Below are 53,975 nucleotides of genomic sequence, written 5' to 3'. Positions count from 1 at the left end.
GGGTACGCGCCGGCGGCGACAGCCTCCCGGTGCTGATTCTCACCGCACGGGATGCCCTCGATGATCGCATCACCGGCCTCGATGCCGGCGCCGACGATTACCTGGTCAAGCCGTTCGACCTCAACGAGCTGAAGGCACGCTTGCGCGCGTTGCTCAGGCGCAGCGCCGGCCGCGCCAAGGTCATGATCGAGCATGCCGGCGTCAGCCTCGACCCAGCTACCCAGCAAGTTCATTACAACGGCGTTGAAGTGGTGCTGACCCCCAAGGAATACATGCTGTTGCACGAGTTGCTGGCGCAGCCGGGCAAGGTTTTCACCCGCGAACGCCTGACCCAGCTGCTGTATGGCTGGGATGAGGAACCCGAGAGCAATACGCTGGAGGTGAACATCTACCAGTTGCGCAAAAAGCTGTTCAACGGGCTGATCCGTACGGTGCGCGGCATTGGCTATCTGGTCGAGGCCAAGGCATGAGCTCGCTGCGCCAACGCACCCTGTGGCGGGTGATGCTGTTGCTGCTGCTGGGGACCGGCCTGCTGGCGCTCTATAACTATCACGACAGCCGCCACGAAATTAACGAGGTGTATGACGCGCACCTGGCTCAAAACGCTCGCTTGCTGCAGGGCGTCATGAGCCTGCCGGTGCAAAGTGGCTCGCGTGAAGCAATGTACCAGGCATTCAACGAGGCATTGGCCCAGGCGGGCCACCATCGGGTAGGCCACCCCTACGAGAGCAAGCTGGCATTCCAGGTCTGGCAGGACGGCGCTGGCCTGCTGGTGCACACACCCAGTGCGCCGACCATCGAACCTCCACCGACGGTACCCGGTTTCTACGACTTTTCCAGTGGTGGCGAGCAATGGCGCGGTTTCGTGCTGCCGGTGCCGGAACGACACTGGGTGATCTGGGTGGGCGAGCGTGACGATGTGCGCTACGACTTGATCGATCGCATCGTTCGCCACACCCTGCTCCCGTTCCTGCTCGGCAGCCTGGTGTTGGCACTGCTGGTTTGGGCTGCTATCGGCTGGGGACTTCGGCCGTTGCAGAACATGGCCAACATCATCCGTGGGCGTCACGCCGATTCGCTAGAGCCGTTGCAGTTGATGCCTCTGCCCTCGGAGCTGGAGCCCATGCAGGCCGCCATCAACCGCCTGTTGGCGCAGATCGAGGACCTGTTGCGGCGTGAGCATCGGTTCATTGCCGATGCCGCCCACGAAATGCGCACACCCTTGGCCGTCCTCCGCCTGCACGCGCAGAACGCGCTGGAGGCCAGCAACGAGGCCGAGCGACACAAAGCGTTGGGCTTTCTGATGGGTGGGGTGGACCGGCTTACCAGGGTTGTCAATCAGTTGCTGACGCTGGCCCGTGTCGAGCCAAGGCTGGGGCAGCGAGCCGGTACTGAGATCGACCTGGCCGAAGTGATCACCGAGACCTTGGCCGACCTGACCCCGTGGATCCTGGACCGCGGCCTGGAGCCCTCGCTGGATATCGGTGAAGGCGACCATCACCTGACAATCGATGCCGGCGCCCTGGGCATCGCCCTGCAGAACCTGGTGTCGAACGCGGTGGAGCATTCACCGCCCGCTGGCCGCATCACGGTGTCACTCAGGCGCCTGGAGAATCACGTCGAGCTGGTCGTCGAGGACGAGGGGCCGGGTATCGATGAGGCCAGCCTGTCGCGCGTATTCGAGCGTTTCTACAGCCGTAACAGTCCCAATGGTGCAGGCCTGGGGCTTTCCATCGTGGCGACCATCGTTGACCGGATGGGCGGGCAGGTGCGTTTGCATAATCGAGCAAGCGGCGGGCTAGCCGCCACCTTGCTGTTTCCGGTGGGTTGAATTCCCCAGCATACTCGCCGCTAGCTCCTTCGCCACCATGTGCTCGGCAGGAAACCCAAGCCACATCCCGCCACGGCCGCACGCAGGATCGGCACGCTGCTGTTGGTGTTGGTGTTGGTGTTGGTGTTGGAAGATTGGTGCCAACCCTTTGCCGGTTACCATCTCTACTATCCTAATCGCCATGAACATTCATCAGCGTTCGGCGTTGTAGTTGACGCGTTACTCTACAAGCACTGAGTCATCGACGTTCAAGCCGTCTGAATTTGACCCGCCCGACCAACCCGCGAATGAGCAAGACGTCTCTCGCCACAGTGCGAAAGGCCCAACGAAAACTGTATTTATATACAACCAATCTGGCATCGGCTGCCCTGTAAATCCTGAGTGATGAAAAATCTGACGGGCGAGAGGTGGGAAAATGTGCGGACGATATTCGATCTATGAGTCGATGGATCATTACCTGCGCCAGCTGTCGCTGGACCTGGTGGTGATCAATGGCTACGACCACGCGCCAATCAACCGCTTCAACGTGGCACCGTCGACACGCGTCGAAATCATCCGCCCGGTCGACGATGGACTCAGCGTAGATCGGGTCAAGTGGGGGTGGTCGCCGTTTTGGGCGAAGGGGAAGCGGCCGGACCCGATCAATGCCCGGGCTGAAACGGTGCTAACAGGGAAATTCTTTAAAGACCTGTGGCCAGGTGGTAGAGCCCTGGCGCCGGCGAACGGCTGGTTCGAGTGGATACCAGACCCAGCGGATCCGAAGCGCAAGCAGCCGTACTACATCACAAGCGCCAACGGCGCCCCGCTCTATTTCGCTGCGCTTGCAGAAGTGCACCAGAGCACCGAGCCAGACGAGCGCGACGGATTTGTGATCATCACCGCAGCAGCGGATCAGGGACTTATCGACATCCACGACAGGAAGCCCTTGGTGTTGCCCCCTGAGCTCGCGCGGGAATGGATCGACCCAACCACATCGCCGCAGCGGGCTGCGACGATCGTGGAGCAAGGTTGCATGCCAGCTGCGCAATTCCGGTGGTATCCGGTCGGTAAGGCGGTAGGAAATGTGAGGAATGAGGGTGAGTCGTTGATTACACCGATGAACAACGAAAATCATCAGGGTCAGCTAGAGTTTTGATGAGTACAAGCACCGCGAGATAACGATCATGCTAAAACAAGAAGCAGACGACGTGATTGAGCGTATCAGGGACGATCTGAAAAGGCACGGTGTGCTGATCGGCTTTGATCCAGAGTTTACCACTGCCGAGTTCGGGTGCGACCTGGACCACTACGTTGCTCAGGTCAGAGAGGATCCGAACAACCGTGTACTAGGTATCGCGATACATGACGAAGGCTTATGGGCCCAGCTTCAGCAGGGAACGGTGTATCGCTGTGTTGTCAGTGATTGTCGAGGGAAGCTCTTCGGTATTCCTATTACGATAGAACCGAGAACCGATGCGTCCTACACCATTCAATACAAGCTCTAAATGCTACCTGCAGATTGATAGCCATTCAGCCCTGCCCAGTGGAGGGCTGATGCGGACACGATCAGGTTTTTCAGCGCACAAAGAAAAACCCCGCAGATTTTCATCTGCGGGGCTTTCGAATGTTGGAGGTCGAGGTCGGAATCGAACCGGCCCCGCCCGGCGTACTTGGTTGGGTCATGCCCCTCGCAATGTTGATCTTGGCCACCTCAGGCGGCCGGCTTGCAGCGTCGATCAGCTGCTGTACGTCGTGGCTTGGCCCACACCAACGAACTCTTCGACGTCATGGCCGCTCAGGTAGAGCTTGGGCAAATCGTCTTGGGTGAACTTGGGCGCGCCGTACTCATCGGTTGCCTGGGTGATGTGGTAGAGCTCGTGCTCGACGAGGGCGCAGAACTCAGCGTCGGAGCACTGGGCGCAGTAGTCGGCGGCCAGGGTGATGAGGTAGGTCGGCTCGTCTCCAAACCATTCCCGCATCTGCTGCTCTTGCCGAGCCTTTTGCCACCCGCCTGCGCGGAACATCAGCTGCTCGGCCTGGCCGAGAACTACCCCCCCTGCTTAGCGAATCCGGACGATGCCCATAGCCGGTACTTGGCCGCGCTCATGAATGGGTGCGGATGACCGGCGCTGAAGCCGTGTTAGGGTGCCTGTGATCAGCAGGGGACGGCCCTTTAAACAGCGTTGCGACCTCTTCGCTTTTCGCTCCGGCCGCCCTGCCCCTCTCATACTGCACTTTCAGCGTCATCTGCATAAGCGAAAAAGCCCAGCGCTAGGCTGGGCTCGGAGGATTTAGTTGGAAGGCTGTCTACTGTGATGCCAGTAGAGGTACAGCAATCCCAGTGGCGCGATGAAGATCGCCAGGAACCAGCACATGAACATCGTCATCACTTTGATAAACAGCATCAGCAGCGCATTCACGAAGAACATGTTGCGGCCCATGATGAAGCCCACCACGCTCTCGTACACAAATCGAGAATAGGGATAGAGCAAGGTACTCACCACCGAGATGGCTACCGTTGCGAAATCAATACCTAGTGGAGCGCGTGATTTCATGTAAATGAAAAAAGCCCCAAAGAGCGCGCCGAAGAATAACTGCCGAGCGAAGTAGCTCGGGGTTAGCCCCCCAAAAGTCATTGCCAAAAACTGTCGCATAAGATCCATCTCAAGGTTCAAGGGGCGCAAATTCTACCAGTCTGGCCCCACCTCAAGTAAATCCCTAAAACGAACAAGCCCAGCTCTATGGCTGGGGATTTTGGCGATGTTTGTCGAAGGCAAAAGATCATCAACCGGGTATGCGACCTGCTCGACATCGGGCCTGGCGCCACCTTCGTACCCAATGGAGGCGATGATGGCTCTGACGATGCCCGGCCCCATGCCGGTCACCCCTAATACCCCATCCCAAACCAAACCAAATTGCCACCATGCCGCATCCGGCCACGGAGGGCGGCGCATGCATAGAGCCATCGGGGGCAAATCTAAACCTCTGGAATATCGGCACTCCAAACAGCCAATTCGTATCCATCTTGGTCGGTGAAGTGGAATCTCCGCCCTCCAGGGAAAGAGAATATTTCTCGACTGATACGGGCGCCCGCCGAAACAAGTTTACGTTGCGACTCTTCGAGTTCAGTTGAATACAAGATCACCAGCGGGCCTCCGGGCTGCACGGGCTCCCCGGTCGTAAAACCACCAGTAAGACGCCCATCGCTAAATTCTGTGTAGCTGGGGCCATAGTCCACAAAGCTCCAGCCGAAGGCCTCACCGTAGAAAGCCTTGCTGCGCTCAATGCTCGCTACATTGAACTCAATGTTATCGATCTTGCTGTCTCTGCTCTGGCTCATCTAAACCTCCTTGTTTGATGCACGCAATCTAACACGACGCAGTCTTGTTCACCTCTAACAGCCACAGACCAAATCAATTTTTCGGCATTCACACTGCCACCATGCCGCATCCGGCCACGGAGGGCGGTGCATGCATGGACAAAGCCATGAACGTCGAGACATCGACCGTCACCAAGCGGCTGATCACCGAGGTGCACGGCCTCGACCCGATCAGTGTGTACCTCGAAGACCTGGCGCCATGGAGCCGAACCCTGACTGGGCTTACCTCTGCCGCGCCATCGCGACAGTTCAGCAGGCCCTGGGCAAAGAGTTTCCGATCGCCGCCTGACCCTCCGGCGCTGCCCGCCAGCACCTCAACGCTTGCCGCCGAGTGTGGGCGGCAGGGCCGTGAAGAACCAGTAGATTCCAGTTCCCAGCACCAGGGTCCACCGGCTTTGCGGGTTGAGAAACATCCCAATCACCCCAAGCGTGATCAGGGTCACCCCAGCCCACCGTCTGCGTTTCGGGTTGAACCATAGCTGGAACGCCCGAAGTCTTTCACGCAACTGCATTACCACTCTCCCTCTTTGGTAAGCGGCGAAGCATAACAACAGCAGCGCTGCACGCCAGCGCCTTCCCCACATACGAAAACGCCGCCTGATGAGGCGGCGCTGACTGACGAAGACCGGACGTTACCAGGTCTTCGGCTCTGACTTCTTGTACGAGCCACCGGTCATGCACTTCTCGACCAGGTCTTCGCGGGCCTTGTTGTCTGGAAGCGTTTTCAGGTAGTCGGGCTGACAGTGTTCGCTAGTCGGCTCATAGGCTGCCGTGTCGACGGCGTCTTCTTTGCAGCCCGCCAAGCTCATAACGAGTGCCGCAGCGAGGATTGAGGCAAGGCATGACTTCACGGTTTGAACCCCTTGTCCTGGCTCTCATCAGGCGGAGTGATGTTCCAGAGATTCTCGCTGGCGTCCTGCTGTGCCTGCGCCTTCTTCTCTTCCTCGGACTCCCAGCACCCGCTGAGGGACAGGGCAGCAATGGCGATGATGGCTGAGCCAATGATGGTGCGTTTCATGAGGTTCCTTCCTGTGAAATGGCCGGGCGTTATAACAAACATCCCCACCCTCCGCAAAACGTGGCGCCGTGCCATCAGCCAGCGCCTTCCCCTATTCAATGATAACGCCTCTCCGGCGACGGCGGCTCCTTGGCGATCAGCCACTGCCCGGGCTGTTGCAGCCTAGTCTTCGACAACTCGGAACTGCATCTCCACCGGACCGCCGGGTGCACGCGACTCCATCACCGAAACATGCTTTGCCCCGCAGTGCTGGCAGTAGAAGGCCTGCCTGTTCAATTCTTCATCGTGATCCAGCTCTGCTTCCGTTTCTTTCTCACAGTTCTGGCAGACGAACTTTGTAGTCATCTCCGGACCTCCTCTACCAATGAAACATTCAGCGTAGCCCGGCTTGCCAGGCTCCGAGGTATCCCCATGCCCACAGAAAACAAACCGACCAAGCCGCTGAAGGTTGAGCGCTCGATGGTAACGAAGCTGGTGATCACCGGCGCACCTCGGCTGGACACGATCACCGTGTTCCTTGAGGACTTCGGCCCCCCCCTTAAACGTCAGCCGTAACGCGCCAGGAGTACACTTGCACTCCCACCCAGCTGTAACCCCTCTCCCTCTATTTCGAGGCGGCGAGAAGATCGGCGGCAGGAGCGCCCTCGGCAGCGATGCGACGAGCTTGAGCCACTCCCCTAGCAAGCATCCTCGTCATCGACTCGCCTGGCTGAGAGGTGAATGCCTCTTCGTATAAAGCCATCCCTCACCGGGCATAAATCCCCAAGAACATCTGCGTCCCACCAGGTTGGCAAAACCTCACCCGAACATCAATACGAGTGCCGTCATTCGGCAACGCTGACCTGGCCGCCTCAGTTCGGCAGTTGCAGTTCCGCGATATCAGACCGAAGGCGGCCTCGGAAATCGAGGACATAGCCACGCCAGCAGGCTGCTGGGCCACTCCAAAGAAGAGATCACGAAGCGGGTCTACCGCCGAGTCGGCGAGGTCGTCAGCCCGACCAAATAACGACCTGATGCGGAAACGATGCCTGATTATGCGGAAATGATTGGGTTTTCTGACGCGCAAATAAAAACCCCGCAGACGTTAATCTGCGGGGCTTTCGAATGGTGGAGGCCGAGGTCGGAATCGAACCGGCGTAGACGGATTTGCAATCCGGAGCATAACCACTTTGCTACTCGGCCTCAAAGGTCGGATCTAGCTGCTTGCGCTTTGCTATCTCCTTGAAACGCTGAAACTTTTTCAAAGTTTGCTGCGTTTCGATGGGCGCCATTATGTCTTCATTCCTTTCACCTTGCAACCCCCTGAACGAAAAAAAATTTCAACGGGTTCAAGGTGTTAGCGCAGGCGGCTGAGTTTACTCCATAAGCCCACCACGGTGTTCTCCACCGTGCCGCTGGCAGCCATGCCGATTCGCTCTTGAAGGCTCTTGCGTTCGGCATAGTGAAGGTGGAACAGATTGGCGTTGCGCGCGCGGGCGCTGAGGTACTCGTCGCTGGTCTGCAGTTCGTCCACCAACTGGCGGTTGAGTGCGGCAACGCCGAGCCAGACTTCTCCTGTGGCCACTTCATCAATATGCAGTTGCGGGCGATAGCGGGCGACAAAATCCTTGAACAGCTGGTGGGTGATGTCCAGGTCTTCCTGGAACTTCTCCCGGCCTTTGTCGGTGTTTTCGCCAAATACGGTCAGGGTGCGCTTGTACTCGCCGGCGGTCAGCACTTCGAAGTCGATGTCGTGCTTCTTCAACAGGCGGTTGATGTTGGGCAACTGCGCCACCACCCCGATCGAACCCAGCACGGCGAACGGCGCACTGACGATTTTCTCGCCGATGCAGGCCATCATGTACCCACCGCTGGCGGCCACCTTGTCGATGCACACGGTCAGCGGGATGCCCGCCTGGCGAATGCGCGCCAGTTGCGATGCAGCCAGGCCGTAGCTGTGCACCAGGCCACCACCGCTTTCGAGGCGCAGCACCACTTCGTCACGCGGGGTGGCGAGGGTCAGCAGCGCGGTGATTTCGTTGCGCAGGCTTTCGGTGGCAGAGGCTTTGATGTCGCCATCGAAGTCCAGCACGAAGACCCGGCCCTTTTCCTCGGCCTTGCCTTTCTTCTGCTGTTTTTCCGCCTTGGCCTGCTGCTTGCGCAAGGCCTTGAGCTGGGCCTTGTCGAGCAGGCCGGACTCCAGGCGCTCGCGCAGGTCCTTGTAGAATTCGTTCAGGCGGGTGACCTGCAGTTGCCCACCCGGTTTGCGCCGCCCTTTGCTGCGCAACCCGGCGATGGCCGACAGCACCACGAGGATAGCGATGACCAGGGTGGCGGTTTTGGCGAGAAAGCTTGCGTACTCGGCAAGAAACTCCACGTTGACTCCTTAAATACCTGCGCCAAAGCGGCGCGTAACTGTTGCAAGCATACCGCTGCACCTGAGGCGCTGCCAGCCGGTGTAAACGCTGGCAACACCTTTCAAACAACCTTTTCAAACGCTTGTATGTTTTTTCGTTGACAGCCCGTGTGCTGCATCCTAACCTCGCAGCAACCTCCAAACAGGCCGGAACCTTTCGTGGGCAACCTCTACCTGATCCGACATGGCCAAGCCTCCTTCGGTGCCGATGACTACGACGTCCTCTCGCCCGTGGGCGTGCGCCAAAGCCAGGCCTTGGGTGAGCACCTGGCCCAACTGGGTATTCGGCTGGACCGCTGCGTGGCAGGCAACCTGCGCCGCCAGCAGGATACCGCACGCCTGGCCCTGGAGGCCTTGCATGCCAGCGGCTGCCCGGCGCCGGCTGTTGAGACCGACGCCGCGTTCAATGAGTTCGATGCCGATGGCGTCATCCGCGCCCTGTTGCCCGGGCTGCTGCCAGAAGAACCCGATGCCCTGCACATCCTGCGCAATGCTGCGCAGCACCGCAGCGAGTTCCAGCGCCTGTTCGCCTTGATGGTGCAGCGCTGGCACGCGGGCGAACATGCCGACGATGGCCTGGAAAGCTGGCAGGCGTTCACCCACCGTGTACAAGGTGGCCTGCAGCGCGTGCTGGATGCCGCCGGCAGCGGCGACAATGTCGCCATCTTCACCTCGGGCGGCACCATCGCCGCCCTGCTCCACCTGGTTACCCGTATTACCCCCAGCCAGGCGTTCGCGCTGAACTGGCAGATCATCAACACGTCGCTCAGCCAGCTGAAGTTCCGCGGCCGCGACGTGGCACTGGCCTCCTTCAACAGCCAGGCCCATGTGCAGCTGTTGAGGGTACCGGAGCTTGTCACCTATCGATGAGCCCGGTTTGTTGTGTCCCTGCGGGGACGTGTAAATAACTCTATAAGGAATGCGCCATGACCTCCGTAGCTGATGCCGTCAAAAAGATGCAAGAGAAGTTCAACCCATCCGCTGCCGCCGGCCTGGACCTGGTGTTCGGCTTCAACATCACCGACGAAGGCAAGCAATACGCGCTGATCGTCAAAGACGGCACCTGCGATCTGCAGGAAGGCGAAAACCCGGACGCCAACTGCACCCTGGTGATGGACAGCGAAACCCTGAAGGGCATCGTCAGTGGTGAAACCGACGGCATGCAGGCCTTCATGGGCGGCAAGCTGCGCGTTGAAGGCGACATGATGCTGTCGATGAAACTCAGCGAGCTGTTCCCGTCCTGAGGGCTGGGTACACCGGATGATCGAAAAACCGAAGCCGTGGCGGCTTCGGTTTTTTTTTGCCCTGCATTCGGTGCAGTGATCGACCTGCAACACCCTCGCCTATATGGCACTTGGCACGCTTGTTCCAGCGCCGTCAGGCCATTAGATTAGCCAATAGTCCTTGCGATCGAGAATAAGGAAAACGCATGACGCTCACCGACCAGTCCACCCAGGTACGCCCCGGCGAAGAACTCGACGCGGCCGTCATCGACCCTTACCTCAAGGCCAACATCCCCGGCCTGGACGGCCTGCCGCGCATCAGCCAGTTTCCCGGGGGGGCCTCCAACCTCACCTACCTGGTCAGCTACCCCGGCCGGGACTTCGTGCTGCGCCGCCCGCCATTTGGGCAAAAGGCCAAGTCGGCTCACGACATGGGCCGCGAGTTCCGTATCCTCAACCAGTTGAACAGTGGTTTCCCCTTCTGCCCCAAGGCGTATGTGCACTGCACCGACAGCAGCCTGATCGGCGGCGAATTCTACGTCATGGAACGGGTCAAGGGCATCATCCTGCGCTCGGACATCCCCGCCGAGCTGAACCTGGACGCCCGCCGCACCGAGGCCCTGTGCAAAAGCTTTATCGACCGCCTGGTCGAGTTGCACCAGGTGGACTACAACGCCTGTGGCCTGGCCGACCTGGGCAAGCCGGAAGGCTATGTGCAGCGCCAGATCGAGGGCTGGACCAGCCGCTACGAAAAAGCCCTGACCCCCGATGCCCCACGCTGGGAAAAGGTGACGGCCTGGTTGCACGACAAAATGCCCGCCGACCATCCAAAGCCCGCCATCGTGCACAACGATTACCGCTTCGACAACGTGATCCTCGACGCCGACAACCCCATGCGCATCATCGGTGTGCTGGACTGGGAAATGGCCACCCTGGGCGACCCGCTGATGGACCTGGGCAACAGCCTGGCCTACTGGATCGAGGCCGACGACCCGGCGCCGGTGCAGATGATGCGCCGCCAGCCGAGCAACGCGCCGGGCATGCTCACCCGCCGCCAGTTCGTAGATTACTACGCCGAGCGCGCGGGCATCCCGCTGGACAACTTCGATTACTACTATTGCTATGGCCTGTTCCGCCTGGCCGGCATCGTCCAGCAAATCTACTACCGCTACTTCCACGGCCAGACCCAGGACAAGCGTTTCGCCCAGTTCATCCACATGAACCGCTTGCTGGAGCAGATGAGTTTGCAGGTCATAGCCAAGTCCAGCCTCTGAACAACGCCCACGACGACGGATAACAAGGAAAACAGCATGTCCAAGACCCACCTGTTCGACCTCGACGGCAAGATTGCCTTTGTTTCCGGCGCCAGCCGCGGCATCGGCGAAGCCATCGCCCACCTGCTGGCCCAGCAAGGGGCGCATGTGATCGTTTCCAGCCGCAAGCTCGACGGTTGCCAACAGGTGGCCGAGGCAATCACCGCGGCGGGCGGCAAGGCGACGGCGGTGGCCTGCCACATCGGTGAGATGGAACAGATCCAGCAGGTGTTTGCCGGCATCCGCGAACAGTTCGGGCGCCTGGACATCCTGGTTAACAACGCCGCCACCAACCCGCAGTTCTGCAACGTGCTGGACACCGACCTGAATGCCTTCCAGAAGACCGTGGACGTGAACATCCGTGGTTACTTCTTCATGTCGGTGGAAGCCGGCAAGCTGATGCGCGAGCATGGCGGCGGCAGCATCATCAACGTGGCGTCCATCAACGGCGTGTCCCCCGGCCACTTCCAGGGTATCTATTCAGTGACCAAGGCGGCAGTCATCAACATGACCAAAGTCTTCGCCAAAGAGTGCGCCCAGTTCGGCATTCGCTGCAACGCCCTGCTGCCGGGCCTGACCGACACCAAGTTCGCCTCTGCACTGGTGAAGAACGACGCCATCCTGAAGGCCGCACTGCAGCAGATTCCGCTCAAACGCGTGGCCGACCCCAAGGAAATGGCCGGCGCGGTGTTGTACCTGGCCAGCGATGCCTCCAGCTACACCACCGGCACGGCACTCAACGTCGACGGCGGCTACCTGTCCTGATCAGGCTTTGACCGCCACCAAGGTGTAACTCAGGGGCAAGCGTGCAGGCTGCTCGCGCAAGCGGTACTCACCATCGCTGCCCTTGAGCATCTGCCCCGGCAGCGCCTCCCAGGGGATGCTCTGGTGCTCGACCAGTGCCGTCAATTGCAGCCCGTGCGCCAGCAGGGCAGTCACGACTTCACCCAGGCCGTGGTTCCATTCGTGGGTTTCGGTGTGGGCAAGGCGCTGTTCGGTCTCGACGTAGGTCTGGTCGTTGTGCCACACCGTCGGCGCTTCGTGCTCGAAATACGGGTATTCGAGCTGCAGGCGGTCCTGGTGGTCTTCGTTGATGGCCATCAGCATCGGGTGCCCATCGCGCAGGAACAACCGCCCGCCAGGCTTCAGCAGCGCAGCGACCGCACGCGCCCACGGCTCGATGCGCGGCAACCAGCAGAGCGCGCCAATACCGGTGTAGACCAGGTCGAACGTGCCTGCCGGCAGTACCTTGTCGGCGGCATAGACGTCGGACTCGACATACTCAATCGGCACCGCGCAACGCTCGGCCAGTGCCCGCGCTTCCGCCAGCGAAGCCGCCGAATAATCCAGGCCGCAGACCTTGGCGCCAAGGCGTGCCAGCGACAAGGTGTCTGTGCCGATGTGGCACTGCAGGTGGACGGTGTTCAGCCCGGCGATGTCGCCAAGCAAAGGCAGGTCGAAGCGGACGGTTTCGGAAAGGTGCCCGGGGCGCTGGACCAGAATATCGACTTCGTATTCCTTGGAGGCAGCGTGCAGCGGGGCGCGTTCGTCCCAGCTGGTGCGGTTGAGTTGCAGTGAGCAGTCCATGGTGTCTTCCTTGAGTGGTGACGGCTCATGCTAGCCGTCACCTACTTCCCCGCGACACCCCTGCCTTGCTAAAAATTGTAAAGCCCGAAAAACACCCACCGAGCAAACAACTGGACTGCCCTGGCCCTTACAGGCAGGTAGCCGCCGCTGCCCGGCGCTGCAGCGCCACGCCGTCATTCTTCTGCGCGTAGTAGTCGACCCGCGCCCCGCCCGCCTGGGGGTAAACATCCACAAACGCCTCGGCCTCACGGGTATACACCGTGAACCCGCCCTGCTTGCGGGGTTCCAGGTAACCACTGGCATCGTCGCCGAACACCTTCTCTTCCTGCCAGCTGAACTGGATGCACTGGGCCACCAGCTCCGGCGCCTTGTGCGAATCGAGCTGCGCAGTCGGCTTGCCGCCGCGGGCCGTCTCCATGGTCGCAGAAGCACAACCGACCAGCATCAGCGCTGCGGCCATCGGCAGAATCGCACGCATGTTCCATCCTCAGGGTATTGAAAAAGATGCGACTCTAGCACTGGCGGGCATCGCGAGTGAATTGTCACGCGCATGCCGCTGTCGCAGATAAGGTATGCCGCCATCAGGAGCACCACATGAAGCTTCACTATCTGCTACTCGCCGCCCTGCCCTGCCTGCCTCTGGCAGTCAGCGCCGCGCCCTCCAGCGAAGAAAGCATCACCGCCCCGGAAACCCACAATCGCACGCTTGAAGTGGGCGACAAGGCCCCGGACCAGTACAAACGCGACGAGGAGGCCATCAAGGACTGGAAAGCCAAAGGCTTGCCAGCACCGGAGAAGGAAAGCCATTGGGTACGCATGGGTGACCACTACGTGCTGGTGCAGATCACCAACGGGGTAGTGCTGGCGATTCAGCCGGCATCCTGATTCATCCCGCCTGGATCAACGCCGCCATGTGCACCGTGTTGCGCCCGGCGGCCTTGGCCTGGTACAGCGCAGCATCCGCTTGGGCCAGCAGGTTGGCGGTGCTGTCTTCGGGGCCCGGCACACCACACCACAAGCCGACGCTGAAGCGCAGTTCGATCTGGTCACCGGCAAAGCGCGCCGGGCTGCGCGCAATGGCCTCGCGCAGCCCTTGCAGCGCAGCCATCGCGCCACTGCGGTCAGTGCCCGGCAGCAAAAGCAAGAATTCCTCACCGCCATAACGGCCCAGGCTGTCACCCTGGCGCAGCCGCTGCTGCAACTGGCGCACGCAATGGCACAGCACCTCGTCGCCGGCCAGGTGCCCATACAGGTCGTTGATGCGCTTGAAATGGTCGATGTCGATCATTGCCACGGCCAGGCTGGCCTGTTGCTGGCGAGCATGGTCCAGCGCCACGGCAAACCGTTCCAGTATCGCCCTGCGGTTGAATGTGCCGGTCAGCACATCGTGCAGGGCCAGGTGCTGCAAACGGGACTCGCTGCGCTCCTTGGCCATCAGCACCAGCCCGATCGAATACATCATCACCGTCGCCGTGCCGATTGCCACGGAAATGCTCTGCTTCAGGTTGCTGGTGTCGTAACGCATTTCCACCGCCGTGCCATTGGCCACCGCCACCACACGCATGCCCAGGCCGACCAGGCTGATCAACGCACCGATCTGCAGCAGCAGGTGGGCCCTGCCCGGCCGCTCGGCATGGCGCCACGCCCAGTAAAGGATCAGCGAGCACTGCAGCATCAATACCAGCGTCGCCAGCAGCATGCGCGGCTCCAGCGTATCGAGCAGCAGCATCAGCCCCACCAGCATGCAGCCGGGGATGACGAAAATGACACGCCAGGGCACCACCTGCTCACGCACCCGGAACAGGCTTGCGGTGTAGAACGCCAGGGCCAGCGACAGCAAGCTGTTGCCCAGGCCGTAGCTGACCCACAGCGGGGCCTGGGCATAGACGGTGTAGCAGACATAAGCCAGCGCATGCACCAACAGCCCGCAACCTGTGAGCAGCAGGTTGTCACGGCGGTTGCTGCGCCCGACCAGCAACAGGCAGAAGGCCAGAATGGTTGCGACCAGTGCAACGGCGGCGAACAACGTGGGGGTATGGGCGATCATCGTGATTCACCGAGTGGCAGATTGCCGTCTTGGCTGCGGCTTGCCCCACAGTTTAGAGGGGCATTGCCCGCGCGACCATGACCGAATGGGACAGAACAACAGCCTGCAAGCACGCCGCTCATCACCGCAGCGACAATTTTTTGCCCGCCCGGGAAACCAAATGGATCATTCCCAGTCTCAGGAAGTGTCCCGTAAACCATTGCGGATCAAGGACCTATATCGTGATGACCCGCCTTGCAAGCCTTTCGCTGATTGCTGCATTCCTGCTGACCGCAGGCTGCCACAGCCATCGCTACCATGACGACGACGATGGCTGGCGTGACCGCGACCGTGGCCACCGCCACCACCATCGGCATGACCGCGATGACGATGACAATCGTCAGTACCGCGGTGACCGCGACTACCGCTGAAGCGTCTTTGCCCCCCTGACCTGCCGCCCGTTGCGCGGCAACTTAACCTGATGATTCCTTTGAGGTTCGTATCATGCGTCTGACTCTGCCTTCCCTTGCCCTCGGCCTGCTGCTGTGCCAAGGCGCTTTCGCCGGTGACGGTACTGCCGCCATTGGCGGCGGCCTGGGTGGTGTCCTGGGTAACGTTGTCGGTCAACAACTCGGCGGCAAGACCGGCGCGGCCATCGGTGCCGGCGTGGGCGGCGCAGCCGGCAGTGCGGTAGGTGCACGCAAGGGCAACCGTACCGAAGCCGCCATCGGCGGTGGCCTGGGCTCGGCTGGCGGCTCGCTGCTGGGCGGCGCAGTGGGCGGCAAGACCGGCTCCACCGTCGGTGCTGGCCTGGGCGGCGCAGCCGGTGGCGCCCTCGGCAACCACTTGGGTGACGACAACCGCGGCAGCAAGAAGCACCGCCGTCACCGTCACTGATTACCTGACTCAGGGGCTGCTGCGCAGCCCATCGCCGGCAAGCCAGCTCCCACCTCGACCGCATTGGGCCGCAAGGCATGTGCAATCCTTTGGAAGCCTGGCTTGCCGGCGATGGGCCGCATCGCGGCCCTTTTTGTTGCAGCACATCAACACCCCCTTCATCACAAGCTGGCACACTGGCTGCTACTGTCTATCGTGCCCCGTGTGAAGGAACACCCCCTCCCCATGAACCAAGATCTGCTCTGGGTCCTCGGCCTGCTGGCCATCGTCGTCGCGTTGTTCATCATCAATCGCCCACGCATGGACGTGGTCGCGCTGATGGTGATTCTGGCCCTGCCGCTGCTCGGCATCCTCACCGTGGAGCAGGCCTTGGCCGGCTTCAGCGACCCCAACGTGGTACTGATCGCCGCCCTGTTCGTGATCGGCGAAGGCCTGGTGCGCACCGGTATTGCCTACCGTATTGGCGAATGGATGAGCGAGCGGGCCGGCAATAGCGAGACACGCCTGCTGGTGCTGCTGATGGTGGCCGTGGCCGGGCTGGGGTCGATGATGAGTTCCACCGGCGTGGTGGCCATTTTCATCCCGGTGGTGCTAAGCATTGCCGCGCGCCTGCAGCTGTCGCCCAGCCGCCTGATGATGCCTCTGGCGTTTGCCGGGCTGATCAGCGGCATGCTCAGCCTCGTGGCCACGCCGCCCAACGTGGTGGTGCACAGCGAGCTGGTGCGCAATGGCGAAGCGGGCTTCAGCTTCTTCAGCTTTACCCCGTTCGGCCTGGTGGTGCTGGTTCTGGGCATCGGCTACATGCTGCTGACCCGCCACTGGCTGAACGGCGAAGTACGCAAGGACGGCCGCGTGGAAACCCGCCGCACACTGCTGGACCTGGTGCTGGACTACAAGCTCAACGGCCGTGAACGGCGCCTGCGCATACGCCCTGATTCACCGCTGATCGGCCATACCCTCGGCGAGCTGGAGTTGCGCACCCGGCACGGCGCCAACGTGATCGGCATCGAGCGCCAGCACAAGTTCACCACACGGGTGATCGGCGCCGACTCCAACACCGTACTGCACCAGGGCGACGTGCTGCTGCTTGACCTGTTCGCCAACCGCGACGATCTGCGCAGCCTGTGCCAGACCATGCAACTGGAGCCCCTGCACTTCAAGGCAGCCTACTTCATCGATCAGTCCCAGGAGCTGGGCATGGCCGAGGTCTCGCTGCCGCCAGGCTCGCAGTTGATCGGCAAGAGCATTCTCGAACTGGCCTTTCGCACCCGCTTCGGCCTCAACGTGGTCGGCCTGCGCCGCGAACAGGCCGCTATCGAAGAGCAACTGGTGGAAGAAAAGCTCCGCCTTGGCGATACCTTGCTGGTGGTCGGCCCGTGGAAGGCCGTGCGCCAGTTGCAAAGCCAGCCCAAGGACTTTCTGGTACTGAGCCTGCCCGCCGAGATCGACCAGGTCGCGCCAGCCCGCACCCGCGCGCCACAGGCGTTACTTAGCCTGGCGGTGATGGTCGGGCTGATGGTGAGCGGTGCCGTGCCCAATGTCATCGCGGCCTTGATCGGTTGCCTGCTGATGGGCGCCGGCCGCTGCATCGACATGAACAGCGCCTATAGGGCCATTCATTGGCAAAGCCTGGTGCTGATCGTCGGCATGCTGCCGTTCGCCCAGGCACTGCAAAAAACCGGTGGTATCGACCTGGCGGTGGGCGGGCTGGTCAGCGTGCTGGGTGGCGCCGGCCCCAGTGCCATTCTCGCCTGCCTGTTCGCCGTCACGGCGGTGATTGGCCTGTTCATTTCCAACACGGCCACTGCGGTATTGATGGCGCCGGTAGCTGTCAGTACCGCCGCGCAACTGGGCATGTCACCCTACCCGTTTGCCATGACCGTGGCCCTGGCCGCATCGGCGGCATTCATGACGCCGGTGTCATCGCCGGTCAACACACTGGTGCTGGGGCCGGGGCAATACCGCTTCGCCGACTTCGTCAAAATCGGCGTGCCGTTCACCGTGCTGGTGATGGTGGTCACCGTCGTGATGGTGCCGTGGTTCTTCGGGTTGTAAAGGAAAGCAACAAGGATTAGAGGCAATTTGACATTATCTCGGCCGATCGCGGCAGATTGACATCAACTGGCCTGACGAAACACACTGCGGGTTATTGCCCCAGGTGCTTCAAGGCGTTGTCCTGGATTTCGTTTCCGCTTGCCGGTCGAGTTCATGGTTTTTCCAGCCCAATCGCGCTTGTTGCCTTATGTCGTTCTGCTTTGTCTGACCTTTGCCCTCACCCTGGGCGGCATCCTGGCACGCCCGATCGAATCGCTGTCGCTGTTCTGGCCAGTGAACGCTGTGGTGGCCGGCGTACTGTTGCGCTACCCCCGCCAGGCCACCCTGACCGGCTTCAGCCTGGTGTGGCTGGCCATGGTCGGCGCCGACCTGTTGTGTGGCAGTGCCTGGGGGCCGGCCCTATGGTTCAACCTGTGCAATCTTGCTGTGGTAGTAACCCTCTGGCAGCTGCTGTCGCGCTTGCCACGGCTGCACCGGCGCATGCGCACCCCGCACGGCGTACTCAGCGTGTTCGCCGCCTGTGCCGCCGCCGCCATGGTGGCGGCCAGCATGGCAGCGGTCATGGCTGCACCCTGGTTCGAGCAATCCTTGCGCGCCACCTGGCTGGCCTGGTTCAGCGAACAGTTCTCGACCAGCGTGCTGGTGCTGCCGGTGCTGCTCACCGCGCCCTCGGTACGGGCCCTGGTGCGCGGAGGCGCCCAGGCCATCCGCATGGCGCCGCTGCTGGTGCTGCTGGTCTCGCTGGCGGTCAGCATTGTCTTTGGCGGCCCCGGTGCCATCGCCTTCCCGATTGCCGCCTTGCTGTGGTGTGCCTGGACCTACTCGCCATTCATGGTTTCGCTGCTGACACTCACCGCCGGCAGCACCTTGATTGTGGCGGTGGCGCAAAACCTCATGCACTTCAGCGTGCCGCAAAGCGAGCCCGGGGTGACCACGCTGATGTCGGCCCGCATGGGCATTGCAATGCTGGTGCTCGGCCCGCTGGTGGTGGCCTGCGTCAGCCAGGCGAACCGCAGCCTGATGGCCCGCCTGGCGCACCAGGCCACCATCGACCACCTGACCGGCGTGCTCACCCGCAGTGCTTTCACCCGCCGCGCCAACGCGCTGCTGGACAGCCGCCAGCAGCATGCCCAGGCACTGCCACTGACCCTGATGATGCTGGACATCGACCACTTCAAGTCGATCAACGATGCCCATGGCCACGGGGTCGGTGACCAGGTGCTGCGCCAGTTCGCCAGCACCCTGCAAGACCAGTTGCACAACGATGAACTGCTCGCGCGCCTGGGCGGCGAGGAGTTTGTCGTCATCCTCCCGGGCCTTGCGCCAGAACGCGCCAAGTTCACCGCCGAACGCCTGCGCCGCGCGGTACAGGACCTGCACGTGGTGCAGGCCGACCAGCGCCTGCAGATTACCGTGAGTATCGGCCTGGCCGGCTGCGACGCCAATATCCCGGCCCCCAGCCTGGACGCGTTGCTGGCAAGCGCCGATCAGGCGCTGTACCGGGCCAAGGCCCATGGCCGCAACCGTGTGGAGCAGGCCGAAGCGCAGCGCCAGGTGGTGTGACTCAACCGGCCAGCAAGTCCCAGGACAGCTTGGCGATCAGCACGCACAGCAGTATCAGGAACAGCCCGCGCACAAAGCCTGCGCCCTTGCGTACTGCCAGCCAGGTGCCGGTAAGGGCCCCGAGCACGTTGCACGCCGCCATGGGCAGGGCGATGGCATACAGCACGTTGCCCGAGGGCACGAAGAACACCAGCGCCGCCAGGTTGGTGGCAATGTTCACCACCTTGGCCGAGGCCGAGGCGTGCAGGAAGTCCAAGGCGAAGAAGCGGATGAACAGGAAGATCAGGAAGCTGCCGGTGCCCGGGCCGAACAGGCCATCGTAAAAACCGATCGCGCCACCGATCAGCACCGCCAGGCACTGCTCCTTGCGGCCGATCTTCGCGGGTTTGTGCAGCGTGCCGAAGTCTTTCTTGCAGAAGGTGTAGATGGCCATCAGCACGATCATCACCAGCACTGCCGGGCGCATCACACTGGGCGGCACCAGTGATACCGTGGCCGCGCCTGCGAACGACATGACAAAGGCGCTGAGCGCTGCCGGCACGATCAGCCCCCAGTCCAGCGTCACCTTGCGAATGAACGAGCGCGCCGCGAAGGCCGTACCACATACAGACGCCAGCTTGTTGGTGCCGAGCAACGCCGCTGGTTGCGCGGTGGGCAGCACGTTGAACAAGGCCGGGATCTGGATCAGCCCGCCGCCCCCCACTGCGGCGTCGATCAGCCCGGCGGCAAAGGCGAACACAGAAAGCACAGCAACATCCATCATGACGCGGTTCCAGGCAGAGAAGACCCCAGCAAGGCTAATCAAAGTGCTGCGCTTGTGTTGAAATGCCATATTGCAAAAACTGCAACAAGGAGCAGGCAATGGCATTGGACATGTTGCGGGAAATCCAGGCGTTCGTCAGCGTGGCACACAAGCGCAGCTTCGTGGCCGCCGCCCGCGCGCTGGGGCGCTCACCCAGCGCGGTAACCCGTGCGGTGCAAACCCTTGAAGACAACGCCGGAAGCAAGCTGCTAAACCGCAACGCCAACGCCGTCACTCTCACCGAAGCCGGTGAGCGCCTGCTGCCCCATGCCGAACGCTTGCTGGATGTGCAACGTGATGCGGCCGACGAGTTGGCCGCGCTCAGTGGCAGTGCCGAGGGCTGGATACGCTTTGCCGTGCCGCAACTGCTGGGTGAGCATGTGCTGCCACAGGTGCTCGCCGAGTTCTCCCGCTGCCACCCCAAAGTCACCCTGGACGTAAGGTACTGCGACGAAACCCTCGACCCGCTGCAAGGCAAGTTCGATTTCGTGGTGCGTGGGGCCTTTCCGCAATCAAGCGAGCTGATCGGCTACCCGCTGTGGGCCTACCAGCGCCACCTGTATGCCAGCCCGGCGTACCTGGCCTTGGCCGGCACACCACAGCATCCTGAAGAGCTCGAAGGGCATGCGCTGATCCTGCACACCGCCCCGCGCATTCTCAAGGCCTGGCATTTTTGCCGCGATCACCAGATTACCAGCCTGCGCCCCAGGCCCAGGCTACGCCTGGACTCCGGTGACGCGGTGTACCACAGCACCCTGGCCGGGGCAGGCATCGCCCGCCTGGCTGCCTGGGTTGGCGAAGCGCAGGTCAAGGCCGGGCGGCTAGTCCGGGTGTGCCCGCAATACCGCCTGACCTCCAGCAACGGCCAGGACCCGCAAATGCATGCCGTGTACCCTGCCGGTGAGTTGCCAGCGCGGGTACGCGACCTGCTAGCGGCATTGCGCCGCGCCGGCCTCGCCTGCTGAAACAGCCCCCTGAAATGACTGTTCAATTTCTGCTCAATTTAACAGAGCCCGCCGCGGGCCTGGCTTACAGCACTTTATCCACAGACCTACCCACGTTTTTTGTGGACAGATTTCCCAACGCAAAGAACGACTTATCGCACAACCAGCAACGCGGTGTTTGCCAGCTTGACCAGCTCGATCCACTCCGCCGTGCTGATCACTCCGGCCTGTTCCAGCACCAGGGCATCGCGCAATGCCTGGTCATATCCCTGCTCATCAAGTGCGCCTTCGGCAAGAAAACGGCTACGCCACTCCAGCATGGCTGAAGTGCCTTTCTTGTATTCCATTGATGTATCGACTCCACGGCAAAAAGACCGGCCCGAATGAGCGGCGGCGGGAGACTACACGAGGCTTTTGCACTTGAGAATGACTTGCAGCTACCGCTGGTCCAGCAGTGCAAGCAGGGGGAATACTGGCCAATTGGTCAGGCATTGGGCCCGTCAGTTGAAATAGACGGGCCGCGCAGGAAAAAAGCAGTTGAAGTCAGCTTGGCGGAATGGTGCCAAGAATACCAATCAGAATGGTCAGTAGCAGAAAACCACCCAGGAACAGCGCCAGCTTGCCCATTGGAACCTCTACAGTTGTGATGCGGGGATGGACATATTGTCGAGCCTGGGCTGATACGGTTACAGATTCAGGTTTGTGGAAAAAAAGCGGATCAGATGCGGCGCAGATACATTATTGCTACATGAGGTTTCAAGACGGGTTACAGGTTCCGGCCGTAACCACGCAGGGTGGCCTGCCCTTCAAAAGGCGACTGAACGCAGCTGACACGGGAAGTCGAGCTCGATTGAGAGCACATGAATTGAAACGTAGTTTGTAGGACTTTTTACTGTGCGCTGTGGGAAGAATCGCGGTAGGGGCACAAACCTGTATGAAACATCAGTTTCTCCAGTTAATTCGAGCTGCTACGGTCCCTTTTCCTACAACGGCACGGAAGCCTACAGCTCGAGAAAAGCATGGACCCGTTCAACACTTCGGCCCTGAAGTTACAGAAAAAATTGCTGGACCTGCGCCTTGAATGCGACCGCCTGAGAAGTGAGGGCAAGGACATGGAAGCGGACCGCCTCGCCGGGTCGATCGCGCGGATTGAGGCGGCTATCAGGCAGTTACCGGATAACCTCAAGCCCGTGACCCTGCAGTGACCGCCACTACTCCCGCACGGCAAGCCCCAGACCTGTAGGAGCGGCCTTGTGTCGCGACAGGGCTGCGTAGCAGCCCCGGCAATTTATGCATTTTCGCTGAAACCCTGGGGCTGCTGCGACACAAGGCCGCCCATACACAAAGCGCGCAGCACAGGCCATCCGCTTTAGAACAGCTTGACCGTGTAACTGAGGATCAAGCGGTTCTCATCGATGTCGGTGCGGTAGTTGGAGCGCGCCATCACGTTGCGCACGCGCACCCCAAGCCCGGCCAGCGGCCCGCTTTGCACCACGTAGGCCAGGTCCAGGTCACGCTCGCGGTCACGCCCTTCAAAGCCCAGCCCGGTGTCCACGTCGCGCCCTTTCACATAGCGCAGGGTCGACGTCAGGCCCGGAAGCCCCAAGGCGACAAAGTTGTAGTCATGCCGCACCTGCCACGAGCGTTCGCCCGGCGCCGAGAACTCATAGGTCGGCAGCGTATTACCCATCGGGTTGGTGTTTGCACCTACCTGGATGAAGCCATCATCGCCGCCGATCTGCTGGTAGCCCACGTAAAAGGTATGCCCGCCGGTCTTGGCCGAAAACAGGCTGAACAGCGCATGGTTGTTATAGTCACCGGCAATCTTGCGCCCGTCCTCGCGGGCATCGAAGTAGCCGGCATTGACCCCCAGGGTCCAGTCCCCCAGCGGCTCGGCGTGCTTGAAGCTGTAGAAGCGCTGCTGGTAGATATCCTCCAGTTGCGCCTGCCACACACCGACGCTGGTACGGTTGTCGTTGAAGGCATAGTCGGCGCCAACGTAGTTGAAGCGGTCACTGGTAAAGCGCGCCAGCCGCGCCGGGTTGATCGGGTCGTTGACCAGCGCGTACATTTTCTGGCTGTTGGACGAGTCGCGCAGGCTAGTAGAGCGGAACTGGCCGGCATTCAGGGTCAACCCGGCAAACTCGCGCGACTCCAACATCGCGCCCTGGTAGGTAGGCGGCAGCAGGCGCAGATCGCTGAACAACAGCACAGGCAGGTTGGGCATCAACTCACCCACCTTCAATTCGGTTTGCGAGACCTTGAACTTGATCGCCGCACCCAGGCGGCTGTATTCGTCCGCCGACTTGCCGCTGTCCAGGCTGGGCAGCAACCCGGACCGGGCATGCTGCGGGCTGCTGTCGAGCTTGAACCCAAGCAGGCCGGTCACATCCACGCCGACGCCGAGCGTCCCCTGGGTGTAGCCAGAGCTTGCGTTCAGGATAAAACCCTGCGCCCATTCCTGGGTACGCGACTGGGTGCTCGCGCCCTTGATATCGGCATAATCGCGGCTGAAGAAGTAGTTGCGCGCCTGCAGCGTGGCGCGGGCACCTTCGATGAAACCGACCTCTTCTGCCGAGGCCTCGGCGCACAACGCGGCGGCAATACACCCGCCGGCCAGGCACGCAGACGAAGAAAAACGCGGTGCAGTGGAACCTTGCATGGAGCTACTCCTGGATTCGGGCAACAGCAACCCGACGCGGCGGCCGTGTATGGCCGCCAACGTGCGGGTTGCATCGAGAGAGGGTCGGCAGGCGGGCACCCGGCCCGCCTGCCCTGCCGTTGCTTGAAGCGCTGGGCCGCTAGCGGTTGACCAGCTTCGCCGGCAAGGCAATGACCAGGAAGCAGCTGAGGATCAGGCAGCCGGCAAACACCCACAGTGCGGCGTGCGAGGTACCGGTGAGGTCGGTGACCAGGCCCATCAGTGAGTTGCTCACCAGGCCTGCGATGTTGGCCACCGAGCACGCCAGGGCAAAGCCGGTGGCGGCCGCAGTGCCTTTGAGGAAGGTGGCCGGCAGGCTGAAGAACACCGGCACCGCGCCGATGATCGCTGCCGAGGCAATGGCGAACAGCGCCACGGTCATCACCAGGTTCTGGCTGAACAACGTGCTGCTGGCCATGGCGATTGCACCAATGATGAACGGCACGATGATGTGCCAGCGGCGCTCACGGTGGCGGTCGGAGCTGGCCCCGATCATCAACATGCCGGCCAGTGCGGCCAGGCTCGGAATGGCCGTCAGCAGACCGATGTGGAAGGTATCGCTGACGCCAGCATCGCGGATGAAGGTCGGCATCCAGAAGCCCATGGCATAGGCGCTGAGCAAAATCGAAAAGTCGATGCCCCCGAGCATCCACACCTTCAGGTTGAAAAAGCCGTCGCGGAAGCTGTGCTTGCTGTCCTTGCCCTCGGCATCGTCAGCCGCCAGGTCCGCTGCCAGCTGCGCCTTGTCGTCAGCCGACAGCCACTTGGCCTGCTGGAAATGGTTAGGCAATGCCCAGAACGTGAGGATGCCCAGCAACACACTGGGGATCGCCTCCAGCAAAAACAGCCACTGCCAGCCGTGCAGACCATGCACCTGGTCGAAATGCCCCATGATCCAGCCAGAAATCGGCCCGCCGATCACGCTCGACAAGGGCAGCCCGATCATGAACAAGGCAATGATGCGCCCGCGCCGATAGGTGGGGTACCACATGGTCAGGTAGTACAACACGCCCGGCAGGAAGCCGGCCTCGGCAGCCCCCAGCAGAAAACGCAGGACATAGAACTGGGTGGTGGTGGAAACGAACATGGTGCAGGCCGACAGCAGGCCCCAGGTGATCATGATGCGTGCGATCCACAGCTTGGCGCCAACGCGCTGCAGGATCAGGTTGCTCGGCACTTCGAAAATGATATAGCCGACAAAGAACAGCCCGGCACCCAGGCCATAGGCCGCTGTGCTGAACTGCAGGTCTTCGAGCATCTGCAGCTTGGCGAAGCCGACATTGATGCGGTCCAGATAAGCTGCAAGGTAGCAGAAGCACAGGAAGGGGATGAGCCTCCAGGTGATCTTGCTGTACAGCGCTTTAGTGCCATGGTCGATGTCACTGTGGACCGTGGTTGCATTCGCAATTGGCATTTCCTGTCTCCTGGCGGGCGACTTTGTGGTTGTTTTAAGGCCAGCAGTGTTCGACGCGCCGGGCACCCCGCGCACTATACGCGGCGTGCCTGGGCAGCGCCTGAAGACCCCGAGTGCTCCTGCGGGGCGACCACCCGGACAGCAGGCGGTCATGGACGGGCTTCCCGCACCGGTCCTTGATTGTTATTGGTAACGGCTACCCGGCATTCAGCCGGCCAGGCGCCTGAGTTGCTGCATCGCCTCCTGGCGGCTGACGACATCGCCATACTTGCTGTCGATGTCGAACAGGTTGGCTTCGTGCGGGTCGTTGTGGCGATCACCGACACACTCGCGCACCACGATGGTTCGAAACCCGTGCTGCATGGCATCCACCGCACTGGCGCGAATGCAGCCGCTGGTAGAGCAGCCAGCCAGTACCACGGTATCCACGCCTTGAGCATGCAGCAGCGGGGCCAGGCTGGTGGCGAAGAAGGCACTGGCGTACTGCTTGCTCAGCACCACCTCCCCTGCCTGTGGCGCAACGGCCTCGCAGAACGCCGCCAGCGGGTTGCCTTCGACCATGTCCTTCATCACCGGCGCTTTGCGCACCCACACGCCGCCGTCAGCAAAATGCGGCGGCTGGTAGCGGATGTTGGTATGCACCACCAGGGTACCGCAGTCGCGGGCCAGCGCCAGCAGGCCGGCAGCCTGCTCGACCGCCGCGACCACGCCCGGGGCGTACAGCGGTGCGCCGGGGGTGGTGTAGCCCTGCATGAAGTCGATCATCAACAGGGCTGATTTGCGGCCAAAGCCGATGCGCTGGCCCCACACGCCCTGGTAGTTGTCACGTGCGCTTTGTGCGTCGCTCATGTCCTTCCCCCAAATTCAGTAGGCGCCCGACAGCAGGGCACCGCCGCCCGGCACGACCGGCTCCAGGTCCAGCGCCTTGAGCATGGCGTAGGTAGTGGCGATAGCAGCAGTGACCACCGGCTTGCCGGTTTGCGCCTCGACCTTGGCCACTGCCGGCAGCGATTGCATCTGCACGCATGCCGAGAGCACCACCACATCGACGCCCTCAAGGTCCATGCCGGCGACGATGCCTGGCAAGTTGGCAGGGTCGTGGCGCGCCACGGCGAGGTTGTCGGGGATTTCCAGCGCGCGCCAGTCCTGCACCTCGAAGCCCTCCTCGCGGATGTAGTTCACCACCAGCTCGGTCAATGGCTTCATGTACGGCGCGACGATGGCAATGCGCTTGGCCTTCATCACATGCAAGGCCTCGACCAACGCCCCGGCGCTGGTGATTACCGGTGCCAGCGCGTCGTTGTCGGCGGTGGCCTGCTGCAAGCGCTTTTCCGATTGCCGGTGATAGCCCAGGCCCATGGCCATGATCGCCACCAGGCAGGCGTAACCCAGCACATCTACCTTGGCGTCGGACAGCTCCATTGCGCAGCGGTCGGACTCGGCGTCCATGGCGGCCAGCTCTTCCTTTTTTACCTGCTTCATGCGCATGCGGCTGGAATGGAAGGTGAAGCGCTCGGGGCGGATCGCCTGGCGCGCGTTGAGCATCGCCGGGATTTCGGTTTCCATCGTGGTGTTCGAGCTCGGCACGATCTGGCCGATGCGGTATAGCTTGGTCATGTCTCGTGCTCCGTCAGACAAGGGGTTGGTCGAGGAAGTCGCCAAACGCGGCGAAGAAGCCGTCCAGGTCATCCCATGGGATCATGTGGCCGGCGTTGTCGACATGCGCTACCTGGATATCCGGCTTGAGTTCGCGTATTTCAGCGATGTCACGGGGCTCGATCACCCCACCTCGCCCGGCCACCATCAGCAATGCCGGCTGGCGCACTGCGGGCAGGTACTGGTGGATATCCACGTTGTGAAAATCATCAAACGCCCGCACGATCGCCGGCTCGTAACAGGTGTGCAGCCATTCGGCTCGCAGCGCCAGCTGCTCGTCGCTCCAGGTGGCGCAGAATGCGCGCATGTCGTCGCCGCTCATGCCCACCGTGGCCTGGCGGATCGAATCCACATACCACGGCAGCTTGCTCGAGTAGGCACGGCGGCCTGGGCCGGACACCGGTGGGTCGACCAGCACCAGCCGCTGCAGCCCCGGCGCTCCCTGGGCAGCCGCGCGAATGGCAAAGCGCGCACCCATCGAGTGCCCGACCAGGTGGTAGCGGTGCAGGCCCAGCGCTGCGGCAAAGGCCGGAATGTCCGCTGCACAGGCATCGGTACCGTAGTCCAGTTCGGGGCCGCTTGAAGACAAGCCGCGCCCGCGCACATCCAGCACGTAGGTGTCGAAGTACAACCCGAGGCGCTCGGCGACGAAGCCCCAGGTGATCGCCGGGCTGGTGATGCCGGGCACCAGGATCAGCGCATGGCCCTTGCCGCCATAGCGCAGGTAATGTTGGCGGATGCCATTGGCGCAGACGTTGCCGCCGGCGACGAACGTGCTCATGCCGCCTCCCCGCTTTTCAGCGCCTGGCCGTACAGGTCATAGCCGTAGACCCAGGCCGGGTCCTCCTGGCTGTAGAGGAAGGTGTTGGCGTTCGATACCGCCTGCACCCGGGATGCCCGCTCCTTGCGATTGGCCTCGTACAGCGCGAACGCGGTGCGATGGTCGGACAGCCCGGTTTCTTGCAGGCAGCGGGTCAGCATGGCTGCATCCTCGATGGCCATGCACGCGCCCTGGGCCATGTGTGGCTTCATCGGGTGGCAGGCATCACCCAGCAGCACCAGGCGGCCGCGGCTCCACAGCGGCAGCGGGTTGCGGTTGCGCAACGGCCATTTGGTGATCGACTCGGTGGCGTCGATCAGCTTCTGCACGGTGGGGTGGTAGCCCTCGAAGGCAGCGCGCATTTCCTCCTGGCTGCTGTCGACGTAGGCACCCTGGAAGTCCCAGGCCGCATGGGGTACGCCGGTGACGAAGTAGTACTCGTCGCGCTTGCCGGTGGTGTAGTAGACCATCATGTGGCGGTCTTCGGACCACCACTTGACGCAGGGCTCGAACACATCGGCATGCTGCGCCAGGTTTACCCCACGGATCAGCGCACGGTGGGCGACCCAACCGCTGTAGATCGGCGCTTCAGCGCCCAGCAGTTCTTCGCGAATCCTGGAGTGGATGCCGTCGGCGCCGATGACGATGTCGGCGACGGTGTGGGTGCCGTCGGCGAAGTCCAGGCGCACCTGGTCGCCTTCGTCGACGATCTTTTGCAGGCGCTTGCCGAAGTGCACGGTACCCGGCTTGATCGCCTCGATCTGCAGGGCGTGCAGGTCGCCACGGTGAATGGTGATGTAGGCCGCGCCGTACTCGCGGCGGGCAAACTCGCCCAGCGGGATGCGTGCCAGGTAGTCACCGCTATTGCCATCGCGGCTGAACCAGAAGTCCGGGTGCGAGCCCATCAGTTCCAGCTTCTGCTCCAGCCCCATGCGGCGGAAGATCTTCATCACGTTAGGGCCGATATGGATGCCCGCCCCCAGGCGGGTAAACTCCGGCGCCTGCTCGAACACCTCGACATCGAACCCGGCCTGCTGCAGCAACGTGGCGGCGGCCGCCCCACCCAGACCCGCACCGACGATTGCGATTTTCTGCCTACCACGCATGGGTATCTCCTCTTGTTCTGATATGTGGCCAGCGGTTTGACCACCTGACGATTTAGAGCGTATACGCTGTAAATGAACTTTGGATAGAGGCCCGGCAAAATATTTTTCAAACACCTGATCGAAAACCAATACAGGCCACCTTTTACCGCAAACATGGGTGATTTGTGTGAATAGGTAACGTTTGATAGATAACTTGCGCTCGCCGTCCGGATGCGCTTTCATCTGCAAAAGTATGGTGTACACACTATTATTTTGCACCGAGATGAAGCGCCAGGCACTGCCATGGTGCACCCCCTGTCAACGCCACCCAGGAGAACACCGATGCCGGTGAGCAATGCACAACTGACCCAGATGTTCGAGCATGTACTGAAGCTGTCCCGCGTGGACGAGACGCAGAGCGTGGCCGTACTCAAGAGCCACTACTCCGACCCGCGCACGGTCAACGCCGCGATGGAGGCCGCGCAGCGCCTGAAGGCGAAGGTGTATGCGGTAGAGCTGCCAGCGTTCAACCACCCGACCTCCATGGGTAACGACATGACTGCCTACTGCGGCGACACCGCACTGACCGGCAACCTGGCGGCGCAGCGGGCGCTGGAAGCAGCCGACCTGGTCGTCGATACCATGATGCTGCTGCACTCGCCCGAGCAGGAGCAGATCCTCAAGACCGGCACGCGCATCCTGCTGGCCGTGGAGCCACCTGAAGTGCTGGCGCGCATGCTGCCGAGCGAAGACGACAAACGCCGGGTGCTGGCCGCCGAAACCTTGCTGAAACAGGCGCGCAGCATGCATGTGCGGTCCAAGGCCGGCAGCGACTTCCACGCCCCGCTCGGCCAGTACCCGGCCGTGACCGAGTACGGCTATGCCGACGAACCGGGGCGCTGGGACCACTGGCCCAGCGGTTTCCTGTTCACCTGGCCCAACGAGGACAGTGCCGAGGGCACGCTGGTGCTGGACGTGGGCGACATCATCCTGCCGTTCAAGAACTACTGCCGCGAGCGCATCACCCTGGAGATTGAAAAAGGCTTTATCACCGGCATCCACGGCGGCTTCGAGGCCGAGTACCTGCGCGACTACATGAAGTACTTCAACGACCCCGAGGTGTACGGCATCTCACACATCGGCTGGGGCCTGCAGCCGCGCGCGCAGTGGACGGCCATGGGCTTGCACGACCGCAACGACGGCATGTGCATGGACGCCCGCGCGTTCTACGGCAACTTCCTGTTCTCCACCGGCCCGAACACCGAGGTCGGCGGCAAGCGCAAGACCCCCTGCCACCTGGACATCCCGCTGCGCAACTGCGATATCTACCTGGATGACAAGGCCGTGGTGCTGGCCGGCGACGTGGTCGCACCAGAGGAATCGCGGGCGCGATAGTGGTTATACTGGCCGGGCGCTCCGCTATTGGCGGCCGGCCAGCACCTTTCCACCCAGCCCAAGCCATCCCATGCCAAAGAAAACCACCCCCAGCAGCGCCCCGCTCGACACCACCCCCTATGACGTCACCGAACAGGTCGGCCACCTGCTGCGCAAGGCTTACCAACGGCACACGGCGATCTTCCAGCAGCAGGCCTGCGACCCGCAGCTTACCTCGATCCAGTTCGTTACCCTGTGTGCCCTGCGCGACCACGGCCCCAGCTCCCAGGCCGAACTGATCAAGGCCACTGCGGTGGACCAGGCAACCATCCGCGGCATCGTCGAGCGCCTGAAAACGCGCGAGCTGGTGCAGCTGTCACCAGACCCGGGCGACCGGCGCAAGGTCATTGTCGAACTCACCGACAGCGGCGCGGCATTGCTCGACGCAATGATCCCCTGCGCCCGGCAGATCAGCGAATTGAGCATGGGCAGCCTGAATGCCGGCGAACGCGTGGCCATTTTGTACCTGCTGCGCAAGATGATCGACAGCGACGAAAACCCCGGCTGACAAGCTGAGGCGCCCGGCAAACCATCTCTGGCCTGCTTCTTGCTCGCTCATTTCATGTAGTGAGTACTTACCGAAACTCTCGCGTCATGTGAGTCCTTTGGTAGCGCAAGCAACCTCCAGAGATGAGCCAACAATGCAAACAACCATCTCCCTGCGGGTCAACGGCCAGCCTGTCGAAGTCAGCGCCATGCCCGACACCCCGCTGCTGCTGATCCTGCGCAACGACCTGTGCCTGAACGGCCCCAAATACGGATGCGGCCTGGGCGAATGCGGGGCGTGCACGGTGATCATCGACGGCGTGGCCGCACGCTCGTGCGTCATCCCCCTGGCCGGCGCTGCCGGCCGCGACATCACCACCCTCGAAGGGCTGGGCAGCAAGGCTGCACCACACCCGGTGCAACAGGCGTTCATCGACGAACAGGCAGCCCAGTGCGGCTACTGCATGAACGGCATGATCATGACCACCAAGGCCCTGCTCGACCGTATTCCCGACCCCAGCGACGCACAGATTCGCCAGGAACTGTCCGGCAACCTGTGCCGCTGCGGTACACACGTCGAAATCCTGCGCGCCGTGCGCCGCGCCGCCGAGACCCGGAGAAAAGCATGAACCACTCACAACAGGTGCCCAGCCGCGACCAGCTGCTGGCCAAGACTGGCGTGTTGCTGATCGTCGACCAGATCACCCCACCCTCGGGCCCGGTGGCCAAGGGTGTGACGCCTGTGGTCAAGGCGCGCGAGCTGGCGTTGTTCATCGCTGTCAGCGACGACGGCATGGTCTACGCCTTCAACGGCCACGTCGACCTGGGCACCGGCATCCGCACCTCGCTGGCACAGATCGTCGCCGAAGAGCTGGACCTGCGCATGGACCAGGTACACATGGTACTGGGCGACACCGAGCGGGCACCCAACCAGGGCGCGACCATCGCCAGCGCCACCCTGCAGATTTCCGCCGTGCCCCTGCGCAAGGCCGCCGCCACCGCGCGTCGCCATCTGTTGCAACAGGCCGCGCAACGCCTTGGCTGCGCGCCCGAAGTGCTGCGCATCGAAGACGGCGCGGTCATCGCCAGCAACGGCAGCACGCTGAGTTTTGCCGAACTGGTACAGGCCGAAAACCACCAGTTGCACATTGCCGAAGATGCCCCGCTCAAGGCCATCGACGACTACCGCCTGGTCGGCCGCAGCGCTGCACGGGTAGACATCCCCGGCAAGGCCACCGGCGAGTTGACCTATGTGCATGACATGCGCCTGCCCGACATGCTTCACGGCCGGGTGATCCGCCCGCCCTACGCCGGTCATGACAGCGGCGACTTCGTCGGCAACAGCCTGCTGGCGGTAGATGAATCGTCCATCGCCCATTTGCCCGGCGTGGTGGCCGTGGTCGTCATCCGCGACTTTGTCGGCGTGGTGGCCGAGCGCGAAGAACAAGCGATCCGCGCGGCCCAGGCGCTGAAAATCAGCTGGAAGCCATTCACAGGCAAGCTGCCCGACCTCAGCGATGTCGCCCAGGCCATCCGCGACAACCCGCGGGTACAGCGCACTGTGCTGGACCAGGGCGATGTCGACGGCGGCATCGCCAATGCCACCCAGCGCCTGAGCCGCAGCTACCTGTGGCCCTACCAGCTGCACGCATCGATCGGCCCATCGTGCGCGCTGGCCGATTTCACCGATGGGCCAATACGCGTGTGGTCCGGCACGCAGAACCCGCACCTGCTGCGCGCCGACCTCGCCTGGCTGCTGGAGTGCACAGAGGAGCGCATCGAGATCATTCGCATGGAGGCCGCCGGTTGCTACGGCCGCAACTGTGCCGATGACGTGTGCGCCGATGCGGTGCTGCTATCGCGCGCGGTACAGCGCCCTGTGCGGGTGCAGCTGACCCGCGAGCAGGAGCATGTGTGGGAGCCCAAGGGCACCGCGCAGCTGATGGAGATCGACGGTGGCCTGAACGCCGACGGCAGCGTCGCCGCCTACGACTTCCAGACCAGCTACCCGTCCAATGGCGCACCTACCCTGGCCCTGCTGTTGACCGGCGCCGTGGAGCCAGTGCCGGCCCTGTTCGAGATGGGCGACCGCACCTCTATACCGCCCTATGACTACGAACACATGCGCGTCACCATCAACGACATGACGCCACTGGTACGTGCCTCGTGGATGCGTGGCGTGTCGGCCATGCCCAACAGCTTCGCCCACGAGTCGTACATCGATGAGCTGGCCTTTGCCGCTGGCGTCGACCCGGTCGAATACCGCCTCAAGCACCTGTCCGACCCGCGCGCCATCGACCTGGTCAAGGCCACTGCCGAACGCGCCGAATGGCAGCCGCATACCCGGCCCATGCAGGCGCAGGCCGAAGGCGATGTGCTACGCGGCAGGGGCTTTGCCTATGCACGCTACATCCACAGCAAGTTCCCCGGTTTCGGCGCGGCCTGGGCGGCATGGGTGGCCGACGTCGCGGTGGACCGGCGCACCGGTGAAGTGGCCGTCACCCGCGTGGTGATCGGCCACGATGCCGGGATGATGGTCAACCCCGAGGGCGTGCGCCACCAGATCCACGGTAACGTCATCCAGTCCACCAGCCGGGTGCTCAAGGAACAGGTCAGCTTCGAAGAGTCGACCGTGGCCAGCAAGGAATGGGGCGGCTACCCGATCCTGACCTTCCCCGAACTGCCGGCCATCGACGTGATGATGCTGCCGCGTCAGCACGAAGCGCCGATGGGCAGCGGCGAGTCGGCCTCGGTACCGAGCGCGGCGGCCATCGCCAATGCCATTTTTGACGCGACCGGCATTCGTTTTCGCGAGCTGCCGATCACGGCGGAACGGGTGCGTGCCGCCCTCGATGGCCAAGGTCAGGGCCCTGAAGCGCCCGCGCCAGCGCAGCCGACCACCAAGCGTTCGAAGTGGTGGTTCGGCTCGCTGGCCGGGGTATTCGGCGCTGCACTGGGTGTACTCGCCACAGCCCTGCCCTGGCGCGCCGAAATCGCCCCGGTCACCCCGCCAGGCGCTGGCAGCTGGAGCGCCGCGATGCTGGAGCGTGGGCGCCAGGTGGCGGCGGCCGGTGACTGCGCCGTGTGCCATACGGTCAGCGGCGGCAAGGTCAACGCAGGCGGGCTGGCGATGGACACACCGTTTGGCACGCTGTACAGCACCAACATCACGCCCGACCCGGAAACCGGCATCGGCCGCTGGTCGTTCGGCGCCTTCGAGCGGGCCATGCGCGAAGGCATCAGCCGCGACGGTCGGCACCTGTACCCCGCGTTTCCCTATACCTCGTTTCGCAACATCAACGACGCCGACATGCAGGCGCTGTATGCCTACCTGATGTCGCAAACTCCGGTACGCCAGGAAGCACCCGCCAACCAGATGCGCTTCCCGTTCAACCAGCGGCCACTGATGGCCGGCTGGAATGCGCTGTTTCTGCAACGCGGCGAATACCAGCCCGACCCGCAGCGCAGTGCCCAGTGGAACCGCGGCGCCTACCTGGTCGACGGCCTTGGCCACTGCACAGCCTGCCACTCGCCGCGCAACCTGATGGGCGCAGAAAAAGGCGGCAGCAGCTACCTGGCCGGCGGCATGGTCGATGGCTGGGAAGCCCCGGCCCTGAATGCGCTGGGCAAATCATCCACGCCGTGGAGCGAAGACGAACTGTTCAACTACCTGAGCACCGGCTTCTCCGAAAAGCACGGTGTAGCGGCCGGCCCCATGGGCCCGGTGGTCAGCGAACTGGCCACCCTGCCAAAGAGCGACGTGCGTGCCATTGCCCACTACCTCGGTTCACTCGACGGCGAGCCGCAGGCAGTGGCCGCCAAGGCCGCGCCCCAGGTGGACACGCAGGTGTCGCTGAGCAACGGCGAGCGGGTATTCAAAGGCGCATGCATGGCCTGCCACAGCGCTGGGCTGGGGCCGAAGCTGTTTGGGGTCAGCCCTTCGATGGCGGTCAACAGTAACGTCCACAGCGCCCTACCGGACAACCTGCTGCGCGTGGTGCTGCACGGCATTGCCACCCCGGCCACCCGTGACCTGGGCTACATGCCCGGCTTCAAGGACAGCCTGTCGGACCGCCAGGTCGCCGACCTGGCGGCTTACCTGCGCCAGCGCTTTGCTGCCGACAAGCCCGCCTGGCAAGGGCTGGCGGCCAAGGCCGCGCAGGTGCGCGCCAACCCCGGCAGCCACTGAGGGTCAACGACGCAGGCCGCGCAGGGCAAGGTCGCTGATAAACACCAGCCAGTCGGCCTTGGCCTGGTTGTCGGCCAGGTCTACGGCCAGAAACGAGCTGAGGGTATGCCGATTGGAATTATAGAAATAGCAGAGCGAGGCAATCATCAGGTAGGCGTGGGTGATGTCGATGTCGTCGCGGAACAGGCCCTTGGCCTGGCCTGCTTCAATGATCGGCCGCAGCACGCCGACCGCTTCACCGGACAGCGCCTTGAGGTTCTGCGACTTGCGCGCGTGCTGGCCCTGGTGAAGGTTTTCGGTGGCGAGGATGGTGACGAATTCGGGGTGGCGCACGTAGTAGTCCCAGATGAACGCCACCAGCTCACGCAGGGCCTGTTCCGGGTCGCCGAGGTCGATGCGCAGCTTGGCTTCGGCCTGGTTGAAGCTGGCGTAGATATGCTCCAGCACGCTGATGAACAGCTTTTCCTTGCTGCCGAAGTAGTAATAGATCATCCGGTCGTTGGACTTGGCCAGCGTGGAGATCTGCTCGATGCGCCCACCGGTGAAGCCTTCCTTGCTGAAGACCTTCACCGCAGCCTTGAGAATGTTGTCCCGGGTGCGGTCGGCCTGTTGGGCGCGAACACCGGTTTTGCGAGTTTGCATGTCGGTCCCTGTGGGGCTGGCCAGATGCCCAACACTGCCACAGACATTGAGCCATTGCGCGGCTTTTTCGGCTGGACTGACACGATAAACGCGGGGGAGCTGAACATGCGACAAGGCACGGCAATGGGCCAGGGCCGGGGATACGGTGTTGCTATGCACCGTGCTGCCACCTACGGCTCGGCACCCCGTTCGTCTTGGGTGATGCTTCGCTGGGCGCGTGTCAGGCAGTTGACCAGGTGCAGCCGCATGGCAGCACGGGCAGCACCGGCATCCTTGCGGGTGATCGCAGCATGCACTTGCTCGCGCTCCAGCGCCTCCAGTGCCCGCTGCTGGGCATCGCCCCCGGGCACGGCTTGCTGGGCCGCAGCCAACAAGGTACGCCCGAGATGGGTCATGGTGTCGATGAAAAAGCTGTTGCCCGTGCATTGGGCTATCTGCAGGTGAAACTCGAAGTCGGTTCGCATGCAGGGCGCTGACTGCGTATCAACGGCCTCATCCAGCGCCGCCCGCATGGCAGCCAGTTGCCCTGCGGTAGCACGCTGGGCGGCAATGGCAGCCGCCTCGACCTCCAGGCAAAGCCGCAGCTCGATGATCGCCACCTCGTTGTAAGCATCGCCCATTCCAGGGCTGGTACTCTGGAAGTCACCTGCCGGGATGGCGTCTACAACGAAGGTGCCGATACCACGGCGGGTTTCGACCAGGCCTTCGGCCTGCAACCGAGAAATGGCTTCACGCACCACGGTACGGCTTACGCCTCGCGCTTTGGTCACTGCTTCTTCGGTGGGCAATTTGCTACCCGCTGGCAATTCACCCGAGCGAATCTGCTGCGACAGGTCATGCACCAGTTGCTGGGCGAGATTCAGGCGTTTTTCCGGGGTGGCGGCTGCCATGGGGTGAACCCTTGATAAGCGGAAGACCCCGGAGTATACCCGCAGCCTGGTGCCAAAACGCACTATACTGGCCGCTGTTCAGACGCGAGCACAGCAATGCCAGACCACACCGCCAGCCCCTCTCAACCGCCCCGCCGCCTGGCCGAAGCGCTGGTCGAACGCTTCGCCGAGCGCATGCGCGAAGGCACACTCAAGCGTGGCGACAAGCTGCCCACCGAAGCCACCCTAATCGCAACCGAAGGTGTCAGCCGCTCGGTGATACGCGAAGCGTTGTCGCGCATGCAGGCAGCGGGCCTGGTCGAGACCCGCCACGGTGTGGGCACCTTCGTGCTGGACATGCCGGCACCGGAGAGCTTCAACGTGGGGCCGGCAACCATCAGCCTGCTGTCCGATGTGCTCGACCTGCTGGAGTACCGCCTGAGCCTCGAAGTGCAAGCCGCCGGCATGGCCGCCGAACGGGCCACGCCGCAAGCGCTGGAAGAACTGCATCAAGCACTTGAAGCCTTGATGCAGGGCCCGGAAAAATCCGGCAGCACGACAAACGCCGATTTCCAGTTCCACCTGAAAATTGCCAAGGCCGCAGGCAACCAGTACCTGATCGATATCATGAAGCATCTGGGCACCAAGATGATTCCCCGCACGCGCATGAACTCTGCCTACACCGGCCAAAGCAACCGCAGCACCTACCTGGCCGGTATCAACGCCGAACATCAGCAGATCTACGATGCCATCGCCAGCCGCCAGGTTGATGCGGCGCGCGCCGCCATGTACCTGCACCTGAGCAACAGCCGTACGCGCCTGCGTGAGGCGCAACGGCTACAGGCTTTTTACAGCGAGGCCTGAAGCTAAGGCGCAGGCTCCACGTCCGTGAAGGCCAGCCCTTGGCTGCCCTGTACCTGCCAAGGGTTGGCGCCCCCGGTGTGGGTGAAGCGAAGCCCGACGAAGCGCGAATCTTTCAGGCCATCGATCTTGACCGGGGCCGGCCCGCTGAAACGTACACGCTCGAACACCAGCCCCTGATGCCAGGCGCCATGGCTGCTATCGCCCTTCACCTCGATGGCAGCGGTGCTGGCGTTTTCCACGCTCACGTCGCTGACCTTGATGTCACGGAACTGCCCCGCCACCGTCGAGCGCTTGTAGTCGAGCTTGGCGTTCGGGTCGTTGTAATCCAGGGTGAAGATGAAGGCCTGTTTTGCGGTATTGCGAATGGCTGAATCACGGAAGGTCACGTGGCGTGCGCCACCGCCCATGAAGTTGGTGCTTTTCATGCGCAAGCCGGTATCTGTGCCGTCCGAAACGTTGTCTTCGGCCAGGATGTTCTGGATCCAGGCGCCGGTGTGGCTGCCCGCCACGATCATTCCATGGCCTTTGCGGAAATAGTTGTTGAAGATCCAGGCATCTTCCTGCGGCTTTTGGTGGACCGCACCCGCACCGGTGCCAGCGGCGAAGTTGACGCAGTCGTCACCGGTGTCGAAGAAGTTGTTGAACACCAGCGCGCCGCGGCTGTTGGCAAACTCGATACCGTCGCCGTTGTTGGCGTCGTAGGTACGGTGCGTGGTGTTGGCCAGTACCACATTCTGCGTTTCCAGGTTCATGATGCCGTGATAGGCCGGGTTGACCACCGTGAAGCCGCCATAGAACACGTTGGTCACATTGCGCAGGGTAATCAGCGAGGAGCGCATCTGGCCGTAGGCGTCCTTGACGTTCATGCCCTCGGCCACCGCCCGCTCCACCTGGGCCCTGGCCAGCACGCCGTCGTGCATGTAGCGGGTGTTGTCGCTGGGCAGGTAGAAGGGCAAGGCCTGCCCGCGCTCGTCGATCACGTCCGGGTTACGCTTCCAGCCATTGCCGTCGATGGTGCCCTTGCCTACGATGCGGATGTTCTCGAAGGCCTGATGCGCCTGCGGGTCGCGCGGCAACGCGTTGATCAGCGAGGCCGGGCGCACGGTGGTGGAGTACGGGTACTGGATATAGCCTTCGCGCGGGTAGTCCTCGGCACGCTCGGAGCCCAGCAGGGTAGCGCCCTCGGCGATTTCCAGGGTCATGTTGCTCTTGAGGTAGAGCGCCCCGCTCTTGTACGTGCCGGCAGGCAGCAGCACCTTGCAGCCCTTGCTGCAAGCGTCGATGGCACGCTGGATGGCGGCCGTGTCGAGCGCTTTGCCATCACCCTTGGCACCGTACTGCTGCACGTCAAACAGTGCCGGGACGGCCGTGGTTCGCTGCACCACCACAGGGCTGTCGGCCGACTCCTTGCCGTTGCGATCGACCGAACGCACGGTGAAGCGGTATTCAGTATCGGGCGCAAGCCCTTGGGCAGTGAAGCTGTGAATGGCGATGCGGTGATGGAAGTTCTGCGTGTCCTGCTCGTAGAAGTGGTCGATGTAAGGCTTGGCCGGTGAGACCTGGTCGTTGTTGGCGTTGCTGCCACCGAGCAGCTTGCCATTGGCATAGACATGGTAATCGACGATCTCGGCGTGATCGGCCGGCTTCTCCCAGACCAGGATGATCTGTTGCTCATCGTAGGCCAGCGTCGGCACCTGGAGTTTGGCGGGCGCGTCCAGCGCCCAGAGCGGCAGGCTGCAGCCCATGGCCAGGGCACTCAGCAGTGCACCCGCCAGTGGGTGTTTGCGTGCAGCGACAGCAGGGTGTGCATACGGCATGGTTTTTATCTTCCTTGTTTTTGCCATTGATAACGCCACGCTTGAGCGGCCGAGCCGCGTGGCTCAGGCCGTCAACGCGGCTTGCTCGAGGTACTGGCTGCGGTTGACGAAGGTCTCCCGGGCCATTTCCCTCACATCCATTGATAGCGCCTCGACCTCGGGCAGCAGGCCGACCAGCGCCGCCACCCCCGCCGAGGCGAGGCTGCGCCGCTGCTCGGCGCTGCGCCCGGCGAACAGGTACAGTGCGACATGCACGAAATCATCCTGCCCGGCGCCGCAGCGGTAATGGCTGAAGGTGTTCAGCCGCGCCTTGATGTCGCCGGGCTTGAACAGCCCGCTGGCATCGATGGCGTCGTGCACGGCGGCCAGCAGCGTCTGCTCGCCAACCCGCTCAGCCAAGCTGGCCGGGCAATCGATAATGCAATGAGGCATGGTGGATTCCTTGATCGGCAGCCCTGTGCGCCCTGCCCCGCAGGCTCAGGCGCAAGGCTTGGGAGGGGTTCAGGCAGAGACGGCACGCGGCGATTCGGCGCTGAAGTCACGGCTGGCCTGGACCAGCATGCGGGTGTAGTCATGACGGGCGAGGTCCTGGCTCAACGCTTGGCTGTCGAGGCGCTCGACGATGCGCCCTTGCTGCATCACCGCGACCTTGTCGCACAGGTGGCTGACCACCCCCAGGTCGTGGGTCACCATCAGGTAGGTGAGCTTCTCGCGCTGGCGCAGGTCTGCCAGCAGGTTGAGGATCTCCGCCTGCACCGAGACATCCAGCGCCGAGGTCGGCTCATCCAGCAGCAACACACGCGGCTCGAGGATCAGCGCGCGGGCAATCGCCACACGCTGGCGCTGACCGCCCGACAACTGGTGCGGATAGCGGTAGCGGAAGCTGTCATTGAGGCCGACCTTGACCAGGATGTCGTTGATCCGGTCGTCGCGATCAGCCATGCCATGAATGGTCAGCGGCTCGCGCAAGGCGGTGTCGATGGTGTGCCGCGGGTGCAACGAGCCGTAGGGGTCCTGGAAGACCATCTGCACCTTGCGAAAGTGCTCCTTGGGCAGCTTGTGCTGCAACGCACCGCCGGCAATGCTCAGGGCCCCGCTCCAGTGCCGGTACTGGCCGGCCAGGCAGCGCAGCACGGTGGTCTTGCCGGAGCCCGACTCGCCGACCAGGCCGAACGACTCGCCGTCCTCGACGGTCAGGTCGACGTCGTGCAGCACCTGGTTGAGGGTGGCGCCAACGCCGAAGCTCAGGTTCAGCGATTGTGCTTGGATCATGGACATGTCAGTTACCTCAGCAGGTGAGCCAGAGCGGGTCGCGTTGCAGTACCGGCAAGCGCGGGCGGCGGTTGTCCATGCTCGGCAAGGCCGCCAGCAGGCCACGGGTATACGGGTGTTCGGCATATTGCAGGTCGCACGCGGCGAGCGACTCGACCACCCGCCCGGCGTACATCACCAACACCCGGTCACAGTAGTTGCGCACCAGGTTGAGGTCGTGGCTGACGAAGATCAGCCCCATCTGCTGCTCGACCACCAGCTCTTCGAGTACGTTGAGCACCTGCTGGCGCACCGACACGTCGAGTGCCGAGGTCGGCTCGTCGGCGATGATCACCTCCGGGTTGGTGATGACCATCATGGCGATCATGATGCGCTGGCCCATGCCGCCGCTGACTTCATGCGGGTACAGGTTGTAGACGCGTTTCGGGTCGCGGATATGGACCTTTTCCAGCATCAGCATGACCCGCTCGCGTGCCTCGCTGCGGCTGGCCTTGTGGTGCGCCAAGTACGCCTCGGCGATCTGGTCGCCAACCTTGACCACCGGGTTGAGCGAGTACTTGGGGTCTTGCATGATCATCGAGATGCGCTGGCCACGAATCTTCTGCATGGCCTTTTCGCTGGCGCTGAGCAGGTCGACATCGCCGAACTGCAGGGCCTTGGCGGTGATCTGCGTGCTGCCGGGGTGCAGCTTGAGCAAGCTGCGCCCCACCGTCGACTTGCCCGAGCCGGACTCGCCGACGATGGCCAGTTTTTCCCGGCCAAGGGTGAACGACACATCGCGCACCGCGTGCATTTCTTTCTTGCCGTTGACGAAGCGTACGTTGAGCGCTTCGACGTTGAGTTTGAGCGACGACATAAAGCCTCCAGTTACTCGCTACGCGGGTCGAGAATGTCCCGCAGGCCATCGCCCAGCAGGTTGAACGCCAGGCTCACCAGCATGATCGCCGCACCCGGTACCGCCACCAGCCACCAACATTCGAGCATGTAGCGTCGACCGGTGGAGATCATCGCGCCCCACTCCGGCAGCGGCGCCTGTGCGCCAAGGCCGAGAAAGCCCAGCGCCGCGGCGGTGAGGATGATCCCGGCCATGTTCATGGTCAGGCGGATGATCACCGACGACAGGCACATCGGCACGATGTGACGCAGGATGATGCGCGTCGACGAGGCGCCCTGCAGCTCGACCGCGACAACGAAGTCGGCCTTGCGCAGCGACAGGGTTTCAGCCCTTGCCAGCCGTGCGATCGGTGGCCACGAGGTCAGCGCGATGGCGACCACGGCATGCTCCAGGCCAGGGCCAAGGGCAGCGATGAACGCCAGTGCCAGGACCAGGCTGGGGAACGAGATGAAGATGTCGGTGATGCGCATGAACACCGTGTCGACGATGCCACCGTAGTAGCCCGACACAGTGCCGATGAACAGCCCGATCGGTCCGACGATAACGGTCACCAGGGTAATGATGTAGAGGGTGATGCGTGAGCCGTAGACCAACCGGCTGAAGATGTCGCGGCCGTATTCGTCGGTGCCGAACCAGTGCGCGGCACCGGGGGCCTGCAGGGCGTTGGCGAGGTTCTGCACCACCGGGTCATGGGTGGCGATCCACGGGGCAAAGGTGGCGACCACGATCAGCAGCACGGCCACCAGCAGCCCGGCCAGGGTCATGGGGTTGCGCAACAGGTGGCGCAGCACCCGCAGGCTGCTTTTGTAAAAGGCGTCGAGGCTGGAAGCCGGCGTGGTGTCGGCCTGCGGCTTGGCGCTTGCTTGGGTAGAAGACATGTTGGCAATCATCGGCATGTTCTCGGTGTGAAATCATGGCCGCCCGGAGCGCCCGCTGGCGCCCGCGGACAGGTTCAGCGTTGCTTGTAGACGCCCAGGTAACGGGTCGCCTCGGCGTCATCGCCGGTAAAGCCCTTGACGTCCACCGCGCTCACCGCGGTGTCGGTCATCTGCGAGAGCATCATGATCGGCCCGACCTGCTGGTCGTAGCGCTGCTGGGCCTGGTGGTACAGGCTCACGCGCTTGGCGGCGTCACGCTCGACGCCCGCCTGGTCGATCAGCGCATTGAGCTGTTGATCGAAGAACGACGCGCGCCAGCCCTGGAAGTTGGGCAGGCCCGCGCTGTCGCTGTTGTCCGGGTTGTAGACAAAGGTGCGCAGGCTGAAGTACGGGTGCGGGTAGCGCTCGGCACCGCGCGCCACGATCATCTCGAAGTTGCGCGCGCGCATCGCGCCATACACCTGGTTGCCGGTGCCGGTGACGATGCTGGCCTTGATCCCGCCTTCGGCGAGCGTCGACTGCATGCGCGCGGCGATGTCGATGAACGGCGGCTCGGACAAGGTCCGGATGGTGGTGGTGAAGCCTTGCGGGTAGCCGGCTTCGGCGAGCAACGCCTTGGCCTTGGCGACATCCATCTTGTAGCCTGGGTCCGGCAGGCGGGCGTCGAGGCCAAGCTGCATCGGCTGCTGGTTGAGCATGCCGTAGTGCGGCATGACCTGCTCGTCGATGCCTTTGTAGTCGATCAGGTTGCGCACCGCTTCGCGGACTTTCTGGTTGGCGAATTCGGGCTGCTTCATGCTCATCGCCACGTAGTACATGGTGCCGCGCTGCAGCGGTTGCACCTGCAGCTTGGGCGAGCGCTCGATGGCCTTGATGTCTGGCGCGGCCATGCCGTAGACCAGGTCGAGGTCACCGCGCTCGAGCATCAGCCTTAGTGATTGCGACTCGGTCATGTGCCGCACCAGCACCCGCTTCATTTTTGCAGGGCCCGCCCAGTAGCCGTCGAAGCGGGTCATCACCAAGGCGTCGTTGGCGCTCCACTTGGTCAGGGTGAACGGGCCGCTGCCGGCCTCGTTGGTGACCAGCCAGGCGGCGCCCAGGTCGCCGTCCTTCTCGTGCTTCAAGGCTTCCTGGCGGTCGACGATGACCGCGCTGGGCGAGATCGCCAGCGAGTCGATCAGCAGCAGCGGGTCGGCGGGCTGCGGCAGCTCGACCACCAGGGTGTGCGGGTCAATGGCGCGGATTAGCCCCTGAATGTTGTCGACGCTGTAGCCGTAGGCCTTCCAGGTGGTGGCCAGGCCGAAGTTGAGTTTCATCACGCGGTACAGCGACCAGGCCACGTCTTCGGCGGTGAGCGGGTTGCCGGAATGGAACTTGACGTCGCTGCGCAGGTGGAAGGTGACCTGCTTGCCGTCTTCGCTGATCTCCCAGCGTTCGGCCAACTGTGGCAGGTGTTTTTCCGGGTTGCCCTGGTCGCGCTTGACCAGCGTGTCATACAGGTTGGCGTTGACCCCGGAGGCATCCAGGCCCGGGGCATTGGCCGGGTCGATGGAAAACAGGTTGACCATGCTCATGCCGACGATCAACTGGTCGGCGGGGGTCTTGGCCTGCACGGCGGCCATCGGCCCCAGTGCCAGCATCGCACCCAGCAGGCTCAGGCGCAGGATCGGAAGTACAGTTTTCATGTGGCTGTCCTTGTTTTTATAGTCATGCACTGTGTTCGCGCTGGCCGCGCGGGGCTTAACGGGTCCTTGGGTCGAACACCTTGTACAGGGCGTCGCTGATCAGGTTCAAGGCCACGAAGATCAGCCCGATCACCAGCACACAGCCCATCACCGCGTTCATGTCCCCGAGCATCAGGCTGCTGGTCAGGTACTGGCCGAAACCTGGCCAGGCAAACACCGTTTCGATCAGTACCGCGCCTTCGAGCAGCGAGCCGTAGGCCAAAGCGACCACCGTCAGCAGTTGCACGAGGATGTTGCGAAAGGCATGGCCCCAGACCACCTGGCGGCGCGACAGGCCCTTGACCCGGGCGGTGATGATGTATTCCTGGGACAGCTGTTCAAGCATGAAGCTGCGGGTCATGCGGCTGATGTAGGCGACCGAGTTGAGGCCCAGGATCAGCCCCGGCAGGACGATGTGCCGCAGCGCGCTGGTGAAGGCTTCCCAGTCGCCGGCCAGGGCCGTGTCGATCAGCAGCAGGCCGGTGATGTCCGGCACCATGCCGTCGTAGGCGAGGTCGATGCGCCCTGCCCCGCCGGCCCAGCCGAGCCAGGCGTAGAACACCAGCAGGCCCATCATGCCGACCCAGAAGATCGGCGTGGAGTAACCGAACAGGGTGATCACCCGTGCCACATGGTCGCCAAGGCGGCCCTGGTTGCTGGCCGCGACCACGCCTAGTGGCAAGCCGATGACGATGCCGAAGAGGATCGCCAGGGTGGCCAACTCGATGGTCGCCGGGAACACCCGCTTGATGTCGTCCAGCACCGGGTGGCCGGTCAGCAGGGCGTTGCCGAAATCACCGTGGAGCAGGTCGTTGAGGTACAGCCCGAACTGCACCCAGATCGGCTGGTCCAGGCCCATCGCCCGGTACACCTGATCGTAGGTGGAGCTGTCGGCGTCCGGCCCGACCACGGCCAGCACCGGGTCCAGCGGCATCACCCGACCAATGAAGAAGGTCAGCGCCAACAGACCGAGCAGGGTCACCAGGACCGTGCTGGCCCGGCGGGCAGTGCCAGACACGCGCGTGCCCAGCACAGAGGCAGTCGAAACTAACATAACAGGCTCCTGAAAATGCGTTCAGCCAACACCGAGGCGTTCGGGGCGCGCACGCCCCGCTCCCGCTCATCGCGACTTGTAGACGTCTTTGTAGCGGGTGGTGGCCGCACTGTGGGTCTGGTAATCCTGAACATCGTGGTAGACCACCACGGTGTCGGTCATCTGCGACACCGGCAGGATCGCCCCGACCTGCGCGTCCAGGGTCTTCTGGATCTGCTGGTACTGGGCCAGTTGCCTGGTCTTGTCAGGCTCGACTTCGGCCTGCTCGATCAGCGCGTTCAACTCGGGGCTGTAGAACGACGTGCGCCAGCCCTGGAAGTTGCTCAGCTTGGCTTCGTCGCGGTTGTCCGGGTTGTACACCAGGGTCCGCAGGCTCGAATGCGGATGACGCTCGGCCCCGCCACCGCCGCGGCCGACCAGGATGTCGAAGCTGCGTTCGCGCATGGCGCCGTAGATCTGGTTGCCGGTGCCGGTGACGATGGTCGCCTGGATGCCGGCCTGGGCCAGGGTCGCCTGCAGGCTGGAGGCGATGTTGATGAATGGCGGCTCGGTGAGCACGCGGATGGTGGTTTTGAAGCCATTCGGGTAACCGGCTTCGGTCAGCAGTTTTTTCGCCTCGGCGACGTTCAGGGTGTAGCCCGGATCGTCCAGCCGTGCCGGCAGGCCGAGCGGCAATGGGCGCTGGTTGAGCTGGCCGTAGTGCGGCATGACGGTCTGGTTGATGCCTTGATAGTCGATCAGCGAACGCACCGCGCGGCGCACGCGGGCGTCATCGTAGGGCTTGTTCTTGACGCTCAGGGCAACGTAGTAGAGGGTCCCGCGCTGCACGGTCTGGGTGCGCACCTTGTCGGACTTCTCCAGGGCTTCGATGTCGGGTGCGGACATGCCCTTGGCCAGGTCCAGGTCCCCGCGCTCGACCATCAGGCGCAGCGACTGCGACTCGGTCATGTTGCGCATGACGATGCGCTTGAGCTTGGCCGGGCCACCCCAGTAACCGTCGTAGCGGCTCATCAGGATCACATCGTTGGCGCGCCAGTCATTGAGGATGAACGGGCCGCTGCCGGCGGCGTGGGTGGTCAGCCAGGCGCCGCCCATGTCGTCGCCCTTCTGGTGTTGCTGAACCACTTTGCGGTCGAGGATAAAGGCGCTGGGCGAGGTCGCCAGGGTGTTGAGCACCAACATCGGGTCGGTTGGCCGCGGCAGCTCGAGGACAAAGGTGTGCTCGTCGGCGGCGCGCAGGTACTGGGCGGCGTTGCCGGCGGTGAAGCCGTAAGCCTTCCATGTCGAGGCCAGGGCCAGATTGAGCTTGAGCACGCGCTGCAACGACCAGGCGACGTCTTCGGCAGTGAGCGGGTTGCCCGACTGGAAGGTCACGCCGGGGCGCAGCGTGAAGGTCAAGGTCTTGCGGTCGTCGCTGACCTGCCAGCTTTGCGCCAGGGCCGGTACCAGTTGGTCCGGCTGCTTGACGTCCTGCACCAGCAGCATGTCGTAGAGGTTGGCATTGACCTCGGAGACATCCAGGCCGGTGGCGGCGGCCGGGTCGAGCGACAGCAGGTTGATCATGCTCATGCCGACGATCAACTGGTCGGCGGGGGTCTTGGCGAAAGCGGCAGGTACCGACGTCATCGCCAGCGATGCGGCCAGGACCCCCGCCCAGAATTTGGGGAGAACGCTCATGTGAGATAGCCTTTTTATAGTTATTGGACTCTCGGGCGGCACGCACCAAGGCGTGCCGCGATGCACGAATCAGAAGCTCTGCAGCGTGTTGGTCTCGACGTAGTCGAAGTCGATCTCCTCCCCCAGGCCAGGCAGGTCGGAGAGGTGCACGAAGCCGTCTTCATCCATCGGGTCGACCAGGCGCTTGAGGTAGGCCGGTACTTCGTCATAGTTGAGGAACGGGTGCAGCAGGCCGCGCTCGTACCAGGTGCAGTTCTTGATCGCGCCGACCACCGCCAGGTTGGCCGCGCCGTTGCCGTGGATCTCGCAATCCATGCCAAACGCTTCGGCCATGTGCGCGACCTTCAGGCACGGGGCGATACCGCCGACCCCGGCAACGCCGGCACGCAGGATGTCACAGACATCGTTCTTGACCCAACTGGCGCGGCTCAGGTGTTTGCCACCGAGGCTTTCCGGGCCCAGCACGGGGATGTCCAACTGGGCGGCCAGCCACGCGTAGGACTCGGCCGAGTCTTCCATCATCGGCTCTTCGAACCAGGCGAAATTCAGCTTCTCCAGGGCACGGCCGACGGTCAGCGCTTCGGTGCGGCTGTACCAGTGATAGCCGTCGATCATCAGCGCGATGTCGGGGCCGACCGCTTCACGTACGGCGGCGCAGGCCTTGATGTCCATGCTCACGCTCGGGGCGAACGACACCGGCGGCATCCAGGTGTGCAGCTTGATCGCCTTGTAGCCGCGCTTGACCAGGGTCTCGGCGAAACGGCCGTACTCTTCAGGGGTCGACAGGCCGCCCGGCAGCTCGTCACCGCACATGGTCGAACCGTACGCCGGAACCTTGTCGCGGTAGCCACCGATGAGCTTGTGCACCGGCACCTTGAGCTTGCGCCCGGCCCAGTCCCAGAGGGCCTGCTCGACCAGTGCCAGGGCGCGGTCGGTGAGCTGGCTTGCGCTGCCGCGCTGCCAGTGCGCCAGGTCGTGCCAGATCTTTTCACGGTCGAAGGCATTGGCGCCAACCAGCACCTTGCGCACGAAGCCATCCAGCACATACGGGCGGATCAGCTCGGGAGCGCCGAAGGCGAAGCCTTCGTTGCCGCACTCAGTCTTGATGCGTAGCAAGGCCATCTTGGCCTGGGTCACGTCGCCCGGATGGGCATGGCCGGCGCTGTCTACAGCGCGGCGCGTGGGGTAGGAAAACACCTGGACGTTTACAGCAGTAATGATCATGGACGTCTGAGCCTTCTTATTGGATTTGTGGCGGGTGAGTCACGCTCTGAGGGCAATCCTACGTCATCATACAACATTTGAAAAGCACCACTTCAAACCGACGAAATAGTCGTGAATAGCCTGCTAAACCCCACCCTGTGACCCCCATCACAAAGCATACAAAAAGCCACAACCACCGATTTAGAGCCATCCAGCAATGTGATCAGACAACATTTCAATAATTCGTAGACAGCCCCACAGTCGTACGATAACTTATTTTAAAAATCACGGAGCGCTCACCACCTCACCCACCTTGCTCACACGCCTCATCACGTCCTCAACAAAAACAAAAAAAGAGATCGCATGAACAACACACTTCGCCGCCTCATCGCCGCCAGTACGCTCGGCCTGTCGTTCTACGCCTGCGCAGACTCCGCCAGCATCAACTACCGGCACACGTTCACCGAAGACGACAGCATTCACTCCGACCGGATAAAGCTGAGTTACCGCAAGGACAGCGGCCTGGGGTTTGCCGCAGAAATCAAATACAAGACTGCCGGCGACCGCGAAGACGTCGCCTACGACAACATGGTCAACAACGGCCATGAGTTCACCGTGGACTACAACTACAAGATGAGCCCCAAGTCGACCTGGACCCCCGCCTTCCAGATGGACAGCTCCAAGGACGCAACCACCTACAAGTTCGGCCTGAAGTACAACTACAAGCTCAGCGACACCTGGTACGTCGCCACCCGCGTACGCCACGACGCACGCAGCCTCGACCGCGACCAGATCGACCACAGCAAGGCGGACCGCGCCAAGGACAACCAGAACACCACCCGCCTTGAAGGCTGGCTCGGCTACACCCCCAGCGGCCCGTGGGCATTCGAATACCAGTACATCCACTTCACCACCGACTACATCCGCTACGACAACAAGAAGCGCGACTACGAGCAGAACCTGATCATCAAGTACAAGCTCAACAAACAGTGGGCGCCCTTCATGGAAGTGGGTGACATCAAGGTCAACAGCTACACGGACGATCGCCAGGCCCGTTGGCGCCTGGGTATCCAGTACAACTTCCTGTAAGGGCAACCGCCCGACCATGCCGGTGTCGTTGCACCACGGCACCCTCATGCAGTTTCAGCAAAAGGCATCCGACAATGACCACGACCCACCGCAAACCCTTCAACCGCCTGCTGCTCACCGGCGCCGCCGGCGGGCTCGGGCAAGTGCTCCGCGAAGCACTGCAAGCACACGCCAACATCGTGCGCGTATCAGACATCAGCCCCATGGCAGCGGCTGCAGGCGAGCATGAGCAAGTCATCAACTGCGACCTGGCCGACAAGGCCGGCGTATTGGCCCTGGCCCAGGATGTGGACGCCATCGTGCACCTGGGCGGCATCTCCACCGAGCGTGCCTTCGAAGAGATTCTGCAAGCCAACATCGTCGGTACCTTCCACATCTATGAGGCCGCCCGAAAGCACGGCATCAAGCGCGTGGTGTTCGCCAGCTCGAACCATGTCACCGGCTTTTACCCTCAAGGCGAACAGGTAGATGCGCATTCGCCGCGCCGACCAGACTGCTACTACGGGCTGTCGAAGGCCTACGGCGAAGACCTGGCCACGTTCTACTTCCACCGCTACGGCATCGAAACCGTCAGCCTGCGCATCGGCTCTTCGTTCCCCGCACCACGCAATGTGCGCATGCTGTCCACCTGGCTGAGCTACGGCGACCTGGCGCATCTGGTAGAGCGCGCATTGCTTGCCGAAAAAGTCGGCCATACCGTGGTGTACGGCGTCTCGGCCAACCGCGACCTCTGGTGGAACAACCGCCACGCCGCACACCTGGACTTTAATCCGAAGGACAGTGCCGAGCGCTTCCGCCCGGCCCTGGAGCAGCAGCCAAAGCCCGCTACAGATGACCCGACAGCCCACCTGCAAGGTGGCGCCTTCACCGCTGCCGGCCCTTTTGGCGACTAAACCCAGATGGAGTGCGCAATTCTTCCATGACAGCCGAACTGATTACCGATGCACGCAATGCCACAGGCGAAAGCCCGGTCTGGCACCCGCAGGAAAATGCCTTGTACTGGGTGGATATACCGGCAGGCCGCCTGCACCGCTGGCAACCAGATGGCCAGACCCGTCACTGGGCCGCAGACGAAATGCTCGGCTGCATCGTCCGTAGCCAGCAAGGCCACTGGCTTGGGGCCATGGAGAGCGGGGTCTTCCACCTCACCCCCCAGGCTGACGGTCGCCTGGTTGCCGACAAGCGCGCCAGCGTCGAACACGCGAGGCCCGGCATGCGTTTCAATGACGGGCGTTGCGACCGCCAGGGGCGCTTCTGGGCCGGTACGATGCAAACAAACATGGGCGCCGAACAGGTGGGTGCGCTTTACCGATATGACGCGACGGCGGACGCAACGGTAAAGCCAATGCAAGCACGACTGGACAAGCTGATCGTGCCCAACGGCATGGCGTTCAGCCCGGACGGCAAAACACTGTATGTCTCCGACTCGCACCCCAGCGTTCAGCTGATCTGGGCCTTCGACTACGACATCGATAGCGGCACACCGCACAACCGCCGAATATTCGTCGACATGAACCAGCACCCCGGCCGACCTGACGGGGCTGCGGTAGATGCCGAAGGTTGCTACTGGATTTGCGCGATCGATGCCGGCCAGGTACTGCGCTTTACCCCCGAAGGGAAACTGGACCGCGCCCTGCCGCTACCGGTAAAGAAACCGACCATGTGCGCATTCGGCGGCCCGCAGCTGGATACGCTGTTCGTGACATCGATTCGCCCACAAGGCATCGACCTGAGCGAACAGCCACTGGCCGGCGGCGTGTTCGCGCTCAACCCCGGCGTAAAGGGCTTGCCGGAACCAATTGCCGGGGGCTGAAGCCTGGGCCGGTATTGGCTGCTACCAGGGGTATGCTCAGTAAGCAGCCTTGCTGGGCATCCCCCTGCGACCTGCACCAAGGCAGGTGACCGCAAAGGCAATCACCAACGCCCCGGTACCCAACAGGAAAATCAGCTGCTGGTTGGAGCCCTCCACCAACATGGCGATCAGCGCCGGCGTCACCGCTGCCGCCCCCATCAAGGTAATGCTGACCAAAGGCGTGAGCTTGCCAGTCGGGTCGTTGGTGGTGATCAGCGCCATGTAGTAAGACAACGACAGCACCCAGCCAAAGTTGATCAGCAACAACGCCACGAACAACTGCATCGGCGTGCGGGTATGGCCGGTGAGCATGGCGATGGAAATGAACACCGCCACCAGCCCTCCGGCGATCATCAGCTGGCGATTGACCCGCGCACCCAGCAGGCTAGGCAGCCCCGCACCCGGCAAACCACCAAGGGCCGACAGGCCAAACGCCCAGCCGATATCCACCCCGCTGATACCCTGGTCTCGCGCCAACTGGTCAATGAAGCCCCATACGCAGTAGATGGCGATCTGCATGAACAGCATGCCCACCAACGCAGTGCGCCCCGTGCGCGCCGAACCACCCTGGGCAGGCGAGGCTTCGCCACTGGCCAGCAACGCCGCTGGGCGACGCGGCAGCACCAGGCTGGCGCCACAGATGAGCAAGTACCACAGGCCGAACGCGCACAGGGCGGTTACCGTGCCACTCTGCGCGGCCAGCAACGGCAACGCTGCGGAAAACAGCGAGTACTCTGGGGTTTGCAGCAACAGCATCAACCCGAACGAACGGTCCTGGTTGGGCAAGCGGCCCAGCGTGGACACCGCATACGCATACACCAGCCCCGCACAGGTGCCGGCCGCCAGGCGCACGATCAGTAGCATGGTGTTGGTGGTGGCAAAGGCGGTCGCGATGCTCAAGGCCACGCACAGGGCGCCAACCAACAGGCACAGGCTGCGCCCGCCATGGCGCTTCATCAGCACCGGGCAAAGCAAGGTACCCAGGGTCATGCCGATCATCTCGACCGACACCACCCAGCCCTGCTGATCGAGTGACAGGCTCAGTTGCTCCGTGACCAACCCCATGAAGATGGGTTGTACGCCACAGACGATGAAAGAGGTACAGGCGATGAAAATCAGCGCGGCACGCAGCAGCTTGGAATCTTGCGTCATGGGGACTCCGACACGGCATTTGTTTTTATTGTGTGTGGCGACCTGCCCTGGAAGGCGCCGTAGCTGGCGGCTGGGCGGGTCTGGTGGGCAATCGTGGGCCGAGATCGAAGGCTTTGAAAGTTAATTATCGGCATCGATATCAGTGGGCTTTTTAATGCAGGCCAACCTGCCTTGGCCTGCATCCATAAATGCACTGCACCCGATCCTGATAATTAATTGGAGACATACCCGCATCCCCCCTACCGTGGTACGTCACCCAAGCCTCAGTAGAAAAGGCCCGATCATGAACGACCGTGAGTTCATCAACGCCATCGACGCCGATGGCCTGCCCCTGCACATTGCCGTAACCAACGGGTGCATCACCCACATCGGCCCGCAACGCGCCAGCACCCCAGCCCGTGAAACCATCGACCTCGAAGGCCTGCTGGTGCTACCGGGCTTTGTCGACGGCCATATCCACCTGGACAAAAGCTTCGTCGGCGACCGCTGGCGCCCGCACCAACCGGTCGGCAGCCTGCGCGAACGCCTGGCCGTGGAAAAGCGCGAACTCGCCAGCGCCCCGCCCATCGTCGAACGCGCCGATGCGCTGATCCGCCAGGCCGCCTCATTCGGCACCTTGGCCATGCGCTGTCACGTGGACGTGGACGCCACCACCGGCCTGACCAACCTGCACGCCATTCTCGAAGCCCGGGACAAGTGGAAAGACCTTGTCGACATCGAGCTGGTGGCCTTCCCCCAGGCAGGCGTGGTGAGCTGCCCCGGCACGGCTGAAGTGATGGAAGCGGCCATCCGCGAAGGCGTACAGGTGGTCGGCGGCATCGACCCCACCACACTGGATGGCGAGGCCGACGCCCAGCTGGACATCGTGTTCGGTATCGCCGAGCGCCACGGCGTGAAGGTTGATATCCACCTGCACGAACCCGGCGACATCTGCATCGCTCAGCTCCAACGCATCGCCGCGCGCACCCAGGCACTGGGCATGCAAGGCCTGGTGGCGGTCAGCCACGCCTATGGCCTGGGCGACGTATCCGATGCTGTTGTCGACCGCACGGCCGAAGTACTGGCCGCCGCTGGCATATCCATCATGACTAACGCCCCCGGCGAACATGCGTTCCCACCCGTGCTGCGCCTGCGTAACGGCGGCGTGCGGGTATTTACCGGCAACGACAACATCCAGGACGCCTGGTGGCCCTACGGCAATGGCGACATGCTGCAGCGGGCCATGCTGGTCAGCTACCGCTCGGGCTTCAATACCGACGAGGAGCTGCGGGTTGCGCTGGAAATGGCGACCGAAGCCAGTGCCGGGGTGATGGGCAAGCAGGACTATGGTTTGAAGGTTGGTAACGAGGCGAGCTTTGTTCTGTTCAAGGCACACAATGCTGCTGCGGCGGTGGCGGCGGCCATTCATGAACGGGTGATCGTGCGCCACGGCGCGTTCTGGGGCAGGCCTGCGCAGTTGCAGTTGAAGGCAGTGCAGTTTGCTACCGAACTGCGCCGGTAAAACCACAGGCAAGCACAAACCTTAAGCCCTGCGCGGCCCCGGTGGGGGCGGAACGCAAAGCACTCCTCGACACGAAACGAAACACCCCTGCTCGCTCATCTGCTCATCCAGGTGCAAAGGTTGCGGTATGCTAGCCTCCGCACACGGATTGGCAGCCTATAGCAGCCTTCAGTAAGTGCGTTGCTATGCTTGAAGTACGTGTTCAGGCAATGCATGGAAGAGGAGTGACTGCATGAGCCACAAAAATATTTGGGAAACCCTGCTGCAATGGGTTTCCCCTCCGTCGGAAGAGTCCCTGGCAATCGCCAGGCGGCTCAATGCGGTCGCTGAACAAGTGCAGGTCAGCGACCATGGCGCCGTCTCGATTTCGGCATCGACCATCCTGCAAGACGCTGATTTTGCGCGCGCCTGCGAGGCAGCCAAGCAAGCGATTTCGAAGACGCACTAGGCATCGACAATGGGTTTTCTCCTCGTTCTGCCCATCCTGATCTGCGGCTTCATCTACTGTAAATACAACTTCTACGACAAGACCCTCATCGCGAAATATGAAGGGCAGTCACTGTATCTGCATATCGCAATGAGGGGGCTCGTCCTCGCATCGCCATGGCTGGCGTTGGCGTTTTTCATCGAGTGGTTCACCGACGGTTTCTATGGCTTGGCCGCCCTTTTCGAGAATCGGGGTTTTACCA

The 53,975-nt window shown here is 62.7% G+C and carries 57 protein-coding genes, 1 tRNA gene and 5 pseudogenes (2 of these 63 running past the window's edge); 29 read left to right on the top strand and 34 right to left on the bottom strand.

The features are described 5' to 3' along the window. Both ACN6NG_RS08870 and ACN6NG_RS08865 read left to right on the top strand, forming a co-directional pair. A protein-coding gene (locus ACN6NG_RS08870; protein WP_474313539.1) for a response regulator crosses the window boundary here: on the top strand, window positions 1-470 show its 3' portion. The gene continues 193 nt to the left of window position 1, outside the view; the window shows 470 of its 663 coding nt (coding positions 194-663); its start codon lies off the left edge, out of view; the stop codon is at window positions 468-470. After that, window positions 467-1,831 carry a sensor histidine kinase gene (locus tag ACN6NG_RS08865; RefSeq protein WP_474313537.1) on the top strand — a complete coding sequence of 455 codons (1,365 nt, stop codon included), beginning with the start codon at window positions 467-469 and terminating at the stop codon, window positions 1,829-1,831. The genes ACN6NG_RS08870 and ACN6NG_RS08865 overlap by 4 nt, the downstream gene beginning before the upstream one ends. 6 nt (window positions 1,832-1,837) lie before the next feature. On the opposite strand, the pseudogene ACN6NG_RS08860 reads toward ACN6NG_RS08865, so the two are convergent. Next, a pseudogene (locus ACN6NG_RS08860) lies at window positions 1,838-1,935 on the bottom strand (LysR family transcriptional regulator); the annotation flags it as partial. A 10-nt stretch (window positions 1,936-1,945) separates the two neighbouring features. On the opposite strand from ACN6NG_RS08860, the pseudogene ACN6NG_RS08855 reads away from it, so the two are divergent. The 3 genes and pseudogenes from ACN6NG_RS08855 to ACN6NG_RS08845 all read left to right on the top strand — a co-directional run. After that, window positions 1,946-2,068 (top strand): annotated as a pseudogene (locus tag ACN6NG_RS08855) (LysR family transcriptional regulator); the annotation flags it as partial. Between the two features lie 178 nt (window positions 2,069-2,246). After that, entirely contained in the window at window positions 2,247-2,966 is a 720-nt protein-coding gene (locus ACN6NG_RS08850; RefSeq protein WP_353456263.1) for an SOS response-associated peptidase family protein, read from the top strand. Between the two features lie 28 nt (window positions 2,967-2,994). Beyond that, a complete protein-coding gene (locus tag ACN6NG_RS08845) occupies window positions 2,995-3,315 on the top strand; it encodes a hypothetical protein (RefSeq protein ID WP_049277011.1) in 321 nt (106 codons plus the stop codon). Window positions 3,316-3,415: 100 nt separating this feature from the next. Here ACN6NG_RS08845 and ACN6NG_RS08840 read toward each other — a convergent pair. From ACN6NG_RS08840 to ACN6NG_RS08810, 7 genes and pseudogenes are all read right to left on the bottom strand, one after another. Beyond that, window positions 3,416-3,896, bottom strand: a pseudogene (locus tag ACN6NG_RS08840) (putative metallopeptidase); the annotation flags it as partial. A 205-nt stretch (window positions 3,897-4,101) separates the two neighbouring features. Then, window positions 4,102-4,464, bottom strand: a complete 363-nt coding sequence (locus ACN6NG_RS08835) for a hypothetical protein (protein ID WP_063422742.1) — start codon at window positions 4,462-4,464, stop codon at window positions 4,102-4,104. Between the two features lie 323 nt (window positions 4,465-4,787). Next, the gene (locus ACN6NG_RS08830; protein WP_474313535.1) at window positions 4,788-5,150 is read right to left on the bottom strand and encodes a VOC family protein; all 363 of its coding nucleotides are present in this window, start codon (window positions 5,148-5,150) and stop codon (window positions 4,788-4,790) included. A 353-nt stretch (window positions 5,151-5,503) separates the two neighbouring features. Then, the gene (locus ACN6NG_RS08825) at window positions 5,504-5,701 is read right to left on the bottom strand and encodes a hypothetical protein (RefSeq protein ID WP_197898241.1); all 198 of its coding nucleotides are present in this window, start codon (window positions 5,699-5,701) and stop codon (window positions 5,504-5,506) included. Window positions 5,702-5,821: 120 nt separating this feature from the next. Further along, on the bottom strand, window positions 5,822-6,040 hold the full coding sequence (trbK, locus tag ACN6NG_RS08820) for an entry exclusion lipoprotein TrbK (protein WP_279923728.1): 219 nt from the start codon (window positions 6,038-6,040) through the stop codon (window positions 5,822-5,824). Continuing rightward, window positions 6,037-6,207: a hypothetical protein gene (locus tag ACN6NG_RS08815; protein ID WP_474313532.1), complete on the bottom strand. Its 171-nt coding sequence runs from the start codon at window positions 6,205-6,207 to the stop codon at window positions 6,037-6,039. The genes trbK and ACN6NG_RS08815 overlap by 4 nt, the downstream gene beginning before the upstream one ends. A 162-nt stretch (window positions 6,208-6,369) precedes the next feature. Then, complete coding sequence (locus tag ACN6NG_RS08810; protein ID WP_063422729.1) at window positions 6,370-6,552, bottom strand: hypothetical protein; 183 nt, start codon at window positions 6,550-6,552, stop codon at window positions 6,370-6,372. A gap of 66 nt (window positions 6,553-6,618) precedes the next feature. Between ACN6NG_RS08810 and ACN6NG_RS08805 the strand changes: the two genes are divergently transcribed. Next, window positions 6,619-6,762, top strand: coding sequence for a hypothetical protein (locus tag ACN6NG_RS08805; protein WP_474313530.1), 144 nt, complete (start codon window positions 6,619-6,621; stop codon window positions 6,760-6,762). 49 nt (window positions 6,763-6,811) lie between these two features. On the opposite strand, the pseudogene ACN6NG_RS08800 reads toward ACN6NG_RS08805, so the two are convergent. Next, window positions 6,812-7,036, bottom strand: a pseudogene (locus tag ACN6NG_RS08800) (hypothetical protein); the annotation flags it as partial. A gap of 1 nt (window position 7,037) precedes the next feature. On the opposite strand from ACN6NG_RS08800, the pseudogene ACN6NG_RS08795 reads away from it, so the two are divergent. Beyond that, window positions 7,038-7,213: pseudogene (locus ACN6NG_RS08795) on the top strand (integrase); the annotation flags it as partial. Window positions 7,214-7,315: 102 nt separating this feature from the next. On the opposite strand, the gene ACN6NG_RS08790 reads toward ACN6NG_RS08795, so the two are convergent. Together ACN6NG_RS08790 and sohB are read right to left on the bottom strand one after the other, a co-directional pair. Beyond that, window positions 7,316-7,389 (bottom strand) — tRNA-Cys (locus tag ACN6NG_RS08790). Window positions 7,390-7,543: 154 nt separating this feature from the next. Continuing rightward, entirely contained in the window at window positions 7,544-8,563 is a 1,020-nt protein-coding gene (gene sohB / locus ACN6NG_RS08785; protein ID WP_016498905.1) for a protease SohB, read from the bottom strand. Window positions 8,564-8,761: 198 nt separating this feature from the next. Between sohB and ACN6NG_RS08780 the strand changes: the two genes are divergently transcribed. The 4 genes from ACN6NG_RS08780 (at window position 8,762) to ACN6NG_RS08765 (ending at window position 11,903) form a co-directional block, all read left to right on the top strand. Beyond that, window positions 8,762-9,472, top strand: a complete 711-nt coding sequence (locus ACN6NG_RS08780) for a histidine phosphatase family protein (protein WP_063422717.1) — start codon at window positions 8,762-8,764, stop codon at window positions 9,470-9,472. 56 nt (window positions 9,473-9,528) lie between these two features. Next, window positions 9,529-9,846, top strand: a complete 318-nt coding sequence (locus tag ACN6NG_RS08775; RefSeq protein ID WP_016487959.1) for an SCP2 sterol-binding domain-containing protein — start codon at window positions 9,529-9,531, stop codon at window positions 9,844-9,846. Between the two features lie 185 nt (window positions 9,847-10,031). Then, window positions 10,032-11,099 (top strand): phosphotransferase family protein, encoded by a 1,068-nt coding sequence (locus ACN6NG_RS08770; RefSeq protein ID WP_197898244.1) that lies wholly within the window; start codon window positions 10,032-10,034, stop codon window positions 11,097-11,099. 36 nt (window positions 11,100-11,135) lie between these two features. Next, entirely contained in the window at window positions 11,136-11,903 is a 768-nt protein-coding gene (locus ACN6NG_RS08765) for an SDR family oxidoreductase (protein WP_474313527.1), read from the top strand. Here ACN6NG_RS08765 and ACN6NG_RS08760 read toward each other — a convergent pair whose 3' ends face one another. Both ACN6NG_RS08760 and ACN6NG_RS08755 read right to left on the bottom strand, forming a co-directional pair. Further along, entirely contained in the window at window positions 11,904-12,725 is an 822-nt protein-coding gene (locus ACN6NG_RS08760) for a class I SAM-dependent methyltransferase (protein WP_474313524.1), read from the bottom strand. 127 nt (window positions 12,726-12,852) lie between these two features. Further along, window positions 12,853-13,203 (bottom strand): hypothetical protein, encoded by a 351-nt coding sequence (locus tag ACN6NG_RS08755; protein WP_016498900.1) that lies wholly within the window; start codon window positions 13,201-13,203, stop codon window positions 12,853-12,855. A 116-nt stretch (window positions 13,204-13,319) separates the two neighbouring features. Between ACN6NG_RS08755 and ACN6NG_RS08750 the strand changes: the two genes are divergently transcribed. Next, a complete protein-coding gene (locus ACN6NG_RS08750; protein ID WP_016498899.1) occupies window positions 13,320-13,610 on the top strand; it encodes an RcnB family protein in 291 nt (96 codons plus the stop codon). Window position 13,611: 1 nt separating this feature from the next. Here the strand turns inward: ACN6NG_RS08750 and ACN6NG_RS08745 are convergent, their stop codons facing one another. Next, a complete protein-coding gene (locus ACN6NG_RS08745; protein ID WP_353456202.1) occupies window positions 13,612-14,772 on the bottom strand; it encodes a GGDEF domain-containing protein in 1,161 nt (386 codons plus the stop codon). Between the two features lie 224 nt (window positions 14,773-14,996). Here ACN6NG_RS08745 and ACN6NG_RS08740 point away from each other — a divergent pair, with 224 nt between their 5' ends. From ACN6NG_RS08740 to ACN6NG_RS08725, 4 genes are all read left to right on the top strand, one after another. Beyond that, window positions 14,997-15,182 carry a hypothetical protein gene (locus tag ACN6NG_RS08740; protein ID WP_063422710.1) on the top strand — a complete coding sequence of 62 codons (186 nt, stop codon included), beginning with the start codon at window positions 14,997-14,999 and terminating at the stop codon, window positions 15,180-15,182. Between the two features lie 73 nt (window positions 15,183-15,255). After that, window positions 15,256-15,648, top strand: coding sequence for a glycine zipper domain-containing protein (locus tag ACN6NG_RS08735; protein ID WP_016498896.1), 393 nt, complete (start codon window positions 15,256-15,258; stop codon window positions 15,646-15,648). A gap of 225 nt (window positions 15,649-15,873) precedes the next feature. After that, a complete protein-coding gene (locus tag ACN6NG_RS08730; RefSeq protein WP_063422709.1) occupies window positions 15,874-17,703 on the top strand; it encodes an SLC13 family permease in 1,830 nt (609 codons plus the stop codon). Window positions 17,704-17,841: 138 nt separating this feature from the next. After that, window positions 17,842-19,266, top strand: a complete 1,425-nt coding sequence (locus ACN6NG_RS08725) for a GGDEF domain-containing protein (protein ID WP_474313520.1) — start codon at window positions 17,842-17,844, stop codon at window positions 19,264-19,266. Window position 19,267: 1 nt separating this feature from the next. On the opposite strand, the gene ACN6NG_RS08720 is transcribed toward ACN6NG_RS08725, so the two are convergent. Next, window positions 19,268-20,029, bottom strand: a complete 762-nt coding sequence (locus ACN6NG_RS08720) for a sulfite exporter TauE/SafE family protein (protein ID WP_016498893.1) — start codon at window positions 20,027-20,029, stop codon at window positions 19,268-19,270. Window positions 20,030-20,127: 98 nt separating this feature from the next. Between ACN6NG_RS08720 and ACN6NG_RS08715 the strand changes: the two genes are divergently transcribed. Next, window positions 20,128-21,033 carry a LysR family transcriptional regulator gene (locus tag ACN6NG_RS08715; protein WP_063422707.1) on the top strand — a complete coding sequence of 302 codons (906 nt, stop codon included), beginning with the start codon at window positions 20,128-20,130 and terminating at the stop codon, window positions 21,031-21,033. Window positions 21,034-21,164: 131 nt separating this feature from the next. Here ACN6NG_RS08715 and ACN6NG_RS08710 read toward each other — a convergent pair whose 3' ends face one another. Beyond that, the gene (locus ACN6NG_RS08710; RefSeq protein WP_197898253.1) at window positions 21,165-21,359 is read right to left on the bottom strand and encodes a hypothetical protein; all 195 of its coding nucleotides are present in this window, start codon (window positions 21,357-21,359) and stop codon (window positions 21,165-21,167) included. Between the two features lie 672 nt (window positions 21,360-22,031). Here ACN6NG_RS08710 and ACN6NG_RS08705 point away from each other — a divergent pair. Then, window positions 22,032-22,217 (top strand): hypothetical protein, encoded by a 186-nt coding sequence (locus ACN6NG_RS08705; RefSeq protein ID WP_016498890.1) that lies wholly within the window; start codon window positions 22,032-22,034, stop codon window positions 22,215-22,217. A 164-nt stretch (window positions 22,218-22,381) separates the two neighbouring features. On the opposite strand, the gene ACN6NG_RS08700 is transcribed toward ACN6NG_RS08705, so the two are convergent. The 6 genes from ACN6NG_RS08700 to nicC all read right to left on the bottom strand — a co-directional run bounded on the left by ACN6NG_RS08700 (window position 22,382) and on the right by nicC (window position 28,709). Continuing rightward, window positions 22,382-23,674, bottom strand: a complete 1,293-nt coding sequence (locus ACN6NG_RS08700; protein ID WP_474313518.1) for an OprD family porin — start codon at window positions 23,672-23,674, stop codon at window positions 22,382-22,384. Between the two features lie 139 nt (window positions 23,675-23,813). Then, on the bottom strand, window positions 23,814-25,127 hold the full coding sequence (locus tag ACN6NG_RS08695; RefSeq protein ID WP_016498888.1) for an MFS transporter: 1,314 nt from the start codon (window positions 25,125-25,127) through the stop codon (window positions 23,814-23,816). 207 nt (window positions 25,128-25,334) lie between these two features. Then, window positions 25,335-25,976, bottom strand: a complete 642-nt coding sequence (locus ACN6NG_RS08690; protein WP_474313517.1) for an N-carbamoylsarcosine amidohydrolase — start codon at window positions 25,974-25,976, stop codon at window positions 25,335-25,337. A 15-nt stretch (window positions 25,977-25,991) separates the two neighbouring features. Next, window positions 25,992-26,744 carry a maleate cis-trans isomerase family protein gene (locus ACN6NG_RS08685; protein ID WP_474313514.1) on the bottom strand — a complete coding sequence of 251 codons (753 nt, stop codon included), beginning with the start codon at window positions 26,742-26,744 and terminating at the stop codon, window positions 25,992-25,994. Window positions 26,745-26,757: 13 nt separating this feature from the next. Further along, window positions 26,758-27,564 carry an N-formylmaleamate deformylase gene (gene nicD / locus ACN6NG_RS08680; RefSeq protein WP_474313513.1) on the bottom strand — a complete coding sequence of 269 codons (807 nt, stop codon included), beginning with the start codon at window positions 27,562-27,564 and terminating at the stop codon, window positions 26,758-26,760. Further along, window positions 27,561-28,709, bottom strand: coding sequence for a 6-hydroxynicotinate 3-monooxygenase (nicC, locus tag ACN6NG_RS08675; RefSeq protein ID WP_049274752.1), 1,149 nt, complete (start codon window positions 28,707-28,709; stop codon window positions 27,561-27,563). Before nicC ends, nicD begins: the two co-directional genes overlap by 4 nt. A gap of 321 nt (window positions 28,710-29,030) precedes the next feature. Here nicC and ACN6NG_RS08670 point away from each other — a divergent pair, with 321 nt between their 5' ends. The 4 genes from ACN6NG_RS08670 (at window position 29,031) to ACN6NG_RS08655 (ending at window position 34,797) form a co-directional block, all read left to right on the top strand. Continuing rightward, window positions 29,031-30,083 (top strand): 2,5-dihydroxypyridine 5,6-dioxygenase, encoded by a 1,053-nt coding sequence (locus ACN6NG_RS08670; RefSeq protein WP_474313511.1) that lies wholly within the window; start codon window positions 29,031-29,033, stop codon window positions 30,081-30,083. Between the two features lie 70 nt (window positions 30,084-30,153). Further along, the gene (locus ACN6NG_RS08665) at window positions 30,154-30,630 is read left to right on the top strand and encodes a MarR family winged helix-turn-helix transcriptional regulator (RefSeq protein WP_258653233.1); all 477 of its coding nucleotides are present in this window, start codon (window positions 30,154-30,156) and stop codon (window positions 30,628-30,630) included. 133 nt (window positions 30,631-30,763) lie between these two features. Then, the gene (locus tag ACN6NG_RS08660; RefSeq protein ID WP_019473719.1) at window positions 30,764-31,237 is read left to right on the top strand and encodes a (2Fe-2S)-binding protein; all 474 of its coding nucleotides are present in this window, start codon (window positions 30,764-30,766) and stop codon (window positions 31,235-31,237) included. Then, entirely contained in the window at window positions 31,234-34,797 is a 3,564-nt protein-coding gene (locus tag ACN6NG_RS08655; RefSeq protein WP_474313510.1) for a molybdopterin cofactor-binding domain-containing protein, read from the top strand. The genes ACN6NG_RS08660 and ACN6NG_RS08655 overlap by 4 nt, the downstream gene beginning before the upstream one ends. Before the next feature lie 3 nt (window positions 34,798-34,800). Here the strand turns inward: ACN6NG_RS08655 and ACN6NG_RS08650 are convergent, their stop codons facing one another. Then, window positions 34,801-35,439 (bottom strand): TetR/AcrR family transcriptional regulator, encoded by a 639-nt coding sequence (locus ACN6NG_RS08650; RefSeq protein ID WP_063422699.1) that lies wholly within the window; start codon window positions 35,437-35,439, stop codon window positions 34,801-34,803. A gap of 170 nt (window positions 35,440-35,609) precedes the next feature. Then, window positions 35,610-36,329 carry a FadR/GntR family transcriptional regulator gene (locus ACN6NG_RS08645; protein ID WP_353456197.1) on the bottom strand — a complete coding sequence of 240 codons (720 nt, stop codon included), beginning with the start codon at window positions 36,327-36,329 and terminating at the stop codon, window positions 35,610-35,612. A gap of 96 nt (window positions 36,330-36,425) precedes the next feature. Here ACN6NG_RS08645 and ACN6NG_RS08640 point away from each other — a divergent pair, with 96 nt between their 5' ends. Then, window positions 36,426-37,172, top strand: coding sequence for a FadR/GntR family transcriptional regulator (locus ACN6NG_RS08640; RefSeq protein ID WP_016487986.1), 747 nt, complete (start codon window positions 36,426-36,428; stop codon window positions 37,170-37,172). Between the two features lie 2 nt (window positions 37,173-37,174). Here the strand turns inward: ACN6NG_RS08640 and ACN6NG_RS08635 are convergent, their stop codons facing one another. From ACN6NG_RS08635 to ACN6NG_RS08595, 9 genes are all read right to left on the bottom strand, one after another. Beyond that, window positions 37,175-38,989 (bottom strand): glycosyl hydrolase family 28 protein, encoded by a 1,815-nt coding sequence (locus ACN6NG_RS08635; RefSeq protein ID WP_063422696.1) that lies wholly within the window; start codon window positions 38,987-38,989, stop codon window positions 37,175-37,177. Window positions 38,990-39,052: 63 nt separating this feature from the next. After that, window positions 39,053-39,421, bottom strand: a complete 369-nt coding sequence (locus ACN6NG_RS08630) for a 5-carboxymethyl-2-hydroxymuconate Delta-isomerase (RefSeq protein ID WP_063422695.1) — start codon at window positions 39,419-39,421, stop codon at window positions 39,053-39,055. 69 nt (window positions 39,422-39,490) lie between these two features. Further along, the gene (locus ACN6NG_RS08625; protein ID WP_063422694.1) at window positions 39,491-40,267 is read right to left on the bottom strand and encodes an ABC transporter ATP-binding protein; all 777 of its coding nucleotides are present in this window, start codon (window positions 40,265-40,267) and stop codon (window positions 39,491-39,493) included. A gap of 10 nt (window positions 40,268-40,277) precedes the next feature. Next, entirely contained in the window at window positions 40,278-41,117 is an 840-nt protein-coding gene (locus tag ACN6NG_RS08620) for an ABC transporter ATP-binding protein (protein WP_024717435.1), read from the bottom strand. Window positions 41,118-41,128: 11 nt separating this feature from the next. Next, a complete protein-coding gene (locus ACN6NG_RS08615; RefSeq protein WP_023047280.1) occupies window positions 41,129-42,046 on the bottom strand; it encodes an ABC transporter permease in 918 nt (305 codons plus the stop codon). A 62-nt stretch (window positions 42,047-42,108) separates the two neighbouring features. Next, a complete protein-coding gene (locus ACN6NG_RS08610; protein ID WP_474313506.1) occupies window positions 42,109-43,719 on the bottom strand; it encodes an ABC transporter substrate-binding protein in 1,611 nt (536 codons plus the stop codon). Between the two features lie 55 nt (window positions 43,720-43,774). Further along, window positions 43,775-44,812 (bottom strand): ABC transporter permease, encoded by a 1,038-nt coding sequence (locus tag ACN6NG_RS08605; protein WP_023047279.1) that lies wholly within the window; start codon window positions 44,810-44,812, stop codon window positions 43,775-43,777. A gap of 66 nt (window positions 44,813-44,878) precedes the next feature. Further along, window positions 44,879-46,489, bottom strand: coding sequence for an ABC transporter substrate-binding protein (locus ACN6NG_RS08600; protein ID WP_019472022.1), 1,611 nt, complete (start codon window positions 46,487-46,489; stop codon window positions 44,879-44,881). 69 nt (window positions 46,490-46,558) lie between these two features. Next, window positions 46,559-47,713 (bottom strand): mandelate racemase family protein, encoded by a 1,155-nt coding sequence (locus ACN6NG_RS08595; RefSeq protein WP_016487993.1) that lies wholly within the window; start codon window positions 47,711-47,713, stop codon window positions 46,559-46,561. A gap of 342 nt (window positions 47,714-48,055) precedes the next feature. Between ACN6NG_RS08595 and ACN6NG_RS08590 the strand changes: the two genes are divergently transcribed. The 3 genes from ACN6NG_RS08590 (at window position 48,056) to ACN6NG_RS08580 (ending at window position 50,594) form a co-directional block, all read left to right on the top strand. Then, on the top strand, window positions 48,056-48,781 hold the full coding sequence (locus ACN6NG_RS08590; protein ID WP_063422691.1) for an oligogalacturonate-specific porin KdgM family protein: 726 nt from the start codon (window positions 48,056-48,058) through the stop codon (window positions 48,779-48,781). 74 nt (window positions 48,782-48,855) lie between these two features. Further along, window positions 48,856-49,674 (top strand): NAD-dependent epimerase/dehydratase family protein, encoded by an 819-nt coding sequence (locus ACN6NG_RS08585; protein ID WP_063422690.1) that lies wholly within the window; start codon window positions 48,856-48,858, stop codon window positions 49,672-49,674. Between the two features lie 26 nt (window positions 49,675-49,700). Further along, the gene (locus tag ACN6NG_RS08580) at window positions 49,701-50,594 is read left to right on the top strand and encodes an SMP-30/gluconolactonase/LRE family protein (RefSeq protein WP_474313503.1); all 894 of its coding nucleotides are present in this window, start codon (window positions 49,701-49,703) and stop codon (window positions 50,592-50,594) included. 36 nt (window positions 50,595-50,630) lie between these two features. Here the strand turns inward: ACN6NG_RS08580 and ACN6NG_RS08575 are convergent, their stop codons facing one another. Further along, window positions 50,631-51,785 carry an MFS transporter gene (locus ACN6NG_RS08575; RefSeq protein ID WP_474313502.1) on the bottom strand — a complete coding sequence of 385 codons (1,155 nt, stop codon included), beginning with the start codon at window positions 51,783-51,785 and terminating at the stop codon, window positions 50,631-50,633. A 283-nt stretch (window positions 51,786-52,068) separates the two neighbouring features. Between ACN6NG_RS08575 and ACN6NG_RS08570 the strand changes: the two genes are divergently transcribed. From ACN6NG_RS08570 to ACN6NG_RS08560, 3 genes are all read left to right on the top strand, one after another. Then, on the top strand, window positions 52,069-53,286 hold the full coding sequence (locus tag ACN6NG_RS08570) for an amidohydrolase family protein (RefSeq protein ID WP_474313499.1): 1,218 nt from the start codon (window positions 52,069-52,071) through the stop codon (window positions 53,284-53,286). Between the two features lie 232 nt (window positions 53,287-53,518). Next, window positions 53,519-53,734 carry a hypothetical protein gene (locus ACN6NG_RS08565; RefSeq protein ID WP_063422686.1) on the top strand — a complete coding sequence of 72 codons (216 nt, stop codon included), beginning with the start codon at window positions 53,519-53,521 and terminating at the stop codon, window positions 53,732-53,734. A 9-nt stretch (window positions 53,735-53,743) separates the two neighbouring features. Then, a protein-coding gene (locus ACN6NG_RS08560) for a hypothetical protein (protein WP_063422685.1) crosses the window boundary here: on the top strand, window positions 53,744-53,975 show its start. Its footprint extends 602 nt past the window's final position; 232 of the gene's 834 nt are visible here — the first part of the coding sequence; it begins with the start codon at window positions 53,744-53,746; the stop codon falls past the right edge of the window.

The organism is Pseudomonas sp. TSO6 (assembly GCF_056098905.1).
Note: the sequence above shows the minus strand (reverse complement) of the source record. Positions and strands in the feature narration are given on the sequence as shown.

Excerpts from the sequence above, each read along its gene's own strand:
- ACN6NG_RS08710 (WP_197898253.1), bottom strand. The coding sequence starts at position 21,359 with ATGGAATACAAGAAAGGCACTTCAGCCATGCTGGAGTGGCGTAGCCGT.
- ACN6NG_RS08690 (WP_474313517.1), bottom strand. The coding sequence starts at position 25,976 with ATGAGCGACGCACAAAGCGCACGTGACAACTACCAGGGCGTGTGGGGC.
- ACN6NG_RS08595 (WP_016487993.1), bottom strand. The coding sequence starts at position 47,713 with ATGATCATTACTGCTGTAAACGTCCAGGTGTTTTCCTACCCCACGCGC.
- ACN6NG_RS08640 (WP_016487986.1), top strand. The coding sequence starts at position 36,426 with ATGCCAGACCACACCGCCAGCCCCTCTCAACCGCCCCGCCGCCTGGCC.
- ACN6NG_RS08845 (WP_049277011.1), top strand. The coding sequence starts at position 2,995 with ATGCTAAAACAAGAAGCAGACGACGTGATTGAGCGTATCAGGGACGAT.
- ACN6NG_RS08740 (WP_063422710.1), top strand. The coding sequence starts at position 14,997 with ATGACCCGCCTTGCAAGCCTTTCGCTGATTGCTGCATTCCTGCTGACC.
- ACN6NG_RS08825 (WP_197898241.1), bottom strand. The coding sequence starts at position 5,701 with ATGCAGTTGCGTGAAAGACTTCGGGCGTTCCAGCTATGGTTCAACCCG.
- ACN6NG_RS08635 (WP_063422696.1), bottom strand. The coding sequence starts at position 38,989 with ATGCCGTATGCACACCCTGCTGTCGCTGCACGCAAACACCCACTGGCG.
- ACN6NG_RS08590 (WP_063422691.1), top strand. The coding sequence starts at position 48,056 with ATGAACAACACACTTCGCCGCCTCATCGCCGCCAGTACGCTCGGCCTG.
- ACN6NG_RS08655 (WP_474313510.1), top strand. The coding sequence starts at position 31,234 with ATGAACCACTCACAACAGGTGCCCAGCCGCGACCAGCTGCTGGCCAAG.
- ACN6NG_RS08830 (WP_474313535.1), bottom strand. The coding sequence starts at position 5,150 with ATGAGCCAGAGCAGAGACAGCAAGATCGATAACATTGAGTTCAATGTA.
- ACN6NG_RS08645 (WP_353456197.1), bottom strand. The coding sequence starts at position 36,329 with ATGGCAGCCGCCACCCCGGAAAAACGCCTGAATCTCGCCCAGCAACTG.
- ACN6NG_RS08850 (WP_353456263.1), top strand. The coding sequence starts at position 2,247 with ATGTGCGGACGATATTCGATCTATGAGTCGATGGATCATTACCTGCGC.
- ACN6NG_RS08760 (WP_474313524.1), bottom strand. The coding sequence starts at position 12,725 with ATGGACTGCTCACTGCAACTCAACCGCACCAGCTGGGACGAACGCGCC.
- ACN6NG_RS08565 (WP_063422686.1), top strand. The coding sequence starts at position 53,519 with ATGAGCCACAAAAATATTTGGGAAACCCTGCTGCAATGGGTTTCCCCT.
- ACN6NG_RS08765 (WP_474313527.1), top strand. The coding sequence starts at position 11,136 with ATGTCCAAGACCCACCTGTTCGACCTCGACGGCAAGATTGCCTTTGTT.
- ACN6NG_RS08570 (WP_474313499.1), top strand. The coding sequence starts at position 52,069 with ATGAACGACCGTGAGTTCATCAACGCCATCGACGCCGATGGCCTGCCC.
- ACN6NG_RS08715 (WP_063422707.1), top strand. The coding sequence starts at position 20,128 with ATGGCATTGGACATGTTGCGGGAAATCCAGGCGTTCGTCAGCGTGGCA.
- ACN6NG_RS08755 (WP_016498900.1), bottom strand. The coding sequence starts at position 13,203 with ATGCGTGCGATTCTGCCGATGGCCGCAGCGCTGATGCTGGTCGGTTGT.
- ACN6NG_RS08835 (WP_063422742.1), bottom strand. The coding sequence starts at position 4,464 with ATGCGACAGTTTTTGGCAATGACTTTTGGGGGGCTAACCCCGAGCTAC.
- ACN6NG_RS08735 (WP_016498896.1), top strand. The coding sequence starts at position 15,256 with ATGCGTCTGACTCTGCCTTCCCTTGCCCTCGGCCTGCTGCTGTGCCAA.
- ACN6NG_RS08665 (WP_258653233.1), top strand. The coding sequence starts at position 30,154 with ATGCCAAAGAAAACCACCCCCAGCAGCGCCCCGCTCGACACCACCCCC.
- ACN6NG_RS08650 (WP_063422699.1), bottom strand. The coding sequence starts at position 35,439 with ATGCAAACTCGCAAAACCGGTGTTCGCGCCCAACAGGCCGACCGCACC.
- ACN6NG_RS08610 (WP_474313506.1), bottom strand. The coding sequence starts at position 43,719 with ATGAAAACTGTACTTCCGATCCTGCGCCTGAGCCTGCTGGGTGCGATG.
- nicD (WP_474313513.1), bottom strand. The coding sequence starts at position 27,564 with ATGAGCACGTTCGTCGCCGGCGGCAACGTCTGCGCCAATGGCATCCGC.
- ACN6NG_RS08620 (WP_024717435.1), bottom strand. The coding sequence starts at position 41,117 with ATGTCGTCGCTCAAACTCAACGTCGAAGCGCTCAACGTACGCTTCGTC.
- ACN6NG_RS08805 (WP_474313530.1), top strand. The coding sequence starts at position 6,619 with ATGCCCACAGAAAACAAACCGACCAAGCCGCTGAAGGTTGAGCGCTCG.
- ACN6NG_RS08600 (WP_019472022.1), bottom strand. The coding sequence starts at position 46,489 with ATGAGCGTTCTCCCCAAATTCTGGGCGGGGGTCCTGGCCGCATCGCTG.
- ACN6NG_RS08815 (WP_474313532.1), bottom strand. The coding sequence starts at position 6,207 with ATGAAACGCACCATCATTGGCTCAGCCATCATCGCCATTGCTGCCCTG.
- ACN6NG_RS08775 (WP_016487959.1), top strand. The coding sequence starts at position 9,529 with ATGACCTCCGTAGCTGATGCCGTCAAAAAGATGCAAGAGAAGTTCAAC.
- ACN6NG_RS08730 (WP_063422709.1), top strand. The coding sequence starts at position 15,874 with ATGAACCAAGATCTGCTCTGGGTCCTCGGCCTGCTGGCCATCGTCGTC.
- ACN6NG_RS08720 (WP_016498893.1), bottom strand. The coding sequence starts at position 20,029 with ATGATGGATGTTGCTGTGCTTTCTGTGTTCGCCTTTGCCGCCGGGCTG.
- ACN6NG_RS08865 (WP_474313537.1), top strand. The coding sequence starts at position 467 with ATGAGCTCGCTGCGCCAACGCACCCTGTGGCGGGTGATGCTGTTGCTG.
- ACN6NG_RS08770 (WP_197898244.1), top strand. The coding sequence starts at position 10,032 with ATGACGCTCACCGACCAGTCCACCCAGGTACGCCCCGGCGAAGAACTC.
- ACN6NG_RS08585 (WP_063422690.1), top strand. The coding sequence starts at position 48,856 with ATGACCACGACCCACCGCAAACCCTTCAACCGCCTGCTGCTCACCGGC.
- ACN6NG_RS08630 (WP_063422695.1), bottom strand. The coding sequence starts at position 39,421 with ATGCCTCATTGCATTATCGATTGCCCGGCCAGCTTGGCTGAGCGGGTT.
- ACN6NG_RS08575 (WP_474313502.1), bottom strand. The coding sequence starts at position 51,785 with ATGACGCAAGATTCCAAGCTGCTGCGTGCCGCGCTGATTTTCATCGCC.
- ACN6NG_RS08660 (WP_019473719.1), top strand. The coding sequence starts at position 30,764 with ATGCAAACAACCATCTCCCTGCGGGTCAACGGCCAGCCTGTCGAAGTC.
- ACN6NG_RS08700 (WP_474313518.1), bottom strand. The coding sequence starts at position 23,674 with ATGCAAGGTTCCACTGCACCGCGTTTTTCTTCGTCTGCGTGCCTGGCC.
- ACN6NG_RS08695 (WP_016498888.1), bottom strand. The coding sequence starts at position 25,127 with ATGCCAATTGCGAATGCAACCACGGTCCACAGTGACATCGACCATGGC.
- ACN6NG_RS08605 (WP_023047279.1), bottom strand. The coding sequence starts at position 44,812 with ATGTTAGTTTCGACTGCCTCTGTGCTGGGCACGCGCGTGTCTGGCACT.
- ACN6NG_RS08615 (WP_023047280.1), bottom strand. The coding sequence starts at position 42,046 with ATGATTGCCAACATGTCTTCTACCCAAGCAAGCGCCAAGCCGCAGGCC.
- ACN6NG_RS08670 (WP_474313511.1), top strand. The coding sequence starts at position 29,031 with ATGCCGGTGAGCAATGCACAACTGACCCAGATGTTCGAGCATGTACTG.
- ACN6NG_RS08580 (WP_474313503.1), top strand. The coding sequence starts at position 49,701 with ATGACAGCCGAACTGATTACCGATGCACGCAATGCCACAGGCGAAAGC.
- ACN6NG_RS08810 (WP_063422729.1), bottom strand. The coding sequence starts at position 6,552 with ATGACTACAAAGTTCGTCTGCCAGAACTGTGAGAAAGAAACGGAAGCA.
- ACN6NG_RS08705 (WP_016498890.1), top strand. The coding sequence starts at position 22,032 with ATGGACCCGTTCAACACTTCGGCCCTGAAGTTACAGAAAAAATTGCTG.
- ACN6NG_RS08745 (WP_353456202.1), bottom strand. The coding sequence starts at position 14,772 with ATGATCGCCCATACCCCCACGTTGTTCGCCGCCGTTGCACTGGTCGCA.
- ACN6NG_RS08625 (WP_063422694.1), bottom strand. The coding sequence starts at position 40,267 with ATGTCCATGATCCAAGCACAATCGCTGAACCTGAGCTTCGGCGTTGGC.
- ACN6NG_RS08750 (WP_016498899.1), top strand. The coding sequence starts at position 13,320 with ATGAAGCTTCACTATCTGCTACTCGCCGCCCTGCCCTGCCTGCCTCTG.
- nicC (WP_049274752.1), bottom strand. The coding sequence starts at position 28,709 with ATGCGTGGTAGGCAGAAAATCGCAATCGTCGGTGCGGGTCTGGGTGGG.
- ACN6NG_RS08685 (WP_474313514.1), bottom strand. The coding sequence starts at position 26,744 with ATGACCAAGCTATACCGCATCGGCCAGATCGTGCCGAGCTCGAACACC.